This is a genomic window from Corynebacterium lujinxingii (genome assembly GCF_014490555.1).
GTDB lineage: Bacteria > Actinomycetota > Actinomycetes > Mycobacteriales > Mycobacteriaceae > Corynebacterium > Corynebacterium lujinxingii.
The window spans coordinates 1,983,193-2,040,863 of the sequence record NZ_CP061032.1 but is presented as its reverse complement, the minus strand read 5'-3'; the positions used below and the strand labels follow the sequence as shown (position 1 = coordinate 2,040,863).

The 57,671-nt window shown below is 64.6% G+C and carries 45 protein-coding genes (2 of these 45 only partly in view); 38 read left to right on the top strand and 7 right to left on the bottom strand.

The annotated features are described in order from the left end of the window. On the bottom strand, window positions 1–2,881 hold the 5' portion of the coding sequence (locus IAU68_RS10080) for a Na+/H+ antiporter subunit A (protein ID WP_171193755.1). The gene continues 95 nt to the left of window position 1, outside the view; only the first 2,881 of its 2,976 coding nucleotides appear in the window; its start codon is at window positions 2,879–2,881; its stop codon lies off the left edge, out of view. 171 nt (window positions 2,882–3,052) lie between these two features. After that, on the bottom strand, window positions 3,053–4,408 hold the full coding sequence (locus IAU68_RS10075) for a dipeptidase (RefSeq protein ID WP_171193754.1): 1,356 nt from the start codon (window positions 4,406–4,408) through the stop codon (window positions 3,053–3,055). A gap of 375 nt (window positions 4,409–4,783) precedes the next feature. Between IAU68_RS10075 and groL the strand changes: the two genes are divergently transcribed. The 14 genes from groL to IAU68_RS10010 all read left to right on the top strand — a co-directional run bounded on the left by groL (window position 4,784) and on the right by IAU68_RS10010 (window position 27,615). Next, a complete protein-coding gene (gene groL / locus IAU68_RS10070) occupies window positions 4,784–6,424 on the top strand; it encodes a chaperonin GroEL (RefSeq protein WP_171193753.1) in 1,641 nt (546 codons plus the stop codon). A gap of 406 nt (window positions 6,425–6,830) precedes the next feature. Further along, entirely contained in the window at window positions 6,831–6,959 is a 129-nt protein-coding gene (locus tag IAU68_RS11560) for a hypothetical protein (RefSeq protein WP_268908693.1), read from the top strand. 43 nt (window positions 6,960–7,002) lie between these two features. Next, the gene (locus tag IAU68_RS10065) at window positions 7,003–7,161 is read left to right on the top strand and encodes a hypothetical protein (protein ID WP_171193752.1); all 159 of its coding nucleotides are present in this window, start codon (window positions 7,003–7,005) and stop codon (window positions 7,159–7,161) included. Between the two features lie 98 nt (window positions 7,162–7,259). Further along, complete coding sequence (gene ppk2, locus IAU68_RS10060; protein ID WP_171193751.1) at window positions 7,260–8,159, top strand: polyphosphate kinase 2; 900 nt, start codon at window positions 7,260–7,262, stop codon at window positions 8,157–8,159. Window positions 8,160–8,465: 306 nt separating this feature from the next. After that, on the top strand, window positions 8,466–14,300 hold the full coding sequence (locus IAU68_RS10055) for a DUF5979 domain-containing protein (RefSeq protein ID WP_171193750.1): 5,835 nt from the start codon (window positions 8,466–8,468) through the stop codon (window positions 14,298–14,300). 105 nt (window positions 14,301–14,405) lie between these two features. Continuing rightward, window positions 14,406–15,917, top strand: coding sequence for a SpaH/EbpB family LPXTG-anchored major pilin (locus IAU68_RS10050; protein WP_171193749.1), 1,512 nt, complete (start codon window positions 14,406–14,408; stop codon window positions 15,915–15,917). A gap of 34 nt (window positions 15,918–15,951) precedes the next feature. Further along, window positions 15,952–17,325, top strand: coding sequence for a hypothetical protein (locus IAU68_RS10045; protein WP_171193748.1), 1,374 nt, complete (start codon window positions 15,952–15,954; stop codon window positions 17,323–17,325). Continuing rightward, window positions 17,309–18,187, top strand: a complete 879-nt coding sequence (locus IAU68_RS10040) for a class C sortase (protein WP_171193747.1) — start codon at window positions 17,309–17,311, stop codon at window positions 18,185–18,187. The genes IAU68_RS10045 and IAU68_RS10040 overlap by 17 nt, the downstream gene beginning before the upstream one ends. A gap of 347 nt (window positions 18,188–18,534) precedes the next feature. Beyond that, complete coding sequence (locus IAU68_RS10035; protein WP_171193746.1) at window positions 18,535–20,259, top strand: SpaH/EbpB family LPXTG-anchored major pilin; 1,725 nt, start codon at window positions 18,535–18,537, stop codon at window positions 20,257–20,259. 133 nt (window positions 20,260–20,392) lie between these two features. Continuing rightward, the gene (locus tag IAU68_RS10030) at window positions 20,393–21,301 is read left to right on the top strand and encodes a class C sortase (RefSeq protein ID WP_171193745.1); all 909 of its coding nucleotides are present in this window, start codon (window positions 20,393–20,395) and stop codon (window positions 21,299–21,301) included. After that, entirely contained in the window at window positions 21,301–22,200 is a 900-nt protein-coding gene (locus IAU68_RS10025; protein WP_171193744.1) for a SpaA isopeptide-forming pilin-related protein, read from the top strand. The genes IAU68_RS10030 and IAU68_RS10025 overlap by 1 nt, the downstream gene beginning before the upstream one ends. A 25-nt stretch (window positions 22,201–22,225) precedes the next feature. Continuing rightward, window positions 22,226–25,780: an LPXTG cell wall anchor domain-containing protein gene (locus IAU68_RS10020; protein WP_171193743.1), complete on the top strand. Its 3,555-nt coding sequence runs from the start codon at window positions 22,226–22,228 to the stop codon at window positions 25,778–25,780. A gap of 198 nt (window positions 25,781–25,978) precedes the next feature. After that, on the top strand, window positions 25,979–27,070 hold the full coding sequence (locus IAU68_RS10015) for an ImmA/IrrE family metallo-endopeptidase (protein WP_171193742.1): 1,092 nt from the start codon (window positions 25,979–25,981) through the stop codon (window positions 27,068–27,070). 71 nt (window positions 27,071–27,141) lie between these two features. Next, window positions 27,142–27,615 carry a hypothetical protein gene (locus tag IAU68_RS10010; RefSeq protein ID WP_171193741.1) on the top strand — a complete coding sequence of 158 codons (474 nt, stop codon included), beginning with the start codon at window positions 27,142–27,144 and terminating at the stop codon, window positions 27,613–27,615. Between the two features lie 336 nt (window positions 27,616–27,951). Here the strand turns inward: IAU68_RS10010 and IAU68_RS10005 are convergent, their stop codons facing one another. From IAU68_RS10005 to IAU68_RS09995, 3 genes are all read right to left on the bottom strand, one after another. Next, on the bottom strand, window positions 27,952–31,734 hold the full coding sequence (locus IAU68_RS10005) for a Pls/PosA family non-ribosomal peptide synthetase (protein ID WP_171193740.1): 3,783 nt from the start codon (window positions 31,732–31,734) through the stop codon (window positions 27,952–27,954). Window positions 31,735–31,812: 78 nt separating this feature from the next. Continuing rightward, window positions 31,813–32,250: a MarR family winged helix-turn-helix transcriptional regulator gene (locus tag IAU68_RS10000; protein ID WP_171193739.1), complete on the bottom strand. Its 438-nt coding sequence runs from the start codon at window positions 32,248–32,250 to the stop codon at window positions 31,813–31,815. A gap of 46 nt (window positions 32,251–32,296) precedes the next feature. After that, window positions 32,297–32,593 carry a rhodanese-like domain-containing protein gene (locus IAU68_RS09995; protein WP_171193738.1) on the bottom strand — a complete coding sequence of 99 codons (297 nt, stop codon included), beginning with the start codon at window positions 32,591–32,593 and terminating at the stop codon, window positions 32,297–32,299. 19 nt (window positions 32,594–32,612) lie between these two features. Here IAU68_RS09995 and IAU68_RS09990 point away from each other — a divergent pair, with 19 nt between their 5' ends. From IAU68_RS09990 to IAU68_RS09975, 4 genes are all read left to right on the top strand, one after another. Further along, window positions 32,613–33,326 carry a sortase family protein gene (locus IAU68_RS09990; RefSeq protein WP_231699024.1) on the top strand — a complete coding sequence of 238 codons (714 nt, stop codon included), beginning with the start codon at window positions 32,613–32,615 and terminating at the stop codon, window positions 33,324–33,326. Window positions 33,327–33,443: 117 nt separating this feature from the next. After that, window positions 33,444–34,229, top strand: coding sequence for a hypothetical protein (locus tag IAU68_RS09985; RefSeq protein WP_171193736.1), 786 nt, complete (start codon window positions 33,444–33,446; stop codon window positions 34,227–34,229). A gap of 155 nt (window positions 34,230–34,384) precedes the next feature. Then, window positions 34,385–35,188, top strand: coding sequence for a hypothetical protein (locus tag IAU68_RS09980; RefSeq protein WP_171193735.1), 804 nt, complete (start codon window positions 34,385–34,387; stop codon window positions 35,186–35,188). Window positions 35,189–35,224: 36 nt separating this feature from the next. Further along, window positions 35,225–36,832: a M12 family metallo-peptidase gene (locus IAU68_RS09975; RefSeq protein ID WP_171193734.1), complete on the top strand. Its 1,608-nt coding sequence runs from the start codon at window positions 35,225–35,227 to the stop codon at window positions 36,830–36,832. A gap of 279 nt (window positions 36,833–37,111) precedes the next feature. Here the strand turns inward: IAU68_RS09975 and IAU68_RS09970 are convergent, their stop codons facing one another. After that, on the bottom strand, window positions 37,112–37,645 hold the full coding sequence (locus IAU68_RS09970; protein WP_171193733.1) for an inorganic diphosphatase: 534 nt from the start codon (window positions 37,643–37,645) through the stop codon (window positions 37,112–37,114). Window positions 37,646–37,719: 74 nt separating this feature from the next. Here IAU68_RS09970 and dacB point away from each other — a divergent pair, with 74 nt between their 5' ends. The 16 genes from dacB (at window position 37,720) to IAU68_RS09890 (ending at window position 53,567) form a co-directional block, all read left to right on the top strand. Beyond that, window positions 37,720–38,976: a D-alanyl-D-alanine carboxypeptidase/D-alanyl-D-alanine endopeptidase gene (gene dacB, locus IAU68_RS09965; protein ID WP_171193732.1), complete on the top strand. Its 1,257-nt coding sequence runs from the start codon at window positions 37,720–37,722 to the stop codon at window positions 38,974–38,976. Continuing rightward, complete coding sequence (gene tilS, locus IAU68_RS09960; protein ID WP_171193731.1) at window positions 38,976–39,860, top strand: tRNA lysidine(34) synthetase TilS; 885 nt, start codon at window positions 38,976–38,978, stop codon at window positions 39,858–39,860. The genes dacB and tilS overlap by 1 nt, the downstream gene beginning before the upstream one ends. A gap of 93 nt (window positions 39,861–39,953) precedes the next feature. Further along, a complete protein-coding gene (gene hpt / locus IAU68_RS09955) occupies window positions 39,954–40,553 on the top strand; it encodes a hypoxanthine phosphoribosyltransferase (RefSeq protein WP_171193730.1) in 600 nt (199 codons plus the stop codon). A 15-nt stretch (window positions 40,554–40,568) separates the two neighbouring features. Beyond that, window positions 40,569–42,803 (top strand): ATP-dependent zinc metalloprotease FtsH, encoded by a 2,235-nt coding sequence (gene ftsH, locus IAU68_RS09950; protein ID WP_171193729.1) that lies wholly within the window; start codon window positions 40,569–40,571, stop codon window positions 42,801–42,803. Next, window positions 42,790–43,365 carry a GTP cyclohydrolase I FolE gene (gene folE / locus IAU68_RS09945; RefSeq protein WP_171193728.1) on the top strand — a complete coding sequence of 192 codons (576 nt, stop codon included), beginning with the start codon at window positions 42,790–42,792 and terminating at the stop codon, window positions 43,363–43,365. The genes ftsH and folE overlap by 14 nt, the downstream gene beginning before the upstream one ends. A gap of 3 nt (window positions 43,366–43,368) precedes the next feature. Beyond that, a complete protein-coding gene (folP, locus tag IAU68_RS09940) occupies window positions 43,369–44,211 on the top strand; it encodes a dihydropteroate synthase (RefSeq protein ID WP_171193727.1) in 843 nt (280 codons plus the stop codon). Then, on the top strand, window positions 44,204–44,575 hold the full coding sequence (gene folB / locus IAU68_RS09935; protein ID WP_171193726.1) for a dihydroneopterin aldolase: 372 nt from the start codon (window positions 44,204–44,206) through the stop codon (window positions 44,573–44,575). Before folP ends, folB begins: the two co-directional genes overlap by 8 nt. 5 nt (window positions 44,576–44,580) lie before the next feature. Continuing rightward, entirely contained in the window at window positions 44,581–45,039 is a 459-nt protein-coding gene (gene folK / locus IAU68_RS09930; RefSeq protein WP_171193905.1) for a 2-amino-4-hydroxy-6-hydroxymethyldihydropteridine diphosphokinase, read from the top strand. Further along, window positions 45,036–45,503: a DUF3180 domain-containing protein gene (locus IAU68_RS09925; RefSeq protein WP_171193725.1), complete on the top strand. Its 468-nt coding sequence runs from the start codon at window positions 45,036–45,038 to the stop codon at window positions 45,501–45,503. Before folK ends, IAU68_RS09925 begins: the two co-directional genes overlap by 4 nt. A gap of 10 nt (window positions 45,504–45,513) precedes the next feature. Further along, a complete protein-coding gene (locus tag IAU68_RS09920) occupies window positions 45,514–46,266 on the top strand; it encodes a DUF6779 domain-containing protein (protein WP_171193724.1) in 753 nt (250 codons plus the stop codon). Next, the gene (locus IAU68_RS09915; RefSeq protein ID WP_171193723.1) at window positions 46,267–46,968 is read left to right on the top strand and encodes a 6PGD fold domain-containing protein; all 702 of its coding nucleotides are present in this window, start codon (window positions 46,267–46,269) and stop codon (window positions 46,966–46,968) included. Then, the gene (locus IAU68_RS09910; protein WP_171193722.1) at window positions 46,969–47,766 is read left to right on the top strand and encodes a pantoate--beta-alanine ligase; all 798 of its coding nucleotides are present in this window, start codon (window positions 46,969–46,971) and stop codon (window positions 47,764–47,766) included. Window positions 47,767–47,779: 13 nt separating this feature from the next. Then, window positions 47,780–49,030, top strand: coding sequence for a hypothetical protein (locus IAU68_RS09905; RefSeq protein ID WP_171193721.1), 1,251 nt, complete (start codon window positions 47,780–47,782; stop codon window positions 49,028–49,030). Between the two features lie 16 nt (window positions 49,031–49,046). Further along, window positions 49,047–50,588 (top strand): lysine--tRNA ligase, encoded by a 1,542-nt coding sequence (gene lysS / locus IAU68_RS09900; RefSeq protein WP_171193720.1) that lies wholly within the window; start codon window positions 49,047–49,049, stop codon window positions 50,586–50,588. 6 nt (window positions 50,589–50,594) lie between these two features. Next, window positions 50,595–51,482, top strand: coding sequence for a hypothetical protein (locus IAU68_RS09895; protein WP_171193719.1), 888 nt, complete (start codon window positions 50,595–50,597; stop codon window positions 51,480–51,482). Between the two features lie 69 nt (window positions 51,483–51,551). Continuing rightward, a complete protein-coding gene (locus IAU68_RS09890) occupies window positions 51,552–53,567 on the top strand; it encodes a glucose PTS transporter subunit IIA (RefSeq protein WP_171193718.1) in 2,016 nt (671 codons plus the stop codon). On the opposite strand, the gene IAU68_RS09885 is transcribed toward IAU68_RS09890, so the two are convergent. Beyond that, window positions 53,564–54,685, bottom strand: a complete 1,122-nt coding sequence (locus tag IAU68_RS09885; protein WP_171193717.1) for a hypothetical protein — start codon at window positions 54,683–54,685, stop codon at window positions 53,564–53,566. The genes IAU68_RS09890 and IAU68_RS09885 overlap by 4 nt on opposite strands. Before the next feature lie 124 nt (window positions 54,686–54,809). Here IAU68_RS09885 and IAU68_RS09880 point away from each other — a divergent pair, with 124 nt between their 5' ends. The 4 genes in view from IAU68_RS09880 to ptsP are tightly spaced (at most 23 nt apart) and all read left to right on the top strand, a layout consistent with a single transcriptional unit that may run on beyond the window. Further along, complete coding sequence (locus IAU68_RS09880; RefSeq protein WP_171193716.1) at window positions 54,810–55,715, top strand: hypothetical protein; 906 nt, start codon at window positions 54,810–54,812, stop codon at window positions 55,713–55,715. 19 nt (window positions 55,716–55,734) lie between these two features. Continuing rightward, entirely contained in the window at window positions 55,735–56,994 is a 1,260-nt protein-coding gene (locus IAU68_RS09875; protein WP_171193715.1) for a protein kinase family protein, read from the top strand. A gap of 11 nt (window positions 56,995–57,005) precedes the next feature. Then, entirely contained in the window at window positions 57,006–57,629 is a 624-nt protein-coding gene (locus IAU68_RS09870; protein ID WP_171193714.1) for a hypothetical protein, read from the top strand. 23 nt (window positions 57,630–57,652) lie between these two features. Then, window positions 57,653–57,671, top strand: partial view of a phosphoenolpyruvate--protein phosphotransferase gene (gene ptsP, locus IAU68_RS09865; RefSeq protein ID WP_171193713.1) — the beginning only. The gene runs 1,673 nt beyond the window's last position; 19 of the gene's 1,692 nt are visible here — the first part of the coding sequence; its start codon is at window positions 57,653–57,655; the stop codon falls past the right edge of the window.

Sequence of the window (57,671 nt, the reverse complement as noted above, 5' to 3'; positions counted from 1 at the left end):
GGCGGCGACGGTTCTTTTCTTGCAGTTCCACGGCGCGGTCGCGGGCGCGCTGCTTTCGGGTGTCCTCCTCGCGGTCGAGGTGGGCGCCCATGGAGGCGAGCACGTGCATGATCAGGCCGACGACGATGACGTACACGCCGGCGTCGAAGATCAGCGCGGACGGCACGTCGAACTCGCCGATCAGCGGCAGCGTGAACGTGGCGTAGTCCGTGGTCAGTGGCGCGTAGCCGAAGAACATGGGCACAATCGCGGCCGAGGCCGACAGCAAGATGCCCACGCCGAGCACCTTGCCCGGGTGCACCGGCAACGTCGCCTCGATCTCCTTGCGACCGCCGGCGAGGTAGCGCAGCGTCAGCGCAAGTGCAGCGACGAGCCCGCCGGCGAATCCGCCGCCTGGCGCGTTGTGGCCGGAGAAGAAGAAGTAGGCGGACAGCAGCATCATCGACGGGAACAGCAGGCGGGTGACCACCTCGACCATGAGTGAGCGGTTCTGGGCCGTTTCGTCGTTCACGCCGGAGGCGAGCCAGCGTGCCTTGGTGGTTTGTAGCGTTGGGCGTCGCGACGACGGGTCGAACCGGCCGGTGCCGAAGATGAGGCTGGCCACGCCTGTGGCGGCGATAACCAGCACGGTGATCTCGCCAAAGGTATCGGCCGCGCGCAGGTCGACCAGCAGCACGTTGACGGTGTTGCGGCCGTGGCCGATCTCGTAGGCCAGTTCCGGCATTGTCTTGGAGATCGGTTCTGCCACGCGCGCGGACATCGCCGTCATGGCGACGGTGACCACAGATACGCCGGTGCCGATGGAGAGCCAGGCGCGCACGCGGTTGTCGTCGTTACGCGGCTCGACTTCGGTGGGCATCTTGCGCAGCACGAGCATGAACACGACCATGACGATCGTCTCCACGAGCGCCTGTGTGAGCGCGAGATCCGGTGCGCCGTGCAACACGAAGATCATGGCCAGGCAGTAGCCGGTCAGCCCCACCATGACCACGCCGGAGAGGCGGTTGCGCTGCAAGGTGGCGAAGAACGCCATACCCGCCATGATGATCACGATCAGGCCCTGCCAAACATTGTCCCACACGATCATGCGGATGTTGTTCGACGAGCCCAGGATGAGCGCGGCGAGCGGGACGACCATGAGGACGAAGAAGATGACCGCCAGGTTGATCGCCAGCGAGCCGCGCTGCGTGGACGCGGTGAGTTTGAGCGACCAGCGGTGCAGCGTGTGCAGGATGTTGTCCCACAGTTCGTTCGCACTGCCGAGTGCAGGGCGATCGAACTGCGCCTTTTCGACCAGGTCGCGCTGCCAGAACATGATCGCGCCGGCGGTAATGATCACACCGGACAGCGCCAGCGGGATGTTGAAGCCGTGCCACAGCGCCAACTGCGAGCCGTCGACGTCCGGGAAGCGCACGTTGAGGTACTCGTTGATCGGCCGCGACAGCACCGCCGGCACAATGCCGAAAGCGACGGTCCCTGCGGTGAGTACGGCAGGGGAGAGCCACAGTTTCGGGCCCACGCGGTGCATGCCCAACACGGCCTCGGACGGTTCGCGGTTGTGCTCGCGCTTGGACGCGAACGCGCCGAACAGGAAGTACAGCGAGTACGCCATCGTCAGAATCGAGCCGACCACCAGCACCACCAGCGTGATCCTGCCGGGCATGCCGGTGAGCAGTTCCTCGTGCAGGATCGCATCCAGGGCAGCTTCCTTAGCGACGAACCCGAACAGCGGGGGAATACCCGCCATCGACGCCGCCGAGATCACCGCGAGCGAGGTCAGCCACGGCTGCTTTTTGCCCAGGCCGGACAGTTCGTGGATGTCGCGGGTACCGGTGGTGTGGTCGATGGCGCCGACGATCATGAACAGCGCCGCCTTGAACATCGAGTGCGCGAACGTGATCGCAAGACCCGCCATCGCCGCCTCGCGGGAGCCCACGCCGATGACGGTGATGATGAAGCCCAGCTGGCTGACCGTGCCGTAGGCCAGCACCAGTTTCAGGTCACGCTGCTTGAGCGCCATCCAGCCGCCGAGCAGCATGGTGAACCCGCCGGTGGACAGCACAACCAGGTGCCAGGTGTTCACCGCCGACAGGTCGGGCGCGAGGCGGGCGACCAGGTAGATGCCCGCCTTGACCATGGCTGCCGAGTGCAGGTAGGCCGACACCGGCGTCGGCGCCGCCATCGCGCCGGGCAGCCAGAAGTGCCACGGCGCCTGGGCCGACTTGGTCAGCGCGCCGAGCATCATGAGCACGATCGCGGCGGAGATGGCCGGGGTGTTTTCGATGTCGGCGATCTGCGGGACCTCCGACATCCGCCAGATGCCTGCCTTGAAGCCGAGGAGGTTGATACCCACCAGCATCGCGAGCCCGCCCATGGTGGTGACCATGAGCGCCTGCATCGCGGCGCGTCTCGACGTTGCCCGCTCCCCGTAGTAGGAGACCAGCATGTACGACAGGATCGAGGTCAACTCCCAGAACACGTACATGAGCAGGAAGTTGTCGGAGATGACCAGGCCGTACATGGCCGTGGCAAACGCGCTCAGCTCATACCCGAACTTGGCCAGCCTGCGCGGGTTGGAGTCGAAATAGCCCCAGCAGTACAACAGCACAAGCGCCCCGACACCCAGAATGATCAGACTGAATAAGCCGGCGAGCGCGTCGAGGCGGAATTCTAAGTTGAGGTTGGTCGACGGCATCCAGACGAATGTCGAGAGCACTTCGCCACCGTCGCTGAACACGCCGTCGACGAAGAGTTTGACCACCCAGATAAAGCCGGCGAGCGGCACGAGTGCCAGTATCGCGAATGCGGAGCGCCCGATGGTCCGCAGCAGCACCGGGGCGATGGTGCTGGCGGCCATGAGCGCGAGAAGTAGCGTGAGCACGTTCCTGGCGGCCCTCCTTCAAAGGCAGGTCATAGCGTGGGCGCGCCTAACCCCTCTAGTGAAGGTGGCTTTTGAAGTTCACACTGAAATAACTTGGCCTTTGCGGCAACAAGATACAACGCGTCAACACCAGTGGCGCGGCCGTCTTTCGGCCACTGTAGCGAATTTTCGTTACTTACCGTAGCGCTGCAGGAACATGGCCTCGGCGATGGCCACGTGTTCAATTTCCGTCGGGTCCACGGATTCGTCCACGCCGTGGATTCCGCACAGCGGCTCCTCCACGCCGTACAGCGCGATCTGGGCGTTGGGGAACTGCTCCTGCAGTGTGGTGGTCAGTGGGATCGAGCCGCCCGTGCCGACGATCGCCAGGTCCTCCGCCCCGTACGCCTCCTTCAAGCACTGGCCGAGTTGGTCGATAGCCTCGGCGGTGACGTCGGTGGAAAACGGCTGGTTCACGCCACTGACCTCAACGTCCACCTTCGCGCCCCACGGGGTGTGGGATTTGATGTGTTCGACCATCTTCTGCGCGACCTCCTCCGAGTTCTGGCCGGCCGGCACGCGCAGGTTGAACTGCGCCTCCGCGCGCGGGTTCACCGCGTTCATCGCCTCGGCGACCGGGGTAGAGGTGAAGCCGATCATGGTCACCGCCGGGCGCGCCCAGACCAGGTCGGCCGGGTCGTCGTCGACTGTGCCGAGCAGCTGCACGCCGTCGAGCACGGTCGCATCCGAGCGGAACATCTCGCGGTCGTACGCGTCGCCCTCCCACTTCGTGGTGGTGTCGACGCCGTCGATGGTGGTGCGGCCGTGCTCGTCGAAAAGCGAGGTTGCGATAGTCATCAGTGCGTGGGCTGCATCGGGTGCGGCGCCGCCGTAGGAACCGGAGTGCACCGCGCCCTTAAGCGTTTCCACCTTGACGACGACCTGCGCGCCACCGCGTAGCGACGTCGTCAGCGTCGGCACGCCAACCGCCACATTGCCCGTATCCGCGATGAGGATGGCGTCCGCGTCGAAGACCTCCGGCTTTTCCTCGATGAGTTTGCCCAGGCCGTCGTCGCCGCCGAGCTCCTCGGAGCCCTCCACGACCACCTTGAGGCCGAGGTCGGTGCCGCCGTTTTCTTCGACGAGGCGCAACGCTTCCAGGTGCATCGCGAGGTTGCCCTTGCAGTCGGCGGCGCCACGCCCGTACCAGCGGCCGTCGCGCTCAGTGAGGTCGAACGGGTCGTTTGTCCACGCTTCCGGGTCATTCGCCGGGACGACGTCGTAGTGGGAGTAGAGCAGCACCGTCGGGGCGCCGTTGTTCGCGGGCTTCGTGGCGACGATCGTATCCGCGTCATCCACCGTCGGATAGCGCGTGACCTCCAGGCCGAGGTTTTCCAGCGCCTCGACGGTCCAAGCGCAGGCCGCTTCGTGCTGGTCAGCCAACTCCGGGGTGGAGTGCACAGAGTTAAAGGAGACCAACTTCTTCATGTCGGCGAAGATGCGGTCGCGCTGCGGTGTGTAGGTTGCGTTCGGTGCGTTGTCAGTCATGGCACCACGCTAGCAGTGATGCAAGTGCCAGTTCGGGGGCTAGATGCTTACCCGAGGATGCTTACCGGGGCTAGATACTTACCCGAGGATGCTTACTCCTCGAGTGTGCTGCGATTGCCCGAAATCGGAAACGTCGGGCAATAAGCATCCTGGGGTAAGCATCCTGAGTCGAAACGCAGCCCTGCGTCTCTTGCACTCAACCCCGCCGAGTGCTAAAAATGGTGCCTGGCACTCACGTAAACCGAGTGCCAAATAAACGAACAAAGCGGGTGAGGCTGAGACCACTCGTCAGCCGTGCCGTCGCGGGCGCCTGCTTGCACCGACGACCTGAGTGATCGTCCATGAACGCCTATATATAAGGAGTGACACACTCACATGGCAAAGATGATTGCATTTGACGAGGAAGCACGCCGCGGCCTCGAAAACGGCCTGAACACTCTGGCTGACGCCGTGAAGGTCACGCTGGGCCCGAAGGGCCGCAACGTGGTGCTGGAGAAGTCCTGGGGCGCCCCGACCATCACCAACGACGGCGTGAGCATCGCTCGCGAGATCGATCTCGAGGATCCGTACGAGAAGATCGGCGCTGAGCTGGTCAAGGAAGTCGCCAAGAAGACTGACGACGTCGCCGGCGACGGCACCACCACCGCTACCGTGCTTGCCCAGGCGCTCGTGCGCGAGGGCCTGCGCAACGTGGCCGCAGGTTCTAACCCGATGGGCATTAAGCGCGGCATCCAGGCGGCCACCGACAAGGTGACCAAGTACCTGCTCGACGGCGCGAAGGAGGTCGAGACCCAGGAGGAGATCGCTTCCACCGCTGGTATTTCGGCGTCTGACCCGGAGATCGGCAAGAAGATCGCCGAGGCGATGTACGCCGTGGGCAACGGTGCCGTGAACAAGGAGTCCGTGATTACGGTCGAGGAGTCCAACACCTTCGGAGTGGACCTCGAGGTCACCGAGGGTATGCGCTTTGACAAGGGCTTCATCTCCGCATACTTCGCCACCGACATGGAGCGTGGCGAGGCTGTGCTCGAGGACCCGTACATCCTGCTGGTCTCGGGCAAGATCTCCAACGTCAAGGAGCTCGTGCCGGTGCTGGAGCAGGTCATGCAGTCCGGTAAGCCGCTGCTCATCATCGCCGAGGACGTCGAGGGCGAGGCCCTGTCCACCCTCGTGGTGAACAAGATCCGCGGCACCTTCAAGTCGGTTGCGGTGAAGGCTCCGGGCTTCGGTGATCGTCGTAAAGCAATGCTCCAGGACCTCGCGATCCTCACCGGCGGCCAGGTCATCTCGGAAGAGGTCGGCCTGTCGCTGGAGACCGCGGGCATCGAGCTGCTTGGCCAGGCGCGCAAGGTTGTCGTGACCAAGGACGAGACCACCATCGTCCAGGGCGCGGGCCAGCAGGATCAGATCGACGGCCGCGTGAAGCAGATCCGCGCTGAGATCGACAACTCCGACTCCGACTACGACCGCGAGAAGCTGCAGGAGCGCCTGGCCAAGCTGGCCGGCGGTGTTGCGGTGATCAAGGTCGGCGCCGCCACCGAGGTGGAGCTCAAGGAGCGCAAGCTGCGCATCGAGGATGCTGTGCGCAACGCGAAGGCAGCTGTGGAGGAGGGCATCGTCGCCGGCGGTGGCGTGGCACTCCTGCAGGCCGCTAATGAGCTCGAGGGCGACCTCGGCCTGGAAGGCGACGAGGCAACCGGCGTGAAGATCGTCCGCGAGGCGCTGTCCGCCCCGCTAAAGCAGATCGCTCTGAACGCTGGCCTGGAGCCGGGCGTGGTGGCCGACAAGGTTGCCAACCTCCCGGACGGCGAGGGCCTCAACGCAGCGACCGGCGAGTACGTGGACATGCTCGCGCAGGGCATCGCCGACCCGGCGAAGGTGACCCGTTCCGCGCTGCAGAACGCCGCGTCCATCGCCGCGCTGTTCCTCACCACCGAGGCTGTCGTGGCTGATAAGCCGGAGCCGGCTGGCGCCGCAGGTGCCGGCATGGATCCGGAGGCCATGGGCATGATGTAAATCTGCCCCGCCTGTGCAAGCACGCCCCTCGGGGCGTGCTTTTTTATGTGCGGGATTGCTTATCGACGACCCCCCGAATAGGTGTAACCAACAACGTGCTCCGTGTCTGAACGGGTCCGGATACATCGCAATTTCGCCGGTCCAAGTTACGCCGAAATCAACGAATTTAGATGGTGTTTACTTTGGCGCGGCGGTCGGGGCAGGTAACGGGAATATCACGGAGAAGGTTACATTTCGGTTAACACACGCTGTCTGTAAACACCCTGGCAGCGCGCAAGTTTGTTTGTCAGTTCCCCTTGACGCGACCGTTACCTGTGGCAAAATAACCGCTGTGACGCCCGCTGGGTGTCAGTACCTGTCAAGTTTTGCCAGACAACCACTGGCACCTATCGAATAGGGGAAACCAATGCCTTTCGATCTCAAGACCGCTAAGAGCGCTCTCTCTGACTTCGCCACCTTCGCGAAGAACCTGTCCAAGCTCTTCACCAAGACCCCGAAGACCCTCCTGGACTTCGCCTCCAAGGTCTCGAAGTAAGTCTTTTCTACCCCTTCACCACTCTTCACAAGGAGAATAAATCATGGACGCATTGACCAACTGGGTCGCACTTTCCTCCGGCACCGGCACCGGCGCTAACGGCGCTGAGATCACCCAGATCCCGGGCGCTCTCGTTGAGCTGCTCGGCAACCTCGGCGAGCTCGCTGAGGCTCTCTCCAAGCTCCTCGGCCTCGTCGCTTAAGAGCCTTTCTGCAACGCCTCGTCGCTAAGCGACGGGGCGTTTTTGCGTTGCGAATACTTTGCCAGCGCTAACGCCCGATCCCGAATAGAATGAGACGTATGGCTGACCACAAGGATGACGAACTGCCGATGATCGACCTGGCCGAAACCGAGGGCTGGGTTGTTGACGACACTGACGAGGACGATCCGGTGCTGCTCATGCCGGATGGCACCGCGATCCAGACGTGGCGCGAGAACTACCCGTATGACGAGCGGCTGTCCCGCGACGATTACGAGAAGGAAAAGCGCGCCCTCCAGATCGAGCTGCTGAAGTGGCAGAACTGGACGAAGGACACCGGTCAGCGCCACATCATCCTCTTCGAGGGCCGCGACGCTGCCGGTAAGGGCGGCACGATCAAGCGCTTCAACGAGCACCTCAACCCGCGTGGTGCGCGCACCGTGGCGTTGGAGAAGCCGTCGCCACGCGAGAGCACCTCGTGGTACTTCCAGCGCTACATCGAGCACTTCCCGGCTGGGGGCGAGATCGTGTTCTTCGACCGTTCCTGGTACAACCGCTCCGGCGTCGAGCGCGTCATGGGCTTCTGCACCGAGTCCCAGCACGCCGAGTTCCTCCGCGAGGTTCCGATGCTGGAGAACATGATCCTCGGCTCCGGCATTTCGCTGACCAAGTTCTGGTTCTCCGTGACGCAGAAGGAGCAGCGCACCCGCTTCGCCATCCGCCAGGTCGACCCGGTGCGTCAGTGGAAGCTCTCGCCTATGGACCTCGCGTCCCTGGACAAGTGGGAGGATTACACCCGCGCCAAGGAGGAGCAGTTCCGCTACACGGACACCGACGAGTCGCCGTGGATCACCATTAAGTCCAACGACAAGAAGCGCGCTCGCCTCAACGCGATGCGCTACATCTTGTCCAAGTTCGAGTACACGAACAAGGATCATGAGTTGGTTGGCGAGCCGGACCCGCTGATTGTGAAGCGCGGTCGCGACCAGATCGGCGACTAAACGCATTTCGCTTGACGACGACCCCCTGCACCCCACGGTGTCGGGGGCCGACGTCATTTTGTGTGACCAAGATCACCAGCGTCCTCGGCAGGCCTCTGTGAGATACTTTCGGGCAATATGTTCGCTGGCGACGTGCGGGTATGGGGGAGTCTGGGTAAGTGCTGTGTGGAAACCGCAGGCAGTAGGGCCGTCCAACTTTTTCGTCGGGAAAAAGTTCTGTTTATTTCTCGGGCTCTCGGGCGTAACGTTTGGTTGTCACAACCAGATAGGTGATGCGTCATCTACATTTTGTCGAGCCGAGGATCTATGACTCAATACGCCCGCCCCACTTTCGCCGCCCGCGCACGCCGTGCGGTGGTGGTGTGGGCTGCATTGGCTCTGGCGGCGGTCCTCACCGTCGCCGCTGCGGTGTACCCGGGCTCGCAGCAGGCGCAGGCACAGTCGACTGCGGCCATCGCCGATGGCGTGAACTTTGGCAACTGTTCGTTTCGTGCCGGCACCGGGGTTGCAGAGAACTGGGCGAACCAGATCTGCTGGCTCGACCTGACCGGCTTGCCCACCACGAACGGTGGCACGGCGACGCTGACGAAGAAAGTGGGCGACTACACGCTGAAGTTCGACGTGAAGCTGGAGTCGAAGGGCACCACCGTTAGGGAAGCGACGACGAAGTCCCCTTGGGATCAATCGGCGTTTGGCAAGACCGGCACCGGCTTCTTTGAGCGTCAGAGCTCGGCCACGGCGAACGATGTCGTCGCCATCCGCGGTGGCGGCCTTGCCCGCTACACCTTCAGCAACATCGCGATCACCGACGCCGCCGGCAACCGCGTGAGCAACTACCGCTTCGCCATGGCGGATGCCGAATCCACCGGAGCCGGAGCGTTTCCGGGCGAAATCCTGGACGTGTCCAACACCAGTCCGAACAGTAAGGGCGTAACACCCGCGACGCGTTTGACCCCCGACGGCTACAAGGACGCGTGTCTTTCCTGGCAGAGCGGCAAGTCTATTTACGGCGCCGGCACCGAGCCGCAGGCCAGCCTGTGGGGTACCAACGGGTCGCTGCAGCGCGACTTCATCTGCTGGGTTCAGGAGAACGCAGACTACAATCGTGCGTCCACACGGGCGTACGGCGGGTTCATCGTCGGTGTGAATAGCCCCACGTCGATGGAGATCGGTATCGGCACCGTCGGCGGATCGGGTCAGCAGGCGTTCGCGCTGGGCATCGGACTCAGCCGCATCGAGTTTGCTAACAACGACGCCCTGGCCACGGTGAACAAGGATGCCGAGAACTACTTTCTCGGCGCCGAGTCGAAGGCCACGGCGAACTACGAGGCCTTCTCCCGCAGCAACACGACCGGCAAAGAATCGCCGATCAGGATCACCGAGGGCGGCACGGCAACACTCATGCGCTCGCTGGATGTTAACGGTGTGCCGGAGGATACGTTGGGGTTTCGGTCGTCGTTAAGCAATGCCCCGAACCGCTATAACCCGGTGTGGAAATGTGTGCTGACCAACTCCGGCGGAAGCGCGACGTCCGAGACCATCCGCGCGGGCGCCGTGCCGGCCGGCTACACGCTCACCAACGAGGGCGAGACGTCAACGCTGCTGGTGGATAACCCGGACAATAACAAACTCAACTGCACCGTGAACTGGGAATCCAAGTTCAAGCCGGCGAAGCTGGATTTGAGCAAGACGGTCGACGGCAACGCCGCGGGCTTCGACGAGAACAAGTTGCAGAAATATACCCTCCATTACGCGTGCCGTGTGCCGGAGGGGTTCGCGCAGGCGTATCCCGACGTCAAGCTGGAAGGCGACGCGGTGGTGGAGGCGGGCACCATCTCCACGGTGGGCAATCTGCCGCAGGGGGCCACCTGCACGGTGACGGAGCGCGCTGCTCAACCACCGGCCGGCACGGACCTGAAATTGTCGTGGAACAAGGGGGCAGCGGGCGATCCGAAGGCGCCTGTGACAGTCGTGCTGCCGACCACTGGCGCGGCCCCGACGGCAGTGGGCGCAGCGAGCGCGAACAACAATTACACGTACCGTGCCGGTTCGCTGAACTTCAGCAAGACCATCGTCGGCGACCCGGTCACCGACGGCAAGGTCGGCGGCACGTACCGCTTCCGCCTCGTGTGCGCGGGCACGGACATCAAGCGAGAGTTCGAGCTGAACCTCACTAGCGCGAACCCGTCGGCGGCGACGAAGCTCGACGGCATTCCGGTCGAGCGCGACTGCTCGATCGCGCCGCTGACCGACCTGACTCAGAAGCAGCGCGAGACCATCGAGTTCATCAGCCGCGACGCCACGCTCGCGGGGCAACCGTCAACCCCGGATGTCGCCGGCGCCTACCACTTCACGCTGCGCGAGGGCACCTCCCCGGAGCTGCATTTCACCACCAGCTACGACTACTTAACGTTCCCGCTGTACATCCGCAACGAGGTCAACGGCCTTGCCGCCGGCGCCGCCGACGTGGAGCGGTTGAGCTACACCGCTCACTACCGCTGCCAGGTGGAAGGCCGCACCGTCGCCGAAGGCACCGCCACCTTGAACGGTTCTCAGGGCGAGGCGCGTGTCGACGACATCCCCGCCTCCGCCTCCTGCACCGTCTGGGAAGACCTGCCGGGCGATACCGCGACCACTCTGTTCAAGGGGGCTAAGGTGCGCGCCTCGGATGCGAGCGACCAGGTGAAAACCCTGACCAACGAGGAAGCGAAAACGCAGCCTGTGACCACCATCCGCGTGGTCTCCGGCACGGACCGCAACCAGGTGACGCTGGTCAACACCTTCGACCCGAAGCTGGGGACGGTCTCGCTACGCAAGGTCGTCGACGCGCAGGTGCAGGGTAGCCTGCCGCAGTCGTACGCATTTACGTTCCGCTGCGGCTCGCGCAACGTCGCCACCTCGGTGGCGGGCCAGTCGCGCGCGGTGGAACTGACCGGCCGCGCCACCGTCGCCGCCGACGGCACGGCGACGCTGGTCGCCGACGACGCCGCTGCGAATGACCAGAACGGTGCTATGGGCGTGCCGTACGGCAACACCTGCACCTTCGCGGAGGAGACCCCGAAGGTCGCCGGCGGCATCCTGTTTTCCACCGACGTGCAGGACGTGAAGCTCGGCGTCGACGCGGCGCAGAACACCGCCACGGTGACCAACACGTACCGCCCCGCGGGCAACGGCCTGACCGTGAGTCTGCGTACGGGTGGGCGCGAATCGTTGGCGTTGTCGTCGTTAAGCTATGTCCTGAACTGTGACAACGGGTTCACCGAATCGTTCGACCTCGCGCCTGGAGAAAGCCGGGTGTTCACCGCCGCGCAGGTGCCGCAGGGCACGGCGTGCACGCTGACGGAAACCGGCGATAGCGCCACCCGCACCACCGCGGACGGGCGCGACTACCCGATTCAGGCGACATCCGAGTACCTCTACGCGTCGGACGACGAGCACATCACCGACGTGGACAACGGCGGCGAGTTCACCATCGGCATGCAGTCGACCATGGACGTCCACCACGAGTACGACTTCATCGAAGCGCCGGTGGCTGGCACAAAGCAGGTCGTCTTCAACGATCCGAACAACCTTATTTCCGAGCCGCGCCGCGCGATTAAGTCGAACCGCGTGTTCCCGGTCAACCTGGTGTGCACCAACCCGGACGGTACCGCGGGCCCGAACATTTCCACGACGGTGCAGCAGGGCCAAGCGCCCGGCGGCACCCGCGCCGCGGTCGGCTCGACCTGCACCATCACGGAGGGCGACACGACCACTGCGGTCGGCATCACGCTGAGGAAAGCTATCGACGTCAACAGCGCTCGCACCGACGGCGGCACCGCGAAGTTCACTGTGGACAACGCCAAGGGCGTGACGCTGCTGTTCGTGAACACCTACGAGCGCCGCACGACGTCGATCGAGCTGACCAAGCGCGCCATTTTGCCCACCGACGCGATCCGCGCGCAGTACGCCAACGCGGGCAAGGACCTGCAGGAATCGCTGTACAACCACGAGTTCAACCTGGTCTGCCGCGATCCCGAGACCGGCGATACCGCGGTGCTGCAGCAGCAGCCGGGCGCGATCAAGGGCGAGGGCACCACGACGTTTGACGGCGTGCCGGTCGGCGCGGACTGTCAGCTCACCGGCGATCAGTTCGGCTCGCTCGCCCTCGAGATGAACGACGGCACCGATGATCTCAAGGCGTTCCTGCGGCCCGCGTACGTGGACTGGGTAGTCGACCGCGAAGGCGGCAACGCCTACCCGGACCAGACGCTTACCGACGACAAGACCACCTCGCCGGCCTTCCTCACGCTCGACGACCCGGCTCGTAACCGTGTGCGCCTGGACAACCATTACGAGTACGAGACCTCCACGGTGCGGCTGAGCAAGGACCTTGCCGGCTTGGGCGGCGATATCGCGGAGATCCCGGACGACTACACGTTCAACTTCGCACTGCAGTGCAAGGCGATCGGCTACCAGACCAGCACGGTCGGCGAGAGCTCGTTTATCCCGGAGAAGCTCCGCCCGGCGGACAGCTACGTCGTCCCGGCACAGATCCGGAAGAGCGATTTCGTGGACGGCACGTTCGTCTCGGGCGCGGCGACGGTGCCGGCGGGCTCGCTGTGCACGTTCCAGGAAAAGGATGCCGCGAACACCCCGGAGGTGCTGACGATCGCGCCGGATGAGGCCGTGGTGCGCAACTACGCGCCGAACCCGGGCGCCACCGACCCGGCGGACTTGCATTTTGTCAACCGCGTCGAACGCCGCACAGCACCGGTGCGCCTGGACGTGTTCAACTCTGGCTACCTCGCCGGCACGGACCCGGCGGGCTACACGGCGCAGGTGCGTTGCGACGACCCCGCCAACACCACCCTCACGCAGACCTTCCCCGCGGCCGCGGTGGGCAACGGCGAACTGCCGCGCACCCTCCAGGCGCCGGCGGGCGGGCAGGTAGTCAACCTCCCAGTCGGTGTGGATTGCACCCTGGACCTGACGGGCAGCCCGGCGCTTGCGCCCCGCGGCGAACTTGCGGTCACGGCGGGGGAGCGTACCCCGCTTGCCCAGTACGCCACCTGGGGCGAGACCACCAACGTGCCCGCTGGCTCGCTCGCCCGCATCGACGAGCCCACCGGCGCCGACAAGCAGTACTCCTTCGCGTTTTCTACGGCGCGCACCTTGCCGTCGGATAGCGCCGGGCTCACCGTCGCCGCGGATATCTACCACCCGCGTGCGCGCTACGACGTGACCTTTACCAAGCAGGCCACCGGCCCGACCTCGGGCGCGTTCCGCTTCTACCAAGGCTGCGGCGTCGAGCCCGGCGAGTTCGAGCTGGAGACCGGCGGCACCTACACGCTCGAGGGCGTGCCGGTGGACAGCCGCTGCTTCATCGACGAGCTCGACGACGGCAACCCTGACGCCGCGTCTGTGTTCCAGCTCACCAGCGCAGGCGAGCTCGTCACCGCACTCGACGGCGACGCCGACTCGGTGGAGTTCGAAGTCGAGCCGGTAACCGATGCGACCGACCTGGCGCAGGCGGGCAGCCGCTGGCACGTCACCGCCACGAACACCTTCCCGGGCCTGGATGTGGACAAGTCCATCGACGGCACCCCGCTCGGCGAGTTCACCGGCGAGGCCTTCGGCACGACGCTGCTGCCGCACGACGCCACCTCGATGCACGTGAACTACACCGTGCGCAACACCGGCGAGTTCCCGCTGTCGAACTTCACCGTCGCGGACCCGTCGCTGGCCGGCATGACCGTCTCGCGCGGCTCCGAGCAGGTGACGCTTGACGACGACGGCACCATCCCGACCTCCATCTGCCCCGCCCGCGACCTTGGCGTCGGCGAGCAGTTCGTCTGTGCCTTCGACGTGGCCATCCCGGCGACGGCGGGGCAGACCTGGCGCTACCCGTCCGACGGCGACGCCGCCGTGACGGTGACCGCGCAGGCCGTGGCGGGTGGGGCGACCCAGACGATTGCGGCGAAGGATGCACAGGCAGCGCTGAGGCCGGCGTCGTCGATAAGCATGCTCCTGCCCGAGACCGGCGAGCAGACGCTGGTTGTCTTCTTGCTGCTTGGCATCGCGCTGTTCGGCTATGGCGCGTGGCGTGTCGCGCGGCGCGAGGACGAGGCCGCGGAAGGCGGTGAGCTCGTTGAAGTGTAGAAAATTCGCCCGCTACAAGCGGACGGTGTACGGGCTCTCATAATCCGTCACGCATATTTCCGAAACCAACCAACTCCACACCACACACTGCAAAGGATTCGAACCATGTCGAACATTTCCACCAAGACCTTCGCGCTGGCCGCAGCGGCAGCCTTCGCCACCGCGACCCCGCTCGCACTCGCGCCCGACCTCACCCCGGTGGCGGTCGCGCAGAACAACCAGGCGGTTGACGTGAGCAAGACGGGCACGCTGACCATCAATAAGCAGGAGGGCGACCCGGGCGCCGCCACCGGTACCGTCGAGGGCACCGAGTTCACTGTCGAGCGAGTGCAGATGACCAACGGCTTAAACACCGCCGCGGGCTGGACCGAGGCCGGCGAGATCGTCAGCGCCGGTGCTGGCGAGGCGACCATCGACACCACCTTCACCGCGCAGACGAAGGCCACCGACGCCGACGGCGTGGCTGCGTTCACCGACCTGCCGGTGGGCATTTACAAGGTCACCGAGAAGACCAACGGTAACTACACTGTCGCCGCCCCGTTTCTGGTCACCCTGCCGCTGACGCAGCAGGACGGCTCCTTGACCTACACGCCGACCGTCTCCCCGAAGAACCAGAAGCTGGATCCGACGAAGGCGGCGGACGACGCAAACGCCAACATCGGCGACCAGATCACCTACACCATCAAGGCCCCGGTGCCGGCCGGCGATGTGCTACAGGACGGCAGCCGCACCATCAGCCAGTTCCGCATCACCGACGATTTGCAGCAGGAGCTGACGTACGTGGCTGACTCCGCCGAGGTCACCCTGACCGGCGCGGACGACACCACCCTGGACGAGGGCGACTACACCATCAGCAACGACGGCCAGAACCTCACCGTCGAGTTCACCCCGGCTGGCCTGCAGCGCCTGGAGACCCTGCGCGCCGACAACCCGGGCCTGACCGTCCAGGTCGTGTTCAAGGCCGAGGTCAACGCGATCCCGGCGAACGGCAAGATCAACAACACCGCCAACGTGTACGTGCCGAACCGCGACGAGCCGATCCAGTCCAAGCCGGAGACCGAAAAGGACGGCGACCAGGACACCAACGACACCACCACGCAGTACGCAAATGTCGAGGTGACCAAGACCCTCAACGGCAACCCGGTGGAAGACGGCAAGACCGGCGACGGCGCGGAGTTTGAGATCTACCCGTGCGCCCCGGAGGGTGAAGGCTACGCCGTTGCCGACGGCGCCGAGGCCATCAAGGGCACCGCAACCGCCAACTCCACCGAGCTCGCGACCACGTTTACCGCACAGGGCGGCGACGTGGACTCCGCAAAGGCGGCAGTTGCCTCCGGCTTCGGCATGCAGCTCAACCCGACGGTGCAGTACTGCGCCGTGGAGACCAAGGCTCCGGCCGGCTACCTGGTCAACCCCGACCCGCAGCTGCTCACCCTCACCACCGAGGGCACCGACACGAACCGTCCGGTCTACACCGTGGCCGTCAACGACGTGAAGGACAACATCTTCGGCCGCCTGCCCGCGACCGGTGAGCGCACGATGCTCTACATCCTGGCGCTCGGCCTCGTGCTGTTCGGCGGTGGTGCTGCGTACCAGTTGAGCCGTCGCAACGCGTAAGCCGCACCCAGCCGCACCAAGGAAGGACACCAGCATGCTCAAGCCCACCACCCGCGCGCGTCTCGCCGCGGCGTGTGCTGCTGCCTTCCTCGCGTGTGCGCCTGCCCCGGCGCTCGCCGCCGACGGGCAGATCCGCGTCGACCTGAAAGAATCCGTCGGCGCGGAGTGGTTCGAGCGCATCGGCGACCGCCAAGTGGAGCTGTTGCGTATCGACGACACCAGCCCCACCCCCGACGACCTCCAGGCCTTGGACATCCCGGCGCTGAAGCGCAATGCCCCGGAGCGCCTGCAGCCGGTGGCGACCAAAACCACCACCGGCGGCAGGGTCGACTTCAGCGGCCTCGGCGCAGGCGTGTACCTCGTCAGCGTGGCCGACAACCCGGACACCCAGGACACACGGGTCTCCTACGCGCCGTTCGTCGTCGCCCTCACCGCGGACGACGGCACACAGGCGGTGGCACCGAAGGCGCAGGAGCTCGGCATCTCGGTAGACCCGCTGACCGCCTGCAACACGCCGGAGTGGCGCGACGCCGCGGCGCCGGGCACCTATGTCGAGTATGACTTCGTCGCCACCGTGCCAAACCTGAACACCGACGGCACATTGGATACCTACGAGTTGGCGCTCGAGTTCTCCCGCGGCCACACGGTGCAGTGGGAGGACGACAAACCCCGCAGCGTCCTTGCGCTCGGCGCGCAGCCGTTGCGTTTCGATGCCGCCACGTCCACCACGAAGGTCACTGGCACGACCCGGAAACAGCAGCCGGTGAACAAACTCTCCGCGCCGAAGCTGTCCGTCCACGGCGCGGGCGAGAGCATCGACCTGACTCGCGGCACCGACTACGACGAGCGCCAGGTGGGTGGCGGTGAAGCCCGCTTCACCCTCACCGCCGCGGGGCGCAGTACGGTCGCGCGGCTGAAGTCATTCGACCCGGCAACCACGGTGGAGGCCTGGGTGCCGGCGAAAGCAAACGCCGACAAGCCGTGGGGGAGTGGCCCGGTGCGTAACACCACGCTCGGCGACCTCGAGGCGACCGCCACCTTGACCGCCGACGGCATGGACGCCAGCCGTGCACCGGTGACGGTGCGGCACGTCAACCACATCAACGTGGTCGAGCGCGACAAGTGCTTCGAGGCGGCAGCGGGGGAGACCACAGCTGCGGCGACGGTGACCGATAGCGCCACCGTCACCGAGGTGATCACCCGGGAGACCACCCGCACCGACGGTTCGACGGCTACCGTGACGGAGACGGCGGTACGGAAAGCCGGGGGAGGCAACGGGTCGTCGATACGCGAGCGCGTCGGTGACCTCGCCTCCACGGGTGCGAGTGTCATCGGAATTACCGGCCTGGCGGTGCTGCTGATCATCCTCGGACTGATCCTGCGCAGGCGCAATGACGACGAAAACTAAGCGCGGCAGCAACGTCGTGTCGTGGATCATTCTGATCCTCGGCGCGCTGTTGTTGCTGTACCCGATCGCGTCCACGCTGTCCGCGCAGTACCGGCAGATTCAGCAAAACGAGGAGTACGCAGACGCGGTGCAATCGCTTAGCGACGACACCCGCGCCGAACAACTCCGCCTCGCCCACGAATACAACGAGCGTCTGTTGGCCGCGGGCCCCCACGCCCGCGCGCCGGAGGCAGGCGACCCCGGCTTCGACGACTACATGGCGCAACTGACGCTGCCGGAGAGCTACCACGTGATGGCGCGCGTGCGCATCCCGCGCATCAATGTCGACTTGCCGGTGTTCCACACAACCCGCGCCGACGTGCTTTACGACGGCGCCGGCCACATGTACGGCTCCACCCTGCCCGTCGGCGGCGACGGCACCAACGCGGTGATCTCCGCGCACACCGGCATGGTCAACGCCGCCATGTTCGACCAATTACCCATGCTCAAGCCCGGCGACGACATCTTTATCGACGTCATGGGCGAGCGCCTGCGCTACCGCATGACCTCCCGCGAGGTGGTCAAACCCGACGACTACGACGCCGTGACCTACGAGCCCGGCAAGGACAAGATCACCCTGATCACCTGCACCCCGTACGGGCTCAATACCGACCGGTTGTTGGTGCACGCCGAGCGGGCACCGCTCGACCCCGGCACGCCTGAGCCGACCGTGGATGCCTTCGTGTGGTCCTGGTGGATGATCGCCGTGGTGCTGCTCATCCTGCTCGTGATCCTGCTGATTCTGTGGAAGCGGTGGCGGGATAGGCGCAGGCGCCGGCGCGAAGGGGTGCGCGGCGGGGTAAGCGTCGAAGGCGCAGCATAAAGCCGGTTCACGTCCCATCGGCAGGTGTCCCGGAACCTTTTCCTAACTTTGCCACAGGTTCTGTGTGCGCAACATCACGTTGTGTCTATTTTTGCGCTTCTATGCCCGGCGAAAGTGTTGAACAACCAATCAAAGTCCCAGTACGGTCGTTAATAAACACGGGTATTTCACGGGTCTATTCCTGAGCTAAAGGTAAGAATCTCAAAACGCGCAGGCAGTAGCCCTTTACAGAACTTGGACCCTCCCTTAAGGTTTTTATCGGAGCCCAAGCTGGGCCCAGAGGCTATTCCTCTTCTCGCTGACCAAAAACGGGCCCAGCGAACTTCAATTCTCCGAAAGGATTTCCCATGGCAATTGCCATCAAGAAGACCGCCGCGATCGCCATCGCCGCGGGCCTGACATTTGCCGGCTCGGCTGGCATCGCCGCGCAGGACGCGCTGGCGCAGACCACCAACGCGGAGGCCCCGGGCCCGCGCGCAACCGAGCAGCTCGCTGCGTCCAACACCATCCCGGAGGGGGACAACTTCTCCCTCGTGGTCAACAAGCGCTACAACCCGACCGAGCTGCGCGTCGGCACCGGTGAAGCAGACGCCGATATTTCCGGCGAGGCGCTTCAGGGCGCGACGTTCAAGGTTGAGAAGCTCCAGGGGGACATTCGTAAGCAGGAGGACTTCAACCGTCTGGCAAAGCTCTCCCAGGAGTACAACAAGGCTGGCGTTGCTAAGAAGCCGGGGATCACCACGGATGACGGGTTCACCGCTCAGGAGATCGCTACCGACAGCAACGGCCAGGCAACCTTCCCTAACCTGCCTGCCGGTGCATACCTCGTCACCGAGACCGAGTGGGAGAATGCACGCCCGGCCGATGCTGGCTACGAGTCGAACGGTACCGAGACTCTCGTCCCGGCCGACCCGTTCATCGTGTTCCTGCCGATGACCAGCACTGACGGCAAGGGCTGGATTTCCAACGTCAACGTGTACCCGAAGAACTCCTTCGCACGCGTGGAGAAGGCTGTCGTCGATAAGGATAAGCACGTCCTCAACGAGGATCAGGTGACCTACACGCTGACCGGTATCGTGCCGTCCGCCCAGGAAGGCAAGAAGCTCGACTGGTTCGGCCTCCGCGATGCGTACAACAACACGGAGATCACCCCGGATTACGAGAACCTGACCGTCAAGGTCATCAGCACCGACGGTACTGAGACTGAGCTGACCAAGGGCACTGATTTCGCTGTCGGCGCGGATAAGGGCTACGCCTCCGTCGCGGACGAGAACCTCGCTGATGGCGCGAACGCTGGATTCTTCGTCGGCGTGAAGCCGTCCGTGCTCAAGCCGGGCGACCGCGTGATCGCTACCGTGACCGCGGACCTGCTCGACGGCGCGAACAATGATCAGGAAGTGGAGAACTCCGTCCGCGAGTACTTCCGCCACTCCACCGACGACAGCAACTTCAAGGAGGTTCCGCCGGAGACCCCGCCGAACACCCCGCCGGGTGACACCCCGCCGAACGAGACCCCGAACGACAAGGTTGTCTCCTATTTCGGCAACATCCAGGTGTTCAAGACCGGTGAAGAAGACGGCACTCGTACCGCTCTGCAGGGAGCAACCTTCGAGGTGGGCAAGTGCAACACTGACGGCACCGCCTTTGACGGCGACGCAATCGCCAAGGGCGAAACCGGCGAGGACGGCACCCTCACCTTCGAGGGCCTGCATGTGACCGACTACGCCGACGACGCTCTGGTCGAGGACCCAGGCAAGTACTGCCTGCGTGAGACCGACGCCCCGGCTGGCTACAGCTTCGACAAGGATGCTGTCTACCCACTCGAGCTGACGCGTGAGACCAAGAACGGCGGCCAGCCGGCGGGCTTCCTCACCAACACCGATGTGAAGTCCGCGAACTTCGAGGCTGCTGGCACGAAGATCGCCAACGGCGTTGCCGTGAACAACATCAAGCGCAACGTCCCGCTGCTGCCGAACACCGGTGGCATGGGTGTGCTGATCATGGCCCTGGCCGGCCTGACCATCATCGGCGGCGGTGTCTACGCGGCACGCCGCAACTCCCAGTCCGCATAACCGCTGACCGGGAGGCGCCCCGGCACACACGCCGGGGCGCACACGCCCGCCGACAGGAGGGCGAAAAATTCCTGTCCCAGTTTTGGCGAGAAGGGTGTCGTCGATAAGCGATGGCCCCGGAGAGGATGACGCAGTGACAACAGCAGTGGAGGCGAAGCATCGGCAGCAGCCGGCGCAGAAGTCGTTCTTCCAGCGCGTCGCGCTGCCCGTCATCATCATTCTCGCTGGCCTGATGGTGCTGATGTACCCGGTGATCTCCACGCAGTGGAACAACCGGGTGCAGGAGCAGGTGGCCAAGCAGTACGAAGAGCAGTTGTCGGTCGCGCCGCCGGAGCAGGTCAACCGCGCGTACGAGGCGGCGATCGAGTACAACCGCACCCACACCGACGGCCCGATCCTCGACCCGTGGCTGGCGCGAATCAGCGAGGACAACGCCGAGTACAAGGCGTACGAAAGCCACCTCGCCGGTGTGTCCGCGATGTCGCAGTTAGCCATCCCGTCGATTGACGTGCGTCTGCCCGTCTACCACGGCACCAGCGACAACACACTGCGGAAGGGCCTCGGCCACCTGTACGGCTCGGCGCTGCCCACCGGCGGCGAGGGCTTCCACTCCGTGATCACCGGCCACACCGGGCTGACTACGGCAACGCTTTTCGACGACCTCGTGGACGTCAAAGAAGGCGACGCCATTTACGTGTCCACCTTTGGCAAGCGCATGAAGTACCAGGTGTACAAGACCGAGGTTGTGCTTCCGGACGAGACCGACAGCCTGCGCGCGGAGGCGGGCCGCGACCTGCTCACGCTGGTCACCTGCACTCCGTACGGCATTAACACCCACCGTCTGCTGGTCCACGCGGAGCGCGTGCCGATGGATGCGGACGAAGAGAAAGTGCTCGACGAGTCCACCTCGACCATCCAGTGGTGGATGTGGGTCCTTGGCGCGGTGGCGCTGTTGGTACTGGCGGCCCTGATCTGGTGGATCATCCGCGAAAAGAAAAAGAGCGACCGCAAGGACGCTATGAACGAGGAGGTTCAGTCCTAATGCGCACCCCGAAGATTGTGGCGGCGCTCGGCGCGGCATCCGTGCTGGCGGCCGGGCTGTTCGCGCCGGGTGCTGACGCCCGCGTGGTCAGCGGCAACGATTCCAATATCGCCGCCGACAGCGTGGATACGTCCCATCCGATCTCGTTGTTGGTGAAGAAGGTCGCCACCAACCCCTACGACGACGTCCCAGCCGGCGAGAAGCCCCCGGCCGTCGAGGGCGCGACGTTCAACCTGTCGCGCGTGAACAACCTGGACGTGACCACTGACGAGGGCCGTGAGAAGGCCCGGGGCTTTTCGCTTGACGACGCCCGCGCCGCCGGCACCACCGCCATCACCTCCGCCACCACGAACGACAAGGGTGCGGCGCAGTTCACCAACCTCGAGCCGGGCCTGTACCTGCTCGAGGAGCAGGCGCCTGACGACGACCGCGAGTACCACGTCTCTAGCCCACGCCTGATCATCCTGCCGCTTGCCGACGTCACCGGTGAACGCTTCACCTACGAAAACGTCGTCGTGACCAAGTGGGACGGCGACACCGGCGACGGCCCGTCCACCACACCGACCCCAACCCCGGCGACGGAGACCACCACCTCCGGCACGACGGAGCGCACAACTGAAAAGACCACGGTGCCCACCCCGGTGGAGTCCACGATCACGACCACACGGTCGGACGGCTCCACCACGGTGATCACCACCAGACCCTCCACCTACGTGACCACGCAGCCCAACGGCTCGGTGACCACGGTGACTCAGTCCCAGCCACGGGATCGCTCCCGCGGCGGCGACCTGGCCTCCACCGGCGCGAACGTGCTGTGGGCCGCGGGCCTCGGCGGGTTGCTCATCCTGGTCGGGTTCGTGTTGGCCCGGCGCAGCAAGAACGAAGAAACCACACGGTAGATAAGCGGATTTAGGAACAAGGATTATGCGAAACATTTTGAAGCCTGCAGCGCGAACTGCTAGCTCGCGCTCCCGTCGCTCCGTTCGCGGAGTCGCCGCCGTGGTTGCCTCGTTCGCGCTCGCCGCGGGCCTGGGCTCCTACCCGGTCGACGCGCAGGAGACCGCTGCCGTGTCGGAAACCGCTTCCGTGCAAGCAACCCGTATCGGCGACGTCGACGTAATTACCATCAACGATTCCGACGGCGAGGCATGGGGATATGGAGCCAAGGCCTCGTTAGAGGACATCTTCGGAATCAAGCGCTCCGGTGAGGGTGAAATCGAAGAAATCGTGTCGCTGACCGTCGACGGCAAGAAGCTGGCCCCGGAGTTCTACGGCTTCACCAACAACGCGGGTGGCGGTTACATTGCCTTTGACCTGGATGCCTTGAACGAGGTTCCGCCGAAACTCGTAGAGGTGGAAGCTCGCACCACCGGCGCTGCTACCTACTCGATCGCAGAGAGTGATGCGGTTCCGACTGCACGGGAGTTGTCGCCTTCCGGGTATGGCCAAAATGCGAATGCTGCTGCTTCCACCAACCCGACCGGAGTTGGTATGGCGCGGGCGACGGACGAAACCAAGTGGTCCGAGGAAGTGCAACTGAGCTCCCCAATCGTCGGAACCGGTAAAGAACGTTTCGACAACATCGGTACGGAGCCTTATTTTAAAGTCCGACCTACCGGCGAACTGCCTAACCAAGTTGGCGAAGATATCAGAATCACGCGCATTGTAGTTCGCAACACCGAGAACAACAGCCGCAACGCTGACGACGAAGCGGTGGTTCTCTTAAATGACGGTGCGGACGGGCAGCATTACTTCCGCAGCCCTACCCAAGTCAGAGACGATAGGAACCGGGTTAAGGGTTTCGAGGCGGTTTTCTTTAATCCCGAGACTGGTGATTCACCGGTCGCCGACGAATTCATCATCCAATCAGGTCAAGACAGCTTGAAAATCGGCGTCGATGGTGTCGATGCATGGGATAGCGATCTCGACACACTCCGGAGCCGCTACGTCGTCGAGGTTTACGGATCGTTCAGGGTGCCTGTTGGTCCCAGTACGGCACCTGCACCGACGTCAGCGGCGACGCCTACGTCTGGCCCGACCGCGCCGGCAGATCCGTCATCACCGGCAGAACCGACGCGGGGCGATCAGCCACAGCCCTCGACATCGTCGGTGCCGCTTGACGACGAAACCAAGCGTTTCGACATGGAAGGCCGCGGCGGTATCCGTTTGAATCCCGCTACAACTACCGGTGAGTCGCCGTACGAGACCACGGCAACTGTTGATGGGAGCTCGACGTTCTCCAAGGCAGTCGTACGTATTAACGCACCGAACAGCATCCTGGCTACTGAGGCGTACAGCTTTAACCTGGACAAGACTGAAACCGGTGTTTCGTTCGAGCGTCGCGTTGTAAGCACTTCGAGCGATTACGTCGAGTTTGAGGTCTACCCGGTCAAGAACGGACAGCGGGTCGATTCCGTGCAGGTACCAAACGGCGCGAAGTTCACCATGACCTCCAATTTCAGCGACAATCCGGAGAGTATTGATGCAGTCGCTACGATCCACGGTACGTCCCTGGTCGAGCCGAAGGAGCCGGTGAAGGTTTCGCCTCCCGATGGTGCGGACTGGGTAGAAAAACAGTACCCGAATCCCGAAATGCCCAAGAAATGCGGTTTAAAGGTCGCTATTGTGGCGGATCAATCCCGCTCCCTTAATTACGGCGATGAAAACGGGTTTAAGTCGACGCGTGATGCCACGACGGCAATGGTTGAGGCATTGAGGAGCGCGCCGGGCACCGAAGTCGGCCTGTATACCTTTGGCAGGACTGCGACCAGTAGCACTGGAGGACCAGTTCCTCTAGAAGTTAATGGGCAAGTAAATCCGACCATTACCAATGCGATTGACGGTTGGACAACTGCCAAGAATGGTGATGCCACCAACTGGGAAGCGGCGCTTAACGCGGTGATGGGGCAGAGGTACGATGTCGTCTACTTCATCACGGACGGTATGCCGACCTTCGATGAAGATGGTTGGCAAAACCGAGGCGGAACTCCAGCTGGTGCTCCTTATGATTACGCTGGTGCCTTCGTGCAGGAGCGTTCGTTGAACCGCGCTATTCTGGCGGCTAATAAGTTGAAAGAGGCTGGTACCAGGATCGTCCCGATCCAGGTGGACCTTACGCTTCGAGCCGGCAATGTGGTGACTCGGGATTACGTTTTGAAGAATATCTATTCGTATTCCAGTGGCGCACCCATTCCGAGAGGGACCCTGGTGTCGATGCAAAATCGGCCTCGATACGACGGTAAAGACGTCTTCGATAATTGGGAGAACGCGGTATACCCAAACACTGAAATTATCGTCAACGTAGAGCAAGCAGTTAATTCGACGCATAAAACGAATAACAAGGTCCACCTCATGGATATTATCGAGTTGGGAGACTACAACGCGATCCATACAACAGACATGGAAGAGTGGACATACGGCACTCGCGAAGTGAAGCAAATGGGCGAGGACATCTCTGGCCCTGGGGACACGGTGCACATCGAGAACTACTCGGCGCTTGCTGCACAATTGGAAGCAATCGCTCAGGAGGTCGCTAGACTGTGCCATGGCAAAATCATCGTCCAAAAGCAGATCGTCGACGCCAACGGCAAAGTGCTCACCGACGGAGCTGAGGGCTGGGGGTTCTCCGTGATGGCCAACAGCCCGATTATCGATGCTGGCAACGATGATCTGGTCTACGCAGATTCCAAGACCACCGCCAATGAGGAAGGCGCCGACAAGCCACAGGCGTCCTGGAACCTTGTTACTGATAATCCGGCGACGGCCACGATCACAGAGCATCAGCAAGAGGGCTACAAGCTGTATCAGCGAGACGAGAAGAACGCCGTGTGTACGCAAAACCTGAACGGTGAGAAATCCCCGTTGGAGGTGCAGAACACGGGCGCTACAGGCTTCAGGGTTCCGGTGAATACCAGTGGTTCGCACGTCGCAACCGTCGTGTGTGTGGTTGCCAATACGAAGGCCGATCAGCCGAACTTCGGTCTCGAGGTGAAAAAGGTCGACCTGGACGACCGCAACACCACTCTCTCGGAGGCGCAGTTCGAAGTCCGCGAGGTTGCCGCAGCCGAAGGCGAGGCTCCCCAAACGTGGGACCTCGAACCAGGCACCGAAGCTGGTACGTACACCCTTGACACGGTGCTTGAGCCGGGTAAGGAGTACGACCTGGTGGAGGTGAAGGCACCGACCCAGGATGGTGTTGTGTACTCGCTACTTACCGCCCCCGTCCGGTTCCGCGGAACCGTCCAGGACCAGGGTGTCGCGGTTGAGTACGAATCGGACGGCAAATGGGTCTCCGATATCTCAACCCAGGGCGTGTGGAGTGTCGTCTCCGACAAGCAGACGGCGTATCTCGAAGTCGCCAATGTTCGCCAGGGCAATATGCCGAAGACTGGTGGCGCTGGCCTGCAGTTGCCCATCTTGTTCGGTGGCGCGCTCATCGCCGCGGGCGCGTTGTTGGGCAGGCGAAAGGTTGCGGCCTAACGGTTAGGTGGGTCGTCGCTAAGCGACGCACAAGGGCTCGGCTCTGATCAGCAATGATTGGGCCGGGCCCTTTCGCCGTTATTGGATTCCCCGTGGTGAACGCCGGCAAGATCCTCAAGGGGCGCCTGGACTTCGCGTGTATTGCCACTTAACCCAGGAGCGAGAATCCGTCACCTAGGAGTATGGCATAATATCTGCATGACTGATGCCGTTACGCAGGCGAGTGTGATCGCGCGACGCATGGCGTTGGCGCGAGAACTTGCAGAACTTAGCATCGCCGAGACGACCGGCAGTTCGCCTATCTCACCCGAGCGGCTAGTTGCCATTGAAGCTGGTGATGATTTTCCTCAGTCGCTCGACATTGCGGTGGTCGCGGAGTCGACAGGACTGCCAATTGGATGGTTCTTGGAGGAACGGCCTCAACTCGTTGCAAGCCGGAAGCCGGCGCCGGAGGGCGGCGTCTCTCCAGCATTTGATCTTGCCCTTGAACGGTTGTCGGTACACGTTGAACAACTGGTGAACGAGGGCATTATCACACCTGCCGCACATCAAGGTTTTCGGTTGGACGTAGACCATGACGTTATCGCTCGTCGAGCGGCTGAGGTTCGTGGTTGGGCAGGTGTAGGCGATGAGCCGATTGAGGATCTCTCCGCGTTCTGTGAGCGCGTTGGTTTGCTTGTATTTTCCCAGGCTTTCCCTGGATCTCCATTTGAAGGCGCGGTAACTGAGATTGAACGCGAACCAGGTGTTGAGTTTGGTATTGCTCTCGTCGATAAGTGCGCCGGGTTTCTCCGGTCCAGGTTTACGCTCGCGCATGAGCTCGGCCACTGGGTGTATCGCACGTCTTTCGAAACCGGTTGTGGGCACGGGGACGTCGAACGCGCGATGAATTCGTTCGCAGCGCACCTGCTGATGCCGCGCTCGTTTGTAGAACGGATGGAGACGAAGCATGTGGGCAGCAGAGCGCTAGCGATGGCGGTCTCCTCTCAGTGCGGTGTGAGTTGGAGCGCCACACTAGGACATCTTGCAAACCTCGGTGTCATCTCTGATAAAGCCTATGCACTGGAGGTTGAGCGCAAACCAGACAGTCAAGAATTTCAAAGCGCTGGTTTTGCAATCCCGATGGTTAAGGAACTGGATGTGGTTCCTCCTCAGTATCGCAGTGCGGTGCTCAGTGCGTACCGTCAGAGGAAGCTCACGACAGGGAAAACGCTGGAAGTGTTATTCGAGTCAGTCGTTGAGGAGCAACTGCCGGAGCGGATTCCACCGCGAGGGAGAAAAGCCTCGTGAGTGAGAGTTGCTGCGTCCGTTGTCTCGTGATTGACACAAGCCCTCTCACGCACACAAGCCAGATTGGCGAGATGGAGTTCCTCCGAACAGTACTTGAACCGTGGGACTGCCATCATCCCTTCCAGGTGTTTTCAGAGCTCGACGGATTCGACGGAAACCGTTCCGCTTTGGATGCGAAATGGATAACGTTTGTGAACCTCGAGCTCAAATATGACCTGCTTGCCGCCAGGTTTCAGGCAGCCCTAGGTGGCGTGGGAACAAAACATCTCGGCGAGGCACAATGCATTGCTTTGGCGCTTCAAGAGAACTGTGAGGTTCTTATCGACGATCGGGATGGCAACGATCTCGCCTACGACAACGACCTGACCGCGTGGAGTACGACGGAAATGTTGGAGTATGGGATTCGCAAAGGGGACGTCGATCCGCAGAAAGCAGCGGAGTACCTGGATGGGCTCATCTCCAACGGGTACAAGGGGTTAGACGTTACGAGCGGCGCGATGTTCATCCGAGAGTACCTACCGCGTCACCTCCGGCCGCGGGGATAACGGCTCAGCGCGCACACCCTCAAAAACACCAACTGGTCCAGGACCCCGAGGGGAACCTCCGTGCTGCAAGGGTCATGATCGACCGTGGATAAAACAGGACACTTGGTCGTTAGGAGGAAATCGTTGTGATCGGTTTCGCGCCGTCATGACGGGTTCTACATAACGACTTCGGCGGAACAGGGAGGGCCGCTGGCGGGGGTGTTCAGCAGATTTCGAAGACCAGAGTTCGAAAATGCGGCCAAAAACGGGTGTATTCGAACTCTTGTATTCGAAAAATGCGGCCGAGTGGGGCGGCGGAGGTGGGGAGGTGGGGGCGACGGGACCACGCCCGAACCCCTACCGGGGCTCGACGGGGTTGCCTTGCCAGACGGTGTTGGCGGGGACGTCGTCGCCACGCATCACCAGCGAACCGGGCCCGACGGTGGCGCCGTCGCCGATGACGGAGCCCGGCAGGGAGACGGAGTGGGGGCCGAGGGTGGCGGAGTCGGCGATCGTGACGGTGTCGAGCGACATCACGCGGTCCTGGAACAGGTGGGTTTGCACCACGGTGCCGGGGCCGACGGTGGCGCCGCGACCAACCACGCACAGGTCGGTTTCCGGGAACCAGTAGGACTCCACCCACGCGCCGGGTCCGATCTTCACGCCCAGCGCCCGTAGCGCGAGGTTCATCTCGCCGGAGCCGGCGGCCCAGTTGAAGAACCAGGGGGCGGCGACGACCTCGATGAACTGGTCCTGCAGCTCGTTGAGCCACACGTACCACGAGTACAGCGGGTGTTCGTCGGCGCGTTGCGTGCCCACGAGCACCCACTTGGCCACCACGGCGGAGAGCACCGCGAGCACGCCGACGCCCATCCAGACCAGCCCGCCGAGCAGGTACGTCCAGAAGCCGATGCCTTGCAATAGCGAAACAACAATCGCGGCGAACAGGGCTGCGAGCACCGCTTGGGTCATGGGGGCCAAAAGCCGTAGCGTCTCGACGACCCCACGCTTCCGGCGCAGCGCCGCCGACGGCTTGTAGGTCTCTTCACCGGCGGCTTCGACCTCGACGCGGCGCATGCGCTCCGGCGGGGAGCCCCACCAGTTCGAGCCGGCCTTGGATTTCTTCGGGCTGGCGGAGAGCACCGCCACCAGGGACTGCTTGGCCAGTTTGCGGCCCGGGGCGACGATGCCGGAGTTGCCCACAAAGGAGCGCTTGCCCACGGTGGCCTGATCGGTGCGGATCCAGCCGCCGCCGATTTCGTAGGTGCCGACGAGGGTGTCGTCGGCAAGAAATGCTCCGTCGCGCACCTCGGTGAGCTTCGGCACGACGACGGCGGTGGAGACTTCCGCGTTGTCGCCGATGTGGGCGCCGAGGAGGCGCAGCCAGACCGGGGTGGCTTGGCCGGCGTAGACGGGGAAGTAGCGGGTGCGGGCGTCGTCCATAAGCCGGGTGACGGTCCACAGCGTCCAGCCGTGCAAGGAGCGCACGGGGAAGACGCCGGGGCGTACGCCGAGTTGGGCAAGCCGCACCCCGCACCAGGTCAGGACGAGGCCGAGGCCGATGTAGACCAAGCCGCCGACGGGAGCGAAGAGGAGCAGGCCCCACACGGACTGGGTGTTCGCCAGACGGGCCAGGCCGACCGTGGCCGCCGCGCCCGCAAGCGCCGCCAGGGCGGGAAGGGCCGCCAGAAGCAGTGAGGTCAGGCCGTAGATGAACGCCCACAGCGGCCGGCGCGGCGGGGCCTCGTCGGGGAAGCGCTGCTTGGACCGGCCCTTCTTGCGCGCTGGGGAGCCGGCCCAGCGGGCGTGCTTTTTCACCGGTTTGACGCCGGTGACGGTGGAGCCGGCCTCCACGTGTGCGCCCTCGCGAATCTCGGTGCCGGGCATGAGGGTGGAGCGGGTGCCCACGCGCGCGCCGGGGCCGATGGACACCTCGCCGACGTGCAGTTCATCACCGTCGAGCCAGTACCCGCTGAGGTCCACGCCGGGCTCGATGGCGGCACCCTCGCCGATGGTGGCAAGGCCGGTGACCGGGGCGAAGGCGTGCATGTCCACGTCCTTGCCCACCGTGTTGCCCAACATGCGGGCGGTGATCTTTGACGCGTTCGCGCTGGAGATGTTCATCGCGCCGGAGGCGGCCAGCCAACGCTCCGCGGCCCACAGGCGGACGTGCTTGACGCCGCCACGCTGGTATGTGCCCGGCGCGATGCGACCGCGGATCAGCCGGGCGCCGAGCGCTCCGATGGGGATGCGGCCAAACGGGGTGCACAGGACCACAAACGCAGCGGCGAGCCAGGACCAGGACAACTCGGTCAGCCCCAGCACGTTCGCAGCGATGGCCACCCAGGTCACGGCCGTGGCGGCCTTGAGCGTCATCACCGGCACCATGAGCAGCGTCTGGGCCAGGCGGGTCGCGCCGGGTACCGGCGACACGGAACGCTCGCGGATGGCGGTTTGGGAGGTGCGCGTGATGTCGTCGATAAGCGAGGCGAGCGTTTCCAACCTGGGGTGGTCGTAGAGATCGCGCACGGCGATGGTGGGAACCCGCTCGCGTAGGCGGGCAATGAGCGAGGCCGCGGCGAGCGAGGAGCCGCCCAATTCGAAGAAGTCCGCGTCCTTGCCCGGCACGTCTAGGCCGAGGACCTCGACCCATGCTTCCGCGACCCACTGTTCGGTCTCGGTCATGCCGACCGCGTCGACGGAAGCGGGCAGCGGCCACGGCAGGGCCTTTTTGTCCACCTTGCCGGAGGTGCGGATGGGCAGCTCGTCCATGACGTGGATGCGCGGCACGAGCGCGGCCGGCATGACCTCGGCGAGGCGCTCGCGCATTTCCTGGACGTTCAGCGTCACGCCGTCGTCGGGGGAGACGTAGCCGACGAGCACCTTGTCGGTAGAAGGCAGGGTTTGCACGGCAACGGCGGAGTTGTACACGCCGTCGAGCGCGGCCACGTTGGCCTCGACCTCGCCGAGCTCGATGCGGCGGCCACCGATTTTCACCTGGTCATCGGCTCGGCCGACAAAGGCGAGGCCGTCGTCGGTAAGCCGGACGTGATCGCCGGTGCGGTAGGCGCGGTCCCAGTCGCCCATCGGGGCGTACTTCTCCGCGTCCTTTTCGGGATCCAGGTAGCGGGCGAGGCCGACGCCGCCGATGACCAGCTCGCCGTCGTCGGCGATCTTCAAATCCCAGCCGTCGAGTGCCCAGCCGATGGTCACCGGCTTGCCCGGGTGCAGCTGTGCGGCGCTGGCCACCACGGTTGCCTCGGTGGGGCCGTAGGTGTTCCACATCTCGCGGCCATCGGCCAGACGGTCGGTGAGTTCTTGCGAGCAGGCCTCGCCGCCGACGATAAGCAGGCGGATGTTGTCCAGTGCTTCCTTCGGCCACAGCCCGGCAAGGGTAGGCACGGTGGAGACGACGGTGATGTCGCGGCGGATCAGCCACGGGCCCAAGTCCTGCCCGGAGCGCACCAGCGCGCGCGGGGCCGGCACCAGGCAGGCGCCGTGGCCCCAGGCCAACCACATCTCCTCGCACGAGGCGTCGAAGGCCACCGACAGGCCGGCGAGCACGCGGTCCTCGGGTCCGAGCGGTTCGTCCTGGCAGAACAGGCGCGCCTCGGCGTCCACGAACGCGGCGGCCGAACGGTGGGTGACCGCCACGCCTTTGGGTTTGCCGGTGGAGCCGGAGGTGAAGATGATCCAGCAGTCGTCGTCCGGGGTGGGCTCCGAAAGCGGCGTCGGTTCGGCGGGCTTGAGCAGGCGCAGACCCTCGTCCGTCCAGATCGCGTCCACGTCCGCCTCGCCGAAGACGGTCTCCGCGCGCTCGTCCGGGTCGTCCGCGTCCACGGGCACATACGCGCATCCGGCGCGCATCGTGGACAAGATGGCGAGATACAGCTCGCGGGTGCCGGAGGTCATCCGGATACCCACGCGGCCTTTGTACGGCACACCCTGCGCGCGCATGTCGGCGGCACGTTTGTCGATCTCGTCGACCAGTTCGGCATAGGTGAGCACGTCGCCGTCGTCGATCGCCGCCGCGCCGGGGTGTTCGGCGGCGGAGGCGTGCAAAATATCGATCAGGGTGCGCTCGGGCGGCGCCAAATGGCTGCGGAGAAGCTGTTCGTTGTGGCTGTCGGACGAAGACATGCCGACAAGGCTAATGTGCTGCGGCGAGTTCGCAAATTATTGGAAACGCCAACCATTCATGTTTCCCAGAGATTGGGGTTAGTCGTCCGCCTCCAGCGCCTGAGACAGCTTCTTCAGGCTCTTCAACTGCTTCTGCGACGACGCCTCTAAGGCGCGGTCTTCGGCGGCCGCGACGTCGTCGCCAAGCTTTGTCAGCGCCTTTTTGCCCTTCTTCGTCGCCTCGACAATCTGGCGGCGCCGGTCCTTCGGGTCGCGGTCGCGGGTGACCCAGCCGTGGTCTTCCAGCGAGTCGATCAGGCGCACCATGTCCGAGGCGTCAACGTTGAGCAGCTCCGAGAGCTGGCGTTGCGACATCGGCTCCACATCCACACACGTGAGAATCCAGAACTCGCGCATCGTGGTCTCGTGCGTGGCCAGCGTGCGCTCGACCTCGTCTTTGGTGTGTCTACGCACGCGCTCGATCTGGAAATGCGGCGACTTTGCCAGGGCGGAGGGCAGATCAGGAAGCGTCGACATGCGTCTTATCCTATATCCCTGCGCTCACGCCCATAGTGGGTACCGCCTAGCTTTCGTGCGGCAGATTCTGGGTGATCCACTCGTCCGTGCCGCCGACGACGTTGTACAGGTTCACCCAGCCGTACGCCTGCTCCAGGTACTCGCCGGCCTGCGCGCTGCGCCCGCCAGACTTGCAGATGATGTAGATGTCGTGCTCCGGGTCGATCTCACTCGTGCGTGCGACCAGCTCCGACAGCGGGATGTTGCGCGCGCCCGACGCGTGGGCGGCGGCGAACTCGTTGGGCTCGCGCACGTCGATAATCTGGGCGCCTTCCGGGACTTCAGTAACGTTGACGTTCTTCATTCCTCGTATGATAACCGCCGTGAAGTCCGTTCCCCGCTGGGTCTACCATGTGCGCCGTATTGTCGCGGTGCTCATCGTTGTGCTGCTCGTGCGAGCATTGCTTGACGACGACACCCCGCCGCCCGAACCCTCCGCCGAGGAGACGTCCGTGTCGGCTTCTGAGACGACGACGGTTCGTCGTCACGCAGCTGCCCAGATCACGAGCGGGCGCCCGGTGGAGATGGTCGTGCCCGTGCTGGGGATGCGCGCCGGGTTCGAGGAGGCGGACTGCCGGGTGGTCGATGGCGCGATCGACCCGAAGAGCATGGACAAAGCGTGCGCGCTGACGGGGGAGGGCTACCCGTACGCGCTACCCGGCACCGACGCGACGGACCTGGTGGTGATTGCGGGGCACACGGGCGCGGGCTTTAGCGGGGTGTTCGACAAGCTTTACGACGGCACCGCCGAGCGCCACACCGTCGCCGAGGGGGACTACCTGTACGTGCGCACCGAGACCTCCGGCGAGGACTGGCTGGTCTACCGGGCGACCGACCTGCACGACCCGGACAAGAAGGCCCTGGCCAGCGACCCCGCGATCTGGGGCAACGGCCCGATGCCGGGGCGCCTGCTCACCATTTCCTGCATCCAGCCGGCGAACCTGCTGGCGGATTCCGTGCGCAATGCGGTGGTTGGCTGGCAGTTGGAGGGCACCGCGACCAGCGAGGATGTGGAAACGGTGTTCCAGCCGCGGTAGGTGGTTGAGAGTAAGTCTCAAGTTTGTCTTGAGACTTTTGTGAAAGGTGTTTACTGTTGTGACATAACCTTGCTCAAGAGGTTGAGACTTCCCCACATTTGCATTGGAGCCACAACAATGAAGCGCATCACCCGAACCCTGACCGCCGCCACCATGGCGGGCGCCGTCGCCTTCGCCGCTGTCCCGGCCGCGCAGGCGCAGACCTTGAACAACGAAGAGCTCGCCCGGGTGCTCGGCGAGGTCCCGCAGGTTCTCAAGAACGCTGAGGGCAACTACTACAAGCTTGAAGACGGCAAGTTCGTTCAGGTTGACGCCGCGCAGGTTGCCGAGGCTGACCGTGCAAACGCCCCGACCGTGGCTATCAAAGGCACCGAGGTTGCATTCTCCTTTGAGGACAACCGCCCGGCCGTCACCCTGACCGCGGCGCCGGCGACCACCACCACCACCGTGAATACCCCGGTCGCACCGGAGGGCTCCGCCGCTTCTGAGACCACCACGGTTCTTGACACCACCGTCGAGACCACCGTGACCAACACCGACGCTGCACCGGCCGGTGGCAGCAGCCTGTCCGGCGGTGCCATCGCTGGCATTGCCGCCGCAGCGCTCATCCCGATCGTCATCGCGGGTGTGACCTACTACCTCAACCAGGACGGCCAGACCCTCGTCGGTTCCTCCGACCGCGTGAACCAGCAGCCGACCCCGGAGGAGAAGGCTGAGTCTGACCGTCTGCGTGCGGAGCACGCCGACGAGATCGCCGCCCAGGAAGAGGCCGCCGCCGAGGCTGCCCGCGGCATCTCCGCTGAGACCGGCTCCAACACGCTCGTGCGCACCCTGTTCGCGCTGCTGATCGCAGTTGTGCTCGGTTCCGCCGCGTTCGTCGCCGGCCGCCGTTTCCTGGTCTAAGTGACAGTTTTTCTAGGCTCCAGCGCCGCTTCGGCGCTGGGACTTTTTGCCGTTGTGGCAAAAGTATCCCGTGTGACTGGTGTAAAAACTGTCAACGCACTGTAGACTTCAAGTTGAACTTGAGACTTTCTGTCCTTCGACTTCAGGAGACACCAATGAACCGCCTTGTCGCCGCAGCCGCCGCGGGTGCCCTCGCTCTGGCCGCGCTGCCCACGCCGGACGCCGCCGCGCAGGACCTGCCGAAGGAAACCACCGACGCTCACGGCGAGACGTTCTATCTCAACGACGAGGGCACTCACTACGTCACCGACATCCAGGAAGCCGCGCAGCCGTACGCCGAGCTCGACTCCACCCAGCAGGAGAAGGCCGTCGCTATTGCCGACGCCGCCGTCGCCGGCCTCATCGAAACCGGCATCATCCGCGAGGCCAACGTCCCCGCACCTTCGCTTGACGACGACACCACCCCTGCGCCCGCGTCCACCCCGACGTCCGAAACCGCCTCGGCCCCGGTCGCCACCCCGTCCGGCGAGGCCCCGGCGGAACTCCCGCTCGGCTCGTCTGACGTGGACCCGGCAGCAGTCGCCCCGATCGCCAACGGCCTGGTGAAGTTCCCGCCGGTGCTCACCATCGACGACGTCACCTACTACCTGAACAAGAACGGCCACACTTTCGTCGCCGACATCCTGCGCGTCAACGCCGACGTCACCCCGGAAGAGGTTGAGGCCAGCGACGTGCTGGTGACCAAGTACGCAGGTGAGGTCGCCCGCCAGGGCGCCGAGGCCGCCCGCGCCGCCGGCGAGCCTGTCGACGAAACCCTCGAGGTCGCCCCCGCCGACACCGACCGTGGGCTCGCCGCCGAGACCGGTTCCAACATTCTGGTGCGCACCCTGTTCGCTTTGGCGCTCGCATCGGTGCTCGGTGCCGCGTTCTTCGCGTTCGCTCGCCGTCGTCTGGTGTAACTTGCGCGAACTTGGAGAATGGTGTTCTCTAGGTTCGTGAATTATAGACATTTTCTCTCCACCGCCTGTGCCACCGCTGTGATCGCAGGTGGCGTTGCAGTTCCTGCGACCGCCGCTGAGATGGACCCGATCGGCCGCGAATGCCGCACCGCAACCACGGCAGTCAAGCTCGGCCAGCCGATCCCGAACATCGAGAACTACACCTTTAGCTCCAACTACAACGCCCTCGACGGCAACACCCTGCGCATCTACGCGCCGAACAAGTACAAGCCGTACATCACCCAGGCCACCGACCAGTGGGTAGAGGCGACTGATGGTCTGGTGCGTTTCGAGTTCGTCGATAAGCCTGGCTACAAAGTGGTCAACGTCCAGGAGGCGAACCTCGGCGGCTACGTCGTCGGGCGCGTGCAGGGCACCGTGGACAACATGCAGCTACTGCTCAACCCGGACATCCTGCGCAACGGCTACACCCAGAGCCTCGTTATGACCATCGCCCACGAGCTCGGCCATGCCATGGGCCTGCGCCACACCTGCGACGGCGCCCTGATGAAGGACGGCACCAACCGCGGCAAGACCGCCACCACCGTCCAGGCTTTTGATGCCAAGGTGCTCATTCAGGCGTACAACCTCGAGCAGTACGGTGGCCAGCCCATGACCACGCCGACTACCTCTGCGGAGCCTTCGACTTCTGAGGAGCCGACTGTCGAGCCGGACGTCGAGCCTTCAACCACTGAGCCTTCGACTTCTGAGGAGCCGACCTTTGACGAGCCGACGATTACTGAAACCGTCGAGCTGACCACCTCGGAGCAGCCCACCGAGGAGGCCCCGGCGCCAGAGACGGCCACCTCCGAGGACGAGCCGACCCCGGTTGAGGAAACTACCTCTGAGACCACCACCGAAACCGTTGCCGAAGAGGCGCCGGAGACTGTGTACGTCACCCTGGAGGACGAACCGACCACGTCTGAGCCGGCTCCGTTGGTGACCACCATTCGCTCCACCACAACCATCCGCTCCACCTCCACCGTGCAGACCACCGTGGTGAGCGAACCTTCAACGTCGTCTGAGTCGACCACGACCAAGGCGACCACCACTTCGGCAGCGCCGGTTGTGGAGTCGACCATCTCCGAGCAGACCATGACCGAGGCATCTACCTCCACGCCGAAGCCGGTGACCTCGACCTCGACAAAGGTGACCACCACCTCCGCAGCGCCGACCACGTCGTCGCCCAGCTCCGAGCAGGCCACGACCAAGTCTTCTACCTCGACGCCGAAGCCGGTCACCACGACCGCGACCAAGGCGACCACCACTTCGGTGGCACCACTGACGACGGTCTCCTCGACAACGGCAGTGCCGACCACCACCACGAGCAGCAACCGCACCGTGACTGTCGAGGGAACCACGAACGCGACCACCGTCAGGCCGGCGTTTGAGCGGGTGACGACGTCGTCGACAAGCACTGTCGAGACGCGTGCTCCGGAGACGACCACGTCGACGCGGCGCACGATCACCGTCACCATCGAGCCCGAGGTGCAGGAAGAGAAGAAGGACGACGCCGCGGCGAAGGTGGGGATCATCATCCCGATCATGGTGTCGATCTTCGCTGCCATCGGCGCGATCGGCTGGGCTATTTACAAGCTGTTCTAGCGTGCGGGGTCGGGGGCTCCGCATTGCGGACAAGTGGCTGTGCACCAACTATTTGGGTGGTGTTGTGACAGATCGTGCATCGGGTGTGGTGGCGACCTGCGGAAAGTGACAGATGTTGCCCGGGGCAGGGGCATGGTTTGTCACAGTGACCAGGCCGAAGGGCTCCGCATTGCGGACAAGTGGGTGCGCACCAACTGTTGTGACAGAGACAACACCGCCCCGGAACCACAAGATTCCGGGGCGGCGTTGAAGAAACCTGAAGAAACCTGAGGACCAGGCCTAGTTTTCGGTCTTGGCTTCCTTCTCGGCCTCGAGGCCCTCGCGGGAGTTGTCGCCCACGCGCTCGAACTCGTCGAGTGCGGCCTGCAGGATCTTCTCGGCCTCTTCCTTGCCGCCCCAGCCGGAGCCGGTGACTTCCTTGTTCGGCTCGAGGTCCTTGTAGTGGACGAAGAAGTGCTCGATCTCGTCCTTCACAAAGTCGGAGACGTCGGAGATGTCCTGGTAGTTCTCGTAGCGTACGTCGTCGATGACGCAGAGCAGCTTGTCGTCGCCGCCGGCCTCGTCGGTCATCTTGAACACGCCGATCGGGCGGGCGATGACGGTGACACCCGGGAAGACGGGTTCCGGGGTGATGACGAGGGCGTCGAGCGGGTCGCCGTCGTCGGCAAGCGTGTTGTCGATGAAGCCGTAGTCCGCCGGGTACGCCATCGGGGTGAACAGGTAGCGGTCGAGGAAGACCTTGCCGGTCTCGTGGTCGACCTCGTACTTGTTGCGCGAGCCCTTCGGGATCTCGATGATGACCTCAATAGCCATGTGAACTCCTTCGTTCGGTGCCTGAATTTGGTGATTGTCCGCAAAACATCATACGTGGGCTACGCTTTTTGCCGATGAAGGTATGGACTTGGGTCGCGGGCACACTCGCCCTGGCAGCAGTCGGCGGTGTGGCCGGTTTCGGCGTCGTCGCGCACGAGCAGTTGAGCCAGATCGAGCACGCGCCCGCCTACCGCATGGAGCAGGCCCCCTTCCCGTTGGTTCCCGCGGAGCCTTCGCTTATCGACGACACCACGCTCCAGAACACCCTCACCTCCTTGGCCGAGAATCCGGGGTTGGGGCAGTTCCATGGGCAGGTGTCGTCGGCAAGCGGGGGCGTTGTGTTCGACCGTGCGTCGGGGGAGGCGCTGCGGCCGGCGTCGGTGACCAAGGTGCTTACCGCGGCGTCGGCGCTGCTCACGCTGGACCAGAACGACACGATAACGACGCAGGTCGTGCGTGGCGTGAACCCGAACGCGGTGACGATCAAGGCCGCGGGCGACGTCTGGCTCGACGCGGAGGCGCTGGACGATTTGGCTGAGCAGATCGGGTCGGCGGACGAGGTGTACATCGACACCTCCGCCTGGGACGGCATGCCCGAGATGATGCCGGGCTGGGACCCGGTGGATATCGACGGTGGGTTTGTCGCGCCACTGCAGCCGGCGATGCTTTCCGGCGGGCGGCTCGGCGGCGAAACCACAGGCGACGTGCCGCGCTCGCACACCCCGGCGGAAGATGTCGCGCGGGCGCTCGGTGAGCGCGTCGGCGCGAGTGTGGTCGCGGTGCAGGACGCCCCGCCCGAGGGGGAAATTGTCGCCGAGGTCGAGTCCCCGACCTTGGTGGAGCGGCTCGAGATGATGATGAAGGAGTCCGACAACGTCTACGCCGAGGCGATCGGCCGCGAGGTCGCGCTCGCACGCGGAACCAAGGACGCCCCGTCGGCAACGCTTGCGGTGTTGGACGAGCGCGGCTTCGAAACCTCAAACGTGACGCTGGCCGACAACTCGGGGCTGTCCACCGAGAATCTCATCCCGCCGGCGGTGTTGGATGCTGTGCTTATCGACGCTACGAGCAAACCTGAACTCAGGCCACTGCTTGCCACCCTGCCCGTCGCGGCGGGCGAAGGCACGCTCATCGACCGCTACGCAGACCTGCCAGGCCGCGGCTGGGTGCGGGCGAAAACGGGCACGCTCGATGGCACCGCCGCGCTCGCCGGCACTGTGACCAGCGTGAACGGCAATGTGTACACCTTCGCGCTGATCTGTAACGACGCCGACGTGCTCGAGGCGCGCCGGGCGATGGACGAATTCACCTCCGCGCTGCGGGAGTTCTAATGGAGCCGTTCTGGCCACGCCGCTCGCCGCACTTCCTCGCGTGCCGGCGGGCCGTGCGCGGCTTCGATGGGCCGGCAGTGATTGGTCTTTCCGGAGGCCCGGACTCATTGGCGCTGGTCGCGGCCGCTGCGGCGGAAAAGAAAGATGTCTCGGTTGTGGTGGTCGACCACGGATTGCAACCCGGATCGGCCGAGGTCGCCGAGCGCGCCGCGGCAGCAGCCCGCGAGTTCAGGTTTTCTGCGACGGTGGCCAAGGTGACGGTAGGCCCCGGCAACGTCGAGGCCGCGGCCAGACAGGCGCGGTACAACGCGCTGCTGGAACACGGCGGCGACGTGTGGGTTGCTCACACCGCCGACGACCAGGCGGAAACGCTGCTGCTCGGCGCACTGCGCGGCAACCCGTCCGGCATGGCAGCAAGAAATGGCAGGGTGGTCCGGCCGTTTCTCACCATCCGCCGCGAGGACACCGTCGGCGCGTGCGAGGAGCTCGGCCTCGACCCGTGGCACGACCCGATGAACAACGACCCGGCGTTTCGCCGCGTGGCCGTGCGCACCGGCATCATCCCGACGCTGACCGAGCTGATCGGTGGCGACGCTGTGCCCGCGCTGGCCGCCACCGCCGATCGGATTGCGGAAGACCAGGCGCTCATCGAGCGACTCGTGGACCTCACGCCGACCACGTCGTGTGCGGAGCTGGGGCGGGATGCGGGGGCGGTGAGGCGTCGTCGATTAGCGAAATGGCTCCTGGATGAAGGCATGCGCGTCCAAGGCGACCAACTCGCGGCGATTGAGGCGCTGGTGACCGACTGGCACGGCCAAGGCCCGATCCCCGTCGGCGGTGGGCGCGCGGTGGTGCGCGTGGACGGGGAATTGCGCCTGCGCTAGCGCAAACCTCCCAGGTGGTTGTGCCTTCCCTGAACGAAGTGGCAAGATGTGGAAGTTACGCGCACGTGAACAGCGAAAGGGAAGGGCCCGCCCATGACTGAGTTGCACGACACCAAAGACTTCAACGTCCCGCCGAACCGCTACGGCGAGGATGTGGAGGCGATTCTGATCAACGAAGAGGTGTTGCAGAACCGCATCCAGGAGTTGGCGGACATGGTCTCGGAGAAGTACCGCGACTCCGAACAGGATTTGATCCTGGTGTGCGTGCTCAAGGGCGCGGTGTTTTTCCTGACTGACTTCGCGCGCAAGCTGTCCATCCCGGCGGAGATGGAATTCATGGCGGTGTCCTCCTACGGCAACTCGACGACGAGCTCCGGTGTGGTCCGCATTCTGAAGGACCTGGATAAAGAGATCGCCGGCCGCGACGTGCTGGTGGTCGAGGACATCATCGATTCCGGCCTGACCCTGTCCTGGCTGCTGCGCAACTTGCGCAACCGGAACCCGAAGAGTCTTGAAGTCGTTACTCTTTTGCGGAAGCCGGACGTGCAGACGGCGCAGATCGACTTGCTCGACATCGGGTTCGACATCCCGAACGAGTTCGTCATCGGCTACGGCTTGGATTACGCCGAGCGCTACCGCGACCTGCCGTATGTGGGCACGCTTCACCCGCGGGTCTACTCGGACGCTGAATAACTAGAACAAAGGTTTATGAGCAAAAATAAAAACATCATGCGGTGGGGCATCATCGGCGCCACCGCGCTCATCGTCCTCTATCTGCTCACGCTGATCGGGGACGATTCCCGCGCGTACCAGAGCGTGGACACCTCCGTGGCCATGGAGCAGCTCCGCGACCACAACGCGGAGGAAGTGCAGATCGACGACCGCGAGCAGCGGGTACGCATCGACCTGCGTGAGCCGATTACTGTCGACGAGCGCGAGGGCATCGAATCCATCTCCGCGCAGTACCCGGCCCGCACCGCCCCGGATATCTTCCAGGCGGTGCGCGAGGCGGACGCCGACTCCTACGAGACGAACGTGACGCAGGATTCGTTCCTGATGTCCATGCTCGGCTTCATGCTGCCGATGATCCTGGTCTTCGGCCTGCTGTTCTTCTTCATGTACCGCATGCAGTCGGGCGGTGGCGGCCCGTTCGGCATCGGCGGGTCGAAGGCGAAGCAGTTGACCAAGGACAACCCGACGAACACGTTCGAGGACGTGGCGGGTGCCGACGAGGCCGTCGACGAGCTGCACGAGGTGGTCGACTTCCTCACCGACCCGACCGCCTACGAGAAGCTCGGGGCGAAGATCCCGCGCGGCGTGCTGCTCTACGGCCCGCCGGGCACAGGTAAGACCCTGCTCGCCCGTGCTGTTGCTGGCGAGGCGGGCGTGCCGTTTTACACCATTTCCGGCTCGGACTTTGTGGAGATGTTCGTCGGTGTCGGCGCCTCCCGTGTGCGCGACTTGTTCAAGCAGGCGCGGGAGAACAGCCCGTGCATCATCTTCGTCGACGAGATCGACGCGGTTGGCCGCCAGCGCGGCTCCGGCATGGGCGGCGGCCACGACGAGCGCGAGCAGACGCTCAACCAGTTGCTGGTGGAGATGGACGGCTTCTCCGGCCGCGAGGGTGTCATCCTCATTGCGGCGACGAACCGCCCGGACATCCTCGACCCGGCGCTTTTACGCCCGGGCCGTTTCGACCGTCAGATCCCGGTGACCAACCCGGATCTCGCCGGCCGCGCGCAGATTCTCAAGGTGCATGCCAAGGACAAGCCGCTGGCCAAGGACGTCTCGCTGGATGCGCTAGCGAAGCGCACCGCCGGCATGTCGGGCGCGGATTTGGCGAACGTGCTCAACGAGGCCGCGCTGCTCACCGCCCGCATCGGCGGCAACGTGATTACCGCCGACGCGCTCGAGGAGGCCACGGACCGCGTCATCGGAGGCCCGCGCCGCTCCAGCAAGGTCATTTCCGAGCACGAGAAGAAGGTCACCGCCTACCACGAGGGCGGCCACACGCTCGCCGCGTGGGCGCTGAAGGACATCGAGCGCGTGTACAAGGTCACCATCCTCGCCCGCGGCCGCACCGGCGGCTTCGCGATGACGGCCGACGAGGACGACAAGGGCATGTACACCCGCGACGAACTCTTCGCCCGCATGGTCTTCGCCATGGGCGGCCGCTCCGCCGAGGAATTGGTCTTCGGCGCGCCGACCACGGGCGCGTCCAACGATATCGAGCAGGCCACGAAGATCGCGCGTGCGATGGTCACCGAGTACGGCATGACCTCCGCGCTCGGCCCGGTGAAGTACGGCCAGGAGCAAGGCGACCCGTTCTCGGGCAGCGGCTCCGGCGGCTCGCTGGAGTACTCCCCGGCGGTGGCTGCGAAGATTGACGACGAGATGCAGGCGCTTCTCGACGAAGCCCACAAGGTCGCCTACTCCACCCTCGAGCGCTACCGCGACGAGCTGGATACGCTCGCCTTGCAGCTGCTGGAAAAGGAGACGCTGCGCCGCGGTGACCTGGAGGAGATTTTCGACTCCATTGAGCCGCAGCGCCCGCCGCTGCCGTCGCACGACATCCGCTTCGGCCGCCAGGCCGGCCGCGAGCCGGTGAAGACCCCGGTGGAGATTGCAAAGGAGCGCGGCGAGGAACCGCCGAAGCGCTTCTCCATCCTGGACGCATCGAAGGCGACGCGTGAGCGTCGTCGTCAAGAGCGCGAGGCGGAGCAGAACCAGCAGAAGGGCTCGTCGCGCTGGCAGCCGCCGAAGGGCAAGGCCCCGCAGTACGGCGGGCCGAAGCCGCCGGAAGGCTGGACGTACCCGGGCCAGCACCCGGGCGCCCAGAACTACCCGGCCAGCGAGGAACAAAAGACCGAGGAGATCGGCTTCCAGTTGCCGGAGCACGAGCGGGAGCCGAAGCACAGGAGGAGCGAGGATGACGACGTTTAAGTTCGACCGCGAGCGCGCCGAGGCCGCCGTGCGTGAGCTGCTCATTGCGGTGGGGGAAGACCCAGACCGTGAGGGGCTCGTTGAAACGCCGGCGCGTGTGGCGCGGGCCTACGAAGAGGTCTTCGCGGGTCTGCACGAGGACCCGAAGGTGCACCTGGAGAAGTCGTTCTCCGAAAATCACCGCGAGCTGGTGCTCGTGCGCGACATCCCGATCTATTCCACCTGCGAGCACCACTTGGTGCCGTTTTACGGCGAGGCGCACATCGGCTACATCCCGGGCCCGGACGGCAAGGTCACCGGGCTGTCCAAGTTGGCACGTGTGGCCGATATGTACGCGAGGCGGCCGCAGGTGCAAGAGCGGTTGACGGCGCAGATTGCGGATGCGATCGTCGAAAAGCTAGGGGCTTCCGCGGTGATCGTCGTGATCGAGTGTGAGCACCTGTGTATGGCGATGCGAGGGATCCGCAAGCCCGGCGCGACGACGACCACCTCGGCGGTGCGCGGGGGTTTTCAGAGCAACGCGGCCTCGCGCGCCGAGGTCCTGAGCCTGATCAGGGGGTAGCCGATGACCACCGTCGCCGACCTCTCGGTGCCCGGGCGCACGAGCGTGATGGGCATTGTCAACGTCACGGAGGATTCGTTTTCGGACGGCGGCAAGTGGCTCGTCGCCGACGACGCGATCGCGCACGCGCATGAGTTGGTGCACCTCGGCGCGGACATTATCGACGTCGGCGCGGAATCGACCCGCCCCGGCGCCACCAGGGTGCCGGCCGAGGTGGAGGCGGAGCGCATCCGCCCGGTCATCCGCGCGCTGCACGCCGACGGGATCCGCACCTCGATCGACACGATGCGCGCCGCCACCGCCCAGGCCGCGGCGGAGGAGGGCGTCGATTTGATCAACGACGTCTCCGGCGGTCTGGCGGATCCGGACATGTACCGCGTGATGGCGGAAACCGGGCTGCCGGTGTGCCTCATGCACTGGCGCGCGGACGCGTTTGTCAACGCCTCTGGTGCCGCCGACCACGGCGGGGACGTGGTGCGCGACGTGCACGAGGTGCTCGCCGAACTCGTGGACAACGCCACCGCAAAAGGAGTAGCCAAAGACCAGATCACCCTCGACCCGGGACTCGGCTTTGCCAAGACCGCGGCCGATAACTGGGCGCTGCTTAATGCGCTGCCGGAGTTTATTGCCGGCGAGTTCCCGATCCTGGTGGGCGCGTCGCGCAAGCGCTTCCTCACCGAGATCCGTGCGGACCGGGGCCTCGAGGCCACACCCGTCGATGCCGACCCTGCCACGGCCGCGGTGACCGCGCTGTCCGCGCAGGCCGGCGCGTGGTGCGTGCGGGTGCACGAGGTGGCGGTCTCGCGCGACGCGGTGGATGTGGTGGCAAGGTGGAGCCATGGCTGACCGCATCGAACTTAAAGGGCTCACGTTCCACGCCAACCACGGCGTGTTTGAGCACGAAACCGAATTCGGCCAGGCGTTCTCGCTGGATATCGTGTGCTGGCTCGAGTTCGCGGACGCCGCGCTTAACGACGACCTCACCAAAACCGTCAACTACGCCGAACTGGCCCAAACTGCACTGGACATCGCCACGGGCACGCCGCGACAGCTCATCGAGACGGTCGCAGTCGAGATCGCGGAGACCGCCATGCGCACCTACGACGTGCTGCACGCCGTCGAGGTCACGCTGCACAAGCCGCACGCGCCGATCCCCGCGATGTTCGACGACGTCGCCGTTGTCGCCCGCCGGTCCCGGAAGCGGATGTGACGATCATGCGCGCGGTGCTGTCATCCGGGTCCAACATGGGCGATGCGCGTGCGCACCTGCGCGCGGTTGTCGACGAGTTCGTAGGCGAGGTCGTCGCCAAGAGTTCGCTCTACGCCACCGCGCCGTGGGGCAAGACCGACCAGCCGGATTTTCTCAACCAGAGCCTGATCGTCGAGGTCGACCAGACCCCGCGTGAGTTGCTCGCTCGCTGCCAGCGGCTCGAGGAGGAAGCCGACCGGGTGCGGGTGGAGCGCTGGGGACCGCGCACGTTGGACGTGGACATCGTGTTCATCGACGGCTACACCTCCGATGACCCGGAGCTCACCGTGCCGCACCCGCGGGCGCACCTGCGCCAGTTCGTGCTCGAGCCGTGGTTGGAGATGGATCCGACGGCGGAGTTAAACGGGTCGTCGATACGGGAGCTGCTCGACGGCCTGGAGGACCAGGGGGTGCGCAAGCTATGAAGCGCACGCCGATCGAGGGGCTCATCGCCGCCGCCGGGTTTTTCGCCGCGGCGGCGCTGATTCTCGTGCGCCGCTTCTACGGCTGGCTGGAATCACTGGACCTAGTGGTGCCGCTGTCGCTGTGGGGGATTGCCGTGGTGGCCGGGTGGCTCGCATATGTGGTGCGCAAGCGCCGCAAAGATGGCCTGGTCGGGCTGGACCGCAGCCAACTCAACCCGATGCAGGCGGCGAACTTCATGGTCTTTGGCAAGGCGAGCGCCTGGGCGGGAGCGATCTGCGGCGGCGTGTACGCGGGCGCGCTGATGTACGTGGTGCGCAAGTTGGACGTGCTCGCCGCCGCCTCCGACGATGTCGTGCCGCTCACCGTGGGCGCGCTCGGCGGGCTGGCGCTGTGTATCGCCGGGTTGGTGCTGGAGAAAAACTGCGAGGTGTCGCCACCGTCCGAGGGGGAGGGCGTTGGCTAGAGTGTTGGGCATGAGTGCCAAGAACACGTCCCGGGACAGCGCAAACCTGTGGGTCATCATCCCGTTCGTTGTCGCCGTGATTGGCACCGTGGTCATGCTATTTACCAACTCCGCCAACGCGCTGAAGGTCGCGCTCATCTTCGCGCTGTGGGCCGGTGCCGCAGGCCTCATCCTCAACTTCCGCAATCGCAGGGAGCGTGACGACGCCACCCGCGACGCCGAAGCCGCCCGCGAACAGATCCGCGAGCAGGAGGAGCGCCACCAGGCCACCCTCGCAGCGCTGCCGCAGGGTGGCGAGGCCCCGGTGGACATGGAGGCGCTTCGCGCACTGCAGGACGAGATCCAGGCGCTGCGCGAGCAGCTGGAGGAGCTCAACGGCCGTGTTTTCGAGTACGAGCCGGCCGCCGTGCGCGCCTCCGCCCGCCGCATCACCGAAATTGAGCGCACCCCGGAACCGGCACCTGAACCGGAGCCGACCCGCCCGTCGCCGTCCACCGACGACACCGTGGTGATTAGCCGCGTGCGCCCCACCGGCGCGCCGAGTTCGGATGCGATTGCGGGGCGCATCGGTACGCAGCCGTCGTCACGCGCTGCCCGCAACCCGCTGTCGGACCTCATCAGCGAGCGCACCGCCCAGGCCGAGCCGGAGCCGACCCCGGAGCCGGAGCCGCAGGAGGAGCCGCGCCGCTCCGGCCGCCGTCGTCGCGACGAGCGCAACGATTCCATTTCCGTCGCCGAGCTGCTCGCGCGCCAGGGGAAGTAGATGGCGCCACGCCTGCTCGTAGGCGCAATCCCGGGGCACAGCCAGCTCACGCATGAACTGCAGCGCGCCGGGCACACGGTGCGCCCGATCGACGTCAACGAGGACCCGGGCGCCATCGCGCACGTTGACCTCGTGCTGCTGGAAGGCCGCGCGGGCGATATCCGCGCCGCTGCCGCACTGCTTGCCGACTACGCCCGCCCGCGCCAGATGTTTCTCCACACCGCGCTGGAGGAGGGCCCGCAGCTTCTCGACGACGTCGAAACCGCCCAAGCCATCACCATGTGCGCCCACAACCTTTTCGGCGATATCTGGGTCACCTCCGCCGCCGACGAGATCGGCGAAACCGTGGTCGGCCTGCTCATCGCGGAAATCGGCGGCACGAGCATGCGTATCGACGACCGGCGGCGACCGACAATCGCCGCTGCCCAGGAACTGCGCGCGCTGGAAATGACCGTGCGCGACGACGCGCTGGAACTGCTGAGCAGTGCGATCCCGGACTTCGACGCGGTGGCGGATGCGTTTCTGTCGGCGCCGGCGGGTCGTCGTCAAGCCAAGAGCCCAGGCGAGCTCGACCGGCTGTTGGGCGCGCTCGAGGAACCGGGTGTGCGCAGGTTGTTCGTGGACTTGCAGCGCAGGCGCGGTGAGATGGAGCAGGACACGGATACCGAGCTGTGGGTCATTGAGAAATACGAGGGAGGATAAATGGCGTTTGAAGCAGGAAACGCGGTGGTGGTCACCGACGAGGCGCTGTTGGCTACGTACGGCCGGGCGTTTCGCAAGATCGGCAAGTCGGTGGTCGTGGTGCCGCTGGGCCGCGATGTCCACGCCGGGCACATTGAGTTGATACGCGCGGCGAAGTCGCTGCTCGGCTCGTATGTGGTGGTGACGTTTACCGGCGACGAGGTGCCGGACGTCTTGGCGCAGGAAAACGTGGACGTTGTCTTCCACGGCGCGCTGGACACCAAGGTGCGCGTCGATTCCGGTGTCGCACCCCTGGAGGACCCGGAGACCACCCAGCGTGAGGTCGCCCGCATCCTCGCGGCGGTCAACGCCACCCACGCGACGGATCTGGTGTTGGGGGAGAAGGACTTTGAGGTGCTCGTCGCCACGCAATATGCGGTCTCGGGCCTGCGGATGGAGGTCAAACTCCACAGCGTGCCCACGGTGCGCACCCCGGACGGGCTGCCCGTGTCGCTGCGCAACGCGGACGTGCCGGAGGACAAGCGCGATGCGGCGCTCGCCCTGCCCGCAGCGCTGACCGCCGGTGCCCACGCGGCCGAGCACGGCGCCGACAAGGTGCTCGAGACGGTGCGCGGCGTGCTCGCCTCCGAGGGGTTGGAACCCGCGTATCTGGAGATCCGCGACCTGGCGCTTCGCGAAGCACCCGAGCGTGGCGACGCCCGCCTGCTCGCCGCCGTCGACTTGGACGGCGTGCGCTTGATCGACAATGTCGGGCTGCCCCTGGGGATTGGTTTCAAGCACATCGAAGAGGACAGGTAGTAGACTTCGGCGCATGTCTGTGCCCAACATCGCCGGAATCCTCGCCGACCGCTTCGGTTTCACGTTCACCCCTGAGCAGGTGCGCGAAACCGGACGCACCGAAACGTCCACGCTGTACACCGCAGCCGACGACAAGGGGCATGCAGTCGAGCTCGAGCTTTTCGACGCCAATGTCGCTGAACACCTCGGCGACGACGTGAACACGCTGAATTCCCGCCTGGCGCTGGCGGTGCACCCGGGCGCATTCCAGCCCCGCAGCGTGGGCACTACCGATGGCGACCAACTTTTTGTCCTGCGTGAGGCGCCGACAGGCACGCCGCTGGCGGATCTGATTGCGAAGAAGGGCGCGACGTTTACCGACCAGGAGGTCCGCGAGCTGCTCGCACCTGTCGCCGAGGCGATCGACGACTACGACCTCAAAGGTCTGTCCGGGTTCGTCTCCCGCTCGATCTCCCCGGAACGCTTGTTGGTGCAGCCGCAGTGGTCCGCCACCCCGGTGAAGCTCACCCTGGTGGGCCCAAGCACCGACGCCGCCGGCTCCGACGAGGAGTTGGCGAAGGCGAACGTGGACAAGTTCGCCGGCGTGGTCTCGCTGATGACCGGTAAGCCGGCCGACGAAGGCACGCGCACCTGCGCCGACGTGCTGGGCCTCGCGCAGGCGCAGGGAAATCAGGACGCGCAGAACGCGAATGTCGCCCCGAACCCGGAGGACGGCTACCGCAAGCGCCCCGAGCCCTACGCCTACGGCCCGGACGGCACCTACACCCGCCCGACGTCCACCGCGCAGAAGAAGAACCCGTGGCCGTGGATCATCGCCATCCTCGCGCTGCTGCTGATCGCGATCGGCGCGCTGTGGTACTGGACCGCGAACCGCGGCGAGGAGTGGACCGGCGCCGAGGCGCAGATCGCCGAGGAGTACCCGGAGATCGTTTCCGACAAGGCCGGCAAGAAGGGCTGGAAGGACCTGCGCTGTGAGCAGGGCACGCCGGATCCGGACCAGGAGGGCAAGATCCGCTGCGCGAACGAGGAGTTGGGAGTGTCTGTGGTGAAGTACGCCGACGAGTTCGACCGCGACGACGCCGTGCCGGATCCGCGCGAGGCGGTCGTGCTGGGCAGCGGCGAGTGCACCGTGAACTCCTACGAACTGCCGGACGCGAACCCGCCGGCGTATGTGATGACGCCGCAGGATAAGCCCGAGTACCTCATGATCATTAACGGTCTGAACTCGGAAGAGCAGCGTCTCGATCTTCCGCTGTGCCAATAGACTACGATTGACCGGCGTGAGTACGCAGGATTTTTCAGAGCAGCAGCAAATCCGCCGGGAGAAGCGGCAAAGGCTTATCGACGAAGGCCGCGACGCCTACCCCGTCGAGGTCGACCGCACCACCTCGCTGAAGGACCTGCGCGGTAAATATCAGGTCGTCGGCGAAGGCGAAGGCGACGGTGTCACCCGCCTCGAGGCCGGCCAGGAAACCCAGGACGTGGTCGCCGTCGCCGGCCGCATCATGTTCCAGCGCAACACCGGCAAGCTCTGCTTCGCCACCCTGCAGGAGGGTGACGGCACGCAGCTGCAGGTCATGCTTTCGCTCGCCGAGGTGGGCGAGGAGGCGCTCGCGCAGTGGAAAGCTGACACCGACCTGGGCGACATTGTCTCCGTGCGTGGTCGCGTGATTGCTTCTCGACGAGGCGAGCTCTCCGTCCAGGCCCAGTCCTGGCACATGGCGTCCAAGTCGCTCAACCCGCTGCCGGTGGCGTTCGCCGAGATGAACGAAGAGCAGCGTGTGCGCCGCCGCTACACCGACCTGATCATGCGGGAGGACGCCCGCACAAACGCCATGACCCGCATCAAGGTCATCGCGGCGGTGCGCAAGTACCTCACGGGCCTGGACTTCGTCGAGATCGAAACCCCGATGCTGCAGACGCTGCACGGCGGCGCAGCTGCACGCCCGTTCGTGACCCGCTCCAACGCGCTGGATATCGACCTGTACCTGCGTATCGCCCCCGAGCTGTTCTTGAAGAGGGCCGTCGTCGGCGGCATCGAGCGCGTCTTCGAAATCAACCGTAACTTCCGCAACGAGGGCGTGGATTCCTCTCACTCGCCGGAGTTCACCATGCTGGAGACCTACCAGGCGTGGGGCACCTACAAGGACGGCGCGGCCACCATCAAGGGCCTCGTCCAGTTCTGCGCCCAGGAAGTATTCGGCTCCCAGAAGGTCACGCTTGCCGACGGCACCGAGTACGACTTCGGCGGCGAGTGGAAGATCCTGGACATGTACCCCTCACTCAACGAGGCACTGCAGCGCAAGTTCCCGGGCCAGCCCGAGGTCACCATCGACACTGACGTGGAGACGCTGAAGGGCATCGCCGAGACAATCGGTCTGAAGGTGCCGGACAACGCCGGCTGGCTGCACGGCAAGCTGGTCGAGGAGATCTGGGAGGAACTGTGCTCCGACCAGCTCTACGAGCCGACCTTCGTGGTCAACTTCCCGGTCGAGACCTCGCCGTTGACCCGCGACCACCGGAGCAAGCCCGGCGTGACCGAGAAGTGGGACCTCTACGTGCGCGGCTTCGAGCTGGCCACCGGCTACTCCGAACTTGTCGACCCGGTCATCCAGCGCGAGCGCTTCGAGGACCAGGCACGCCTGGCAGCCCACGGCGACGACGAGGCCATGCAGCTCGACGAGGACTTCCTCGCCGCGATGGAGCAGGGCATGCCGCCGACGGCCGGTACCGGCATGGGCGTGGACCGCCTGCTGATGGCCCTGACTGGCCTGGGCATCCGCGAAACCGTACTGTTCCCGATGGTGAAGCCGGAGGCGTAAGCGACGATGCGACGTTTTCTCCTTGTGGCGGCGCTACTCGCCACCTCCCTCGCGGGGTGTTCAACCGAGACCGAAGAGGATCTCGCCGAACCGGCCGTGAGCCTCGCGCCGACCACGACGACGTCAACGTCTGAAACGTCTGAGGAGGAGACGACCACGGAGTCCAAGGACTCGCCGCCTGACTGCTCCGACGAGGCGCTGCAGGCCTCGCCGGGGTTCGAGGATTACCAATTCTTCGGCGAGTGCGCCGGCGGGTTCGGACATCCGGGTGTGCCACAAAGTGACGTCAGTTCGCTGGTGAAGTGGAACGGCAAGCATTGGGAATCAATCCCTTCCGATGGTGTGTGGGATGGCATGGGGCTGCAGTCGGAGTGCTACAACCCAGGCAAGCTTGAAGAGCTCGGTGTGCCCGAGGAGTTCGCCGACAAAGTGAAGCGCTGCGGCGTGTACGGTCCCGGCCAGGAGCCGCCGCATAAGCAGTCGACTCAGGCTGCACCGTCTACGACGAAGACGAAAGACCCGAACTCGGGAGTCAAGCGTGATAGCGACGGTGTCATTGTTGAAGCCAATCTTGAAGGGTTTACGCGACAAATTTCAGCTCCGTCGTGCGATGGTCGAGGGATCCTTATCCTCGATTCCGTCATTGACGAGGGAGATGTCGGGCAAACGCATTCGCAAATCGCTTTCGGCGTTGCCTACTTGGGGGACGGCAATGCGGAATTCACCTACCCCGGACAGTGCGCATCATTGCGCAAGCAGGTTGACGGTAAAAACATCTATCCGATTTACATGGACTTTGGCCACGACACGGATGCGCTGTGTGCGGCGAAGGCGAATTACGGCGGCAACGCGCGGTTGCTGAACAACAGTGGGGAATACGTCGACCCCTGCTAATTGTGTCTGGTGGTTATAACAAACTAACCTTTGGTGCGACCAACCATTGTGGTTGAAAGGAGCACCAGCATGGCAACCACCAAGGCGAGCCTTAGCGATCAGGCCGCCGACATCCTCGCCGGCATCGGCGGGGCCGACAACATCGTCTCAATGACGCACTGCGCGACCCGCTTGCGCTTCGAACTTCACGACGCTTCCCTGGCCGATAAAGACCGCCTCGAGTCGAATCCGAAGGTGATGGGTGCCGTCCCGCAGGGCGGCAGCCACTACCAGGTGATCGTCGGCGGCGATGTGGCCACCGTGTACAACGCGATGAACCGCCTGCCGGAACTAGCGAACCGCGACGTGTCCAACGAGGACTTGAAGGCCCAGCAGCGCGACAAAGCCAAGGGCAAGGTCCCTTGGTTGGACGCGTTTTTTGAGTACCTGTCGGACTCGTTCCGCCCGATCCTGGGCGTGCTGCTCGGCGCATCGCTGATCATCGCGTTCGCCGCGGTGCTCGACGCGTTCGAACTGGTGGACTTCCGCGCCGAGGTGAAGAGCCCGGGCTGGCAGTTCGTCGACGCGATGTGGAGCTCCGTGTTCTTCTTCCTGCCGGTCGCGGTGGCGTATAACGCGGGCAAGAAACTCGACATCGACCCGTGGGTGCCCACGGCGATCATGCTCGCGCTGTTCACCCCGAAATTTCTCACGCTTGTCGATCACCCGGAGGCGCGCGTGGTCGAACTCTTCGGCGAGCCTACCGACGTCATCGACGTCTTCGGCCTGCCGATGATCCACAACGTCTACGACGGCAACGTGTTCGTCCCGCTGATCATGGCCGCGGTTGCGGCGGTGGTATACAAGGGGCTGCAGAAGGTCATCCCGTCCGCGGTGCACATGGTCTTCGTGCCGTTTTTGACCATGTTGGTCATGATTCCGGTCACCGCGTTTCTCATCGGCCCGTTCGGCTACCTGCTCGGCGCGTGGATCGGCACCGGTCTGGCCTGGATGAACGGCAACGCCCCGTTCATCTTCGCCGTCCTCATCCCGATGCTGTACCCGTTCCTAGTGCCGCTCGGCCTGCACTGGCCGCTCAACGCGCTCATGCTGGTCAACATTGACACGCTCGGCTACGACTTCATCCAGGGCCCGATGGGTGCGTGGAACTTCGCCTGCTTCGGCGCCACCGCCGCAGTGCTTGCGATCTCCATCCGCGACCACGACCCGCTCATGCGCCAGACCTCCGGTTCCGCGCTCGCTGCGGGCCTGGCCGGCGGCATTTCCGAGCCGTCGCTCTACGGCATCCACCTGCGCTACAAGAAGATCTACCCGCGCATGCTGGTCGGCTGCTTCACCGGTGGCCTGACCATCGCGATCCTGGGCACCCCGTTCGGCGGCGTGAAGACGCACGCGTTCGTGTTCACCTCGATACCGACGATGTTCGTCTTCGACCCGCGTTGGGTCTACATGGTCGCCATCACCGTGGCGTTTTTGACCTCCTTCTTCATCATCCTCATCACCGACTACCGCACCCCGGAGGAGAAGGCTGACGCCCTCGCCCGCGCGGCAGCGGCTCGTGAGGACAACGCCGAGGAGGAAGAGGAGCCGGTCGCGGTGGCAGGGGAGTCGTCGCAAAGCACGGTACTCGCACCCGTCGCTGGCGAGGTTGTGGCGATGGAGGCGCTTGATGACGACGCCTTCGCCTCCGGCGCCCTCGGCCAGGCAGTGGGTGTGGTGCCGGCGAACGCGAAGACCACTGTGGTGGCACCGGCTGACGGCAAGGTGATTTCGGTGGCCAAGACCGGCCACGCCTACGGCATCAAGACTGCCGATGGCGTGGAGCTGCTGGTGCACATCGGCATCGACACCGTGAAACTCGCCGGCGAGGGATTTACCCCGCTGGTGGAGAAGAAGCAGGAGGTCCGTGCGGGAGAGGCGCTCGCCGAGGTGGACTTCCCGGCGATTGCCGCCAAGGGCGTGAACACCACCGTGATCACTACGGTGGTCAACTCCAAGAAGCTCGGCGGTGTCTCAGACGTCGCCGACGGCACCGTCGCCGCCGGCGACGCGGTGCTCGAGGTCAAGCAGCCCGTCGAGGCCTAAGCGTTTTCGCTGCCGGCGTTTTCGACCACCCACACGTACTGGTCGCGGTCGTCCTCGACCAGTACGGCAAACGAGTTGCTTTCCATGTCGGCGTCGAAGTCGTTGCCGCACAGGCGCAGGTCTTGGGACTCGCCCTCTTTGAGGGTGTAGGTGCGGTGGTCTTCGTCGTAAAGCGGGACGCGCTGGCCGTTGGGGAACAGCGCGATGGGGGTTCTCGGCATGTTGAAGCCGTAGGTGTACTCCTTCGCCTTTTGGCCGAGCGTGAAGGTGCCGTCGACGCAGACCTTTGAGTTCTGCGCGTAGTCGACGTCGCCGCCGGTGATGGTGAAGGTGGAGCCGTTGTAGTCGCTGTCGTCGACCTCGAACGTCTCGCCGAGCGGCAGCGCGGCTTCCTTCGCCTGCTTGTACAGGTCGGTCTCCACCTTCGGTGTGGCCGGGTTGACCTCGAGGTAGTCCGGGCTGGAGAAGTCGAACAGGCTGTGGTCGGTGCGTGACCAGTCGTACTGCGTCTGCAGGTTGGTTATCTGGCGCGCCACCGGGTACAGCGCCTCGCAGGGGCCGTCCGAAGCGAGCCAGAAGTTGCCCAGAATCGGCTTGTTGCCTGCCATCTGGCAGCGCATGCCATCGCCGGAGCTTGTGACGTCGTGCAGTGTTGCCGGGATGTGGCCGGTAGGGTCGGCGGACTGCTTCCAGCCGACGAGCGCCTCGTCGCCAGCGGCCGCAACGTCGCCGTTCGGGCCACCTTCCGTGTGGATGCGCACGGGGAACTCGTTGCCCTCAGCGTCTTTGGCCTTGCCTTCGCAGGCGCCCTGCTTGAACACGATGTCGCGCAGGCCGACAGACTCGTAGAAGTCGTCGCCCAGGTCGCAGTCCTGCAGCTTGCCGGCGTCGAGCTTGGACGCCAGCGTTGCGTCGTCCCAGCCGAGCGGGCCGTTCTGCGCCGGGCGCTGCTTTTGCAGGAACCACACACTGGCCAGGGCAACGATGACGACGGCGACGATCGCGAGCAGAATCTTCACCAGCCCTGGCAGGCCGCCCTTGCGCTTTGGTTGGGGTGCGGTCGCGTTGACTGCGGTCGTTCCTCCCCAGTTGTAGCTTCCGTTGCCCGGTGCGGTCATTTTTCCTACTCCTTTTACGGCCAATGCCTGGGGCTAGTCCAGCGTTCCCCCAGAGACTTTGGCATGATATTAACAACTTCGCACCACCTATCCATGAGAGAGATAGAGAGGGACTTTCCAGGACATGGCTCACTACAACCTCTACGAATCGCTCGGCCTCGACCGTGCGAAAGACCCGGCCACCATCGCTGGCGAGCTGGATGAGCGCATCAACTCCGGCGTTGCGACGAACCCGGGCGGCATGGAGGAACTCCAGATCGCGCGCAACATCCTCGGCGATCCGCAGCGTCGTTCGCTCTACGACCAGAAGCTTGACGACGACAACGCGCCCGATATCAACATCGCCGCTCTGCGCGACCTGTCCAACGCGAACCTCGGCGGCGGCGTCCAAAGCCAGCCCGCGCCCCAAGGCGAGAGCGCCTTTGTCAAGGGCCGCGAGTCTTTCTCCAACTACTCCAAGCAGGCCCAGGAGCGCCTGAACCCGGCGGTGCAGAACGCCAAGTCGGAGATCGCCCGCTCCTCCAAGGGCGTCATCGCCGGCACCGCGATCGTCACCGCACTGGCGATGCTGCTGATCTTCGGTCTGTTTTCCCTGTTCGGCGGCGACCGCGGCGCAGGCAAGGCGGAGAAGGTGGTCAACGAGTTCGTCGGCCTGCGCACCAACGAGGAGACCGAGCGCTGGCTGATCGACAACGCTTCCGGTGACTCACGGGCTGATCTACTGAAGGCACTGGACGTCAACGATGGTTTCTCGGGCGTTGACAACTACCTTGGTGCCTCTGACCCGAAGGCGGGCGAGGCGCTCGACTACAAGGAACTTGCACGTGCGATGACGAGTTTCTCTGAAGAGGACTACTACCGCACGTTGAACTCGGAGGGCATCGACGACGTCTACTACGTGCCGGTGCTAAACGGTAACGGAACGAGTACCGGTGCGACTGTGTTCGTCGCAATCGAGGGCGGCCAAGCACGTGTCTTAGACTTTGAGAAGAGCCTGCCTTCCTTCGACGATTTCTTTGACGCCCTCTAGGAAAGACCAACGGTAGACCATGGCTGACCCCCAACTCTCCCAACTCCTGCACGACAAGTACGCGCTGACCGAGACCGCCGAGACCGGGACGACGGCGACCTCCACGCTGCTGTCCGCGTCGAACACGTGGGGCACGACGGTGCGCGAGGTGGAGGTGTTCAACGAGCCGGTTGCTGACGGCGCCAGCGAGCACATCGCACAGATCGCCCAGTCGTTGTCGTGGCTGCAGGACCAGGCCGTGTTCAACGTTGAGGACTGCGGGGTGACTGATTCCGGCACCCTGTATGTGCTGCGCGAGCCCGCGCAGGGCCAGCCGTTGCGCTCGCTTATCGACGGCCGCGTGACCTGGGGCAGCCCCTTTCCGATCCAAGAGGCGGCGAACCTCGTCGGGCCAGTGGCGGAAGCCGTGGACAAGTACATCGCCAACGGGCGCGCCGGCTTCCTCGGCCGCTCCATCAACACCGACACGCTGCTCGTGCAGCCTGCCGGTGTGTTCCCGCCGGTGAAGGTTGCCCTGGTCGGTCCCACTGCCGCTGGTAACTCGGTGTCCGACAGCGTACTGCGCCGCCAGTTCGCGGACGTCGTCGCCGAGCTGACTGGGCAGCCTGTCGACGAGGCCCTGCTCGAGCAGACCGGCTCCGCCACCGAGTACCTGAAGACGCTGATCAACCCGACACCCGCCCCGCAGCCGCAGGAGTGGGACACCACCCAAATGCCACAGCAGCACTTCCCGGACACCGACCCGGGCATGCCGGCCGTGCAGTACGACGACTACCAGCAGCCGGCTCCGGCGAAGAAAAAGAAACCGGTGTGGCCATGGGTCGCCGCCGGTGTCCTATTGCTCGCGGGTGCCGGCGCGGGTGGCTACTGGTACTGGCAGAACACCTCGACTGAGCCGTGGGGCGACACCGAGGCCGAGATCGCCCAGGCGTTTCCAGACGTCGTCTCCGACGAAGAGGGCGGCCGTGGCTTCGACAACCTGACCTGCCGCACCGCGGAGGCGGAAGGCGATGCGCAGAGCAAGATCCGCTGCGCGAGCCCGGACGCTGGCATCAGCATCACCAAGTTCGAAAATGCCCAGGCCCGCGACGCGGTGATCCCGGCAAGCGACAAGGTGGAGCGCTTCGGCAACGACAACTGCGAGTTCTCCTCAACGCAGCTCGAAGACCAGGACCTGCCCGCTTACTTCGTCGCGCCGGAGGGCGACAAGGCGAACTACCTGCTGCTGGTCAACGGGAAGAACGCCGACAAGATGCGCGCGCAGCTCCCGCTGTGCTAGATCGGGAATTGATGAAACAGAGCATGAAGACGCTGGCGGCGCTTGCGGTCGTCGGCACGCTTGCCGGTTGCGCGGGCAGCGACGTGGCCGAGCCGAGCTCGCCGGAGTTCACCAAAATCAAGGAAACGACGGCCAAGGAAATCACCCCGGAAGAGACGACCTCGGAGAAGGAAACCACCGAGTCGTCCAGCACTCCGCCGACGACCCGCAAGTCGGATACCCCGGTCAATCCCGCCAACTATGAGCGCGCCGGGATGAGCGTGTTCACCTACGACGTCGGGGATTTCTCCGGCACGTGTGCGATCTCCCCGCACGGCGCGACCTGCCAGGGTGTAACACCAGACGACGCGCCGATGGTCACCGCTGTGCCGCTGCCGCCGCGCAAGGCGGACGCGATTTACGCCGGTGAGGACGGCATGCACTTCACCGTGTTCGAAGGCGTCGGTCCGTCGCAGGGCAGCATCGATCCGGGCGAATCCATCACGATCAACGAGAACTCGTGTTCCTACCCGGACGAGGAGACGCTGCGCTGCGCGTCCGGTTCCAACTCGTTTACCGTCCACGGCGACGGCACGATCACCACCGACGGCCAGCTCGATCAGCCGCCGGTGTGGACGCTGCCTGACTACTACTAGCGTGCGGCGAGTAGGCTCGGGGCATGACTGAGCGCGTAGTTC

What these genes read in the sequence shown, in the direction of transcription:
- IAU68_RS10075 (WP_171193754.1), bottom strand. Translation starts at nt 4,408, where the DNA reads ATGACTGACAACGCACCGAACGCAACCTACACACCGCAGCGCGACCGC.
- groL (WP_171193753.1), top strand. Translation starts at nt 4,784, where the DNA reads ATGGCAAAGATGATTGCATTTGACGAGGAAGCACGCCGCGGCCTCGAA.
- IAU68_RS11560 (WP_268908693.1), top strand. Translation starts at nt 6,831, where the DNA reads ATGCCTTTCGATCTCAAGACCGCTAAGAGCGCTCTCTCTGACTTCGCC.
- IAU68_RS10065 (WP_171193752.1), top strand. Translation starts at nt 7,003, where the DNA reads ATGGACGCATTGACCAACTGGGTCGCACTTTCCTCCGGCACCGGCACC.
- ppk2 (WP_171193751.1), top strand. Translation starts at nt 7,260, where the DNA reads ATGGCTGACCACAAGGATGACGAACTGCCGATGATCGACCTGGCCGAA.
- IAU68_RS10055 (WP_171193750.1), top strand. Translation starts at nt 8,466, where the DNA reads ATGACTCAATACGCCCGCCCCACTTTCGCCGCCCGCGCACGCCGTGCG.
- IAU68_RS10050 (WP_171193749.1), top strand. Translation starts at nt 14,406, where the DNA reads ATGTCGAACATTTCCACCAAGACCTTCGCGCTGGCCGCAGCGGCAGCC.
- IAU68_RS10045 (WP_171193748.1), top strand. Translation starts at nt 15,952, where the DNA reads ATGCTCAAGCCCACCACCCGCGCGCGTCTCGCCGCGGCGTGTGCTGCT.
- IAU68_RS10040 (WP_171193747.1), top strand. Translation starts at nt 17,309, where the DNA reads ATGACGACGAAAACTAAGCGCGGCAGCAACGTCGTGTCGTGGATCATT.
- IAU68_RS10035 (WP_171193746.1), top strand. Translation starts at nt 18,535, where the DNA reads ATGGCAATTGCCATCAAGAAGACCGCCGCGATCGCCATCGCCGCGGGC.
- IAU68_RS10025 (WP_171193744.1), top strand. Translation starts at nt 21,301, where the DNA reads ATGCGCACCCCGAAGATTGTGGCGGCGCTCGGCGCGGCATCCGTGCTG.
- IAU68_RS10020 (WP_171193743.1), top strand. Translation starts at nt 22,226, where the DNA reads ATGCGAAACATTTTGAAGCCTGCAGCGCGAACTGCTAGCTCGCGCTCC.
- IAU68_RS10015 (WP_171193742.1), top strand. Translation starts at nt 25,979, where the DNA reads ATGACTGATGCCGTTACGCAGGCGAGTGTGATCGCGCGACGCATGGCG.
- IAU68_RS10010 (WP_171193741.1), top strand. Translation starts at nt 27,142, where the DNA reads ATGGAGTTCCTCCGAACAGTACTTGAACCGTGGGACTGCCATCATCCC.
- IAU68_RS10005 (WP_171193740.1), bottom strand. Translation starts at nt 31,734, where the DNA reads ATGTCTTCGTCCGACAGCCACAACGAACAGCTTCTCCGCAGCCATTTG.
- IAU68_RS10000 (WP_171193739.1), bottom strand. Translation starts at nt 32,250, where the DNA reads ATGTCGACGCTTCCTGATCTGCCCTCCGCCCTGGCAAAGTCGCCGCAT.
- IAU68_RS09995 (WP_171193738.1), bottom strand. Translation starts at nt 32,593, where the DNA reads ATGAAGAACGTCAACGTTACTGAAGTCCCGGAAGGCGCCCAGATTATC.
- IAU68_RS09985 (WP_171193736.1), top strand. Translation starts at nt 33,444, where the DNA reads ATGAAGCGCATCACCCGAACCCTGACCGCCGCCACCATGGCGGGCGCC.
- IAU68_RS09980 (WP_171193735.1), top strand. Translation starts at nt 34,385, where the DNA reads ATGAACCGCCTTGTCGCCGCAGCCGCCGCGGGTGCCCTCGCTCTGGCC.
- IAU68_RS09970 (WP_171193733.1), bottom strand. Translation starts at nt 37,645, where the DNA reads ATGGCTATTGAGGTCATCATCGAGATCCCGAAGGGCTCGCGCAACAAG.
- dacB (WP_171193732.1), top strand. Translation starts at nt 37,720, where the DNA reads ATGAAGGTATGGACTTGGGTCGCGGGCACACTCGCCCTGGCAGCAGTC.
- tilS (WP_171193731.1), top strand. Translation starts at nt 38,976, where the DNA reads ATGGAGCCGTTCTGGCCACGCCGCTCGCCGCACTTCCTCGCGTGCCGG.
- hpt (WP_171193730.1), top strand. Translation starts at nt 39,954, where the DNA reads ATGACTGAGTTGCACGACACCAAAGACTTCAACGTCCCGCCGAACCGC.
- ftsH (WP_171193729.1), top strand. Translation starts at nt 40,569, where the DNA reads ATGAGCAAAAATAAAAACATCATGCGGTGGGGCATCATCGGCGCCACC.
- folE (WP_171193728.1), top strand. Translation starts at nt 42,790, where the DNA reads ATGACGACGTTTAAGTTCGACCGCGAGCGCGCCGAGGCCGCCGTGCGT.
- folP (WP_171193727.1), top strand. Translation starts at nt 43,369, where the DNA reads ATGACCACCGTCGCCGACCTCTCGGTGCCCGGGCGCACGAGCGTGATG.
- folB (WP_171193726.1), top strand. Translation starts at nt 44,204, where the DNA reads ATGGCTGACCGCATCGAACTTAAAGGGCTCACGTTCCACGCCAACCAC.
- folK (WP_171193905.1), top strand. Translation starts at nt 44,581, where the DNA reads ATGCGCGCGGTGCTGTCATCCGGGTCCAACATGGGCGATGCGCGTGCG.
- IAU68_RS09925 (WP_171193725.1), top strand. Translation starts at nt 45,036, where the DNA reads ATGAAGCGCACGCCGATCGAGGGGCTCATCGCCGCCGCCGGGTTTTTC.
- IAU68_RS09920 (WP_171193724.1), top strand. Translation starts at nt 45,514, where the DNA reads ATGAGTGCCAAGAACACGTCCCGGGACAGCGCAAACCTGTGGGTCATC.
- IAU68_RS09915 (WP_171193723.1), top strand. Translation starts at nt 46,267, where the DNA reads ATGGCGCCACGCCTGCTCGTAGGCGCAATCCCGGGGCACAGCCAGCTC.
- IAU68_RS09910 (WP_171193722.1), top strand. Translation starts at nt 46,969, where the DNA reads ATGGCGTTTGAAGCAGGAAACGCGGTGGTGGTCACCGACGAGGCGCTG.
- IAU68_RS09905 (WP_171193721.1), top strand. Translation starts at nt 47,780, where the DNA reads ATGTCTGTGCCCAACATCGCCGGAATCCTCGCCGACCGCTTCGGTTTC.
- IAU68_RS09895 (WP_171193719.1), top strand. Translation starts at nt 50,595, where the DNA reads ATGCGACGTTTTCTCCTTGTGGCGGCGCTACTCGCCACCTCCCTCGCG.
- IAU68_RS09890 (WP_171193718.1), top strand. Translation starts at nt 51,552, where the DNA reads ATGGCAACCACCAAGGCGAGCCTTAGCGATCAGGCCGCCGACATCCTC.
- IAU68_RS09885 (WP_171193717.1), bottom strand. Translation starts at nt 54,685, where the DNA reads ATGACCGCACCGGGCAACGGAAGCTACAACTGGGGAGGAACGACCGCA.
- IAU68_RS09880 (WP_171193716.1), top strand. Translation starts at nt 54,810, where the DNA reads ATGGCTCACTACAACCTCTACGAATCGCTCGGCCTCGACCGTGCGAAA.
- IAU68_RS09875 (WP_171193715.1), top strand. Translation starts at nt 55,735, where the DNA reads ATGGCTGACCCCCAACTCTCCCAACTCCTGCACGACAAGTACGCGCTG.
- IAU68_RS09870 (WP_171193714.1), top strand. Translation starts at nt 57,006, where the DNA reads ATGAAACAGAGCATGAAGACGCTGGCGGCGCTTGCGGTCGTCGGCACG.